At 69.7% G+C, this 55,989-nt stretch carries 48 protein-coding genes and 1 tRNA gene (1 of these 49 running past the window's edge); 12 read left to right on the top strand and 37 right to left on the bottom strand.

Annotated elements, in window-relative coordinates:
• Positions 1-469: the 5' portion of a methyltransferase domain-containing protein gene (locus ACZ5LB_RS06745; RefSeq protein WP_464605416.1), read on the bottom strand. Its footprint begins 287 nt before the window's first position; 469 of the gene's 756 nt are visible here — the first part of the coding sequence; the start codon lies at positions 467-469; its stop codon lies off the left edge, out of view.
• A gap of 43 nt (positions 470-512) precedes the next feature.
• Here ACZ5LB_RS06745 and rbfA point away from each other — a divergent pair, with 43 nt between their 5' ends.
• Together rbfA and truB are read left to right on the top strand one after the other, a co-directional pair.
• Positions 513-887 (top strand): 30S ribosome-binding factor RbfA, encoded by a 375-nt coding sequence (gene rbfA / locus ACZ5LB_RS06740; RefSeq protein WP_464605415.1) that lies wholly within the window; start codon positions 513-515, stop codon positions 885-887.
• The gene (truB, locus tag ACZ5LB_RS06735; RefSeq protein ID WP_464605414.1) at positions 884-1,771 is read left to right on the top strand and encodes a tRNA pseudouridine(55) synthase TruB; all 888 of its coding nucleotides are present in this window, start codon (positions 884-886) and stop codon (positions 1,769-1,771) included. Before rbfA ends, truB begins: the two co-directional genes overlap by 4 nt.
• 1 nt (position 1,772) lies before the next feature.
• On the opposite strand, the gene ACZ5LB_RS06730 is transcribed toward truB, so the two are convergent.
• On the bottom strand, positions 1,773-2,654 hold the full coding sequence (locus tag ACZ5LB_RS06730) for an NAD(+)/NADH kinase (protein ID WP_464605413.1): 882 nt from the start codon (positions 2,652-2,654) through the stop codon (positions 1,773-1,775).
• 22 nt (positions 2,655-2,676) lie between these two features.
• Between ACZ5LB_RS06730 and ACZ5LB_RS06725 the strand changes: the two genes are divergently transcribed.
• Complete coding sequence (locus ACZ5LB_RS06725) at positions 2,677-5,106, top strand: penicillin-binding protein 1A (RefSeq protein WP_464605412.1); 2,430 nt, start codon at positions 2,677-2,679, stop codon at positions 5,104-5,106.
• 21 nt (positions 5,107-5,127) lie between these two features.
• Here the strand turns inward: ACZ5LB_RS06725 and ACZ5LB_RS06720 are convergent, their stop codons facing one another.
• Together ACZ5LB_RS06720 and ACZ5LB_RS06715 are read right to left on the bottom strand one after the other, a co-directional pair.
• A complete protein-coding gene (locus tag ACZ5LB_RS06720; RefSeq protein ID WP_464605411.1) occupies positions 5,128-5,772 on the bottom strand; it encodes an HAD family hydrolase in 645 nt (214 codons plus the stop codon).
• 19 nt (positions 5,773-5,791) lie between these two features.
• Positions 5,792-7,255 carry a DEAD/DEAH box helicase gene (locus tag ACZ5LB_RS06715; protein WP_464605410.1) on the bottom strand — a complete coding sequence of 488 codons (1,464 nt, stop codon included), beginning with the start codon at positions 7,253-7,255 and terminating at the stop codon, positions 5,792-5,794.
• Positions 7,256-7,392: 137 nt separating this feature from the next.
• On the opposite strand from ACZ5LB_RS06715, the gene ACZ5LB_RS06710 reads away from it, so the two are divergent.
• From ACZ5LB_RS06710 to ACZ5LB_RS06695, 4 genes are all read left to right on the top strand, one after another.
• Complete coding sequence (locus ACZ5LB_RS06710) at positions 7,393-7,878, top strand: SixA phosphatase family protein (protein ID WP_464605409.1); 486 nt, start codon at positions 7,393-7,395, stop codon at positions 7,876-7,878.
• Complete coding sequence (locus ACZ5LB_RS06705) at positions 7,875-8,690, top strand: alpha/beta fold hydrolase (RefSeq protein ID WP_464605408.1); 816 nt, start codon at positions 7,875-7,877, stop codon at positions 8,688-8,690. The genes ACZ5LB_RS06710 and ACZ5LB_RS06705 overlap by 4 nt, the downstream gene beginning before the upstream one ends.
• Positions 8,691-8,817: 127 nt before the next feature.
• Positions 8,818-10,089, top strand: a complete 1,272-nt coding sequence (rho, locus tag ACZ5LB_RS06700; protein WP_464606297.1) for a transcription termination factor Rho — start codon at positions 8,818-8,820, stop codon at positions 10,087-10,089.
• A gap of 97 nt (positions 10,090-10,186) precedes the next feature.
• Positions 10,187-11,338: a heparan-alpha-glucosaminide N-acetyltransferase domain-containing protein gene (locus ACZ5LB_RS06695; RefSeq protein ID WP_464605407.1), complete on the top strand. Its 1,152-nt coding sequence runs from the start codon at positions 10,187-10,189 to the stop codon at positions 11,336-11,338.
• 344 nt (positions 11,339-11,682) lie between these two features.
• Here the strand turns inward: ACZ5LB_RS06695 and ACZ5LB_RS06690 are convergent, their stop codons facing one another.
• The gene (locus ACZ5LB_RS06690; protein WP_464605406.1) at positions 11,683-11,988 is read right to left on the bottom strand and encodes a hypothetical protein; all 306 of its coding nucleotides are present in this window, start codon (positions 11,986-11,988) and stop codon (positions 11,683-11,685) included.
• Between the two features lie 269 nt (positions 11,989-12,257).
• Here ACZ5LB_RS06690 and ACZ5LB_RS06685 point away from each other — a divergent pair, with 269 nt between their 5' ends.
• Positions 12,258-12,722, top strand: coding sequence for a methylglyoxal synthase (locus tag ACZ5LB_RS06685; protein ID WP_464606295.1), 465 nt, complete (start codon positions 12,258-12,260; stop codon positions 12,720-12,722).
• Here ACZ5LB_RS06685 and ACZ5LB_RS06680 read toward each other — a convergent pair.
• The 17 genes from ACZ5LB_RS06680 to ACZ5LB_RS06600 all read right to left on the bottom strand — a co-directional run bounded on the left by ACZ5LB_RS06680 (position 12,719) and on the right by ACZ5LB_RS06600 (position 26,847).
• A complete protein-coding gene (locus tag ACZ5LB_RS06680) occupies positions 12,719-14,278 on the bottom strand; it encodes a M28 family peptidase (protein ID WP_464605405.1) in 1,560 nt (519 codons plus the stop codon). The two genes, ACZ5LB_RS06685 and ACZ5LB_RS06680, sit on opposite strands and share 4 nt — an antisense overlap.
• Positions 14,279-14,280: 2 nt before the next feature.
• Positions 14,281-14,883: an L-threonylcarbamoyladenylate synthase gene (locus tag ACZ5LB_RS06675; protein WP_464605404.1), complete on the bottom strand. Its 603-nt coding sequence runs from the start codon at positions 14,881-14,883 to the stop codon at positions 14,281-14,283.
• Positions 14,880-15,557, bottom strand: coding sequence for an NUDIX domain-containing protein (locus tag ACZ5LB_RS06670; protein WP_464605403.1), 678 nt, complete (start codon positions 15,555-15,557; stop codon positions 14,880-14,882). Before ACZ5LB_RS06670 ends, ACZ5LB_RS06675 begins: the two co-directional genes overlap by 4 nt.
• Positions 15,558-15,625: 68 nt before the next feature.
• Entirely contained in the window at positions 15,626-15,895 is a 270-nt protein-coding gene (rpsO, locus tag ACZ5LB_RS06665) for a 30S ribosomal protein S15 (RefSeq protein ID WP_464605402.1), read from the bottom strand.
• Between the two features lie 95 nt (positions 15,896-15,990).
• Positions 15,991-16,077 (bottom strand) — tRNA-Leu (locus ACZ5LB_RS06660).
• A gap of 96 nt (positions 16,078-16,173) precedes the next feature.
• Positions 16,174-16,632, bottom strand: coding sequence for a type II secretion system protein (locus tag ACZ5LB_RS06655; protein WP_464605401.1), 459 nt, complete (start codon positions 16,630-16,632; stop codon positions 16,174-16,176).
• Complete coding sequence (locus ACZ5LB_RS06650; protein WP_464605400.1) at positions 16,629-19,016, bottom strand: secretin N-terminal domain-containing protein; 2,388 nt, start codon at positions 19,014-19,016, stop codon at positions 16,629-16,631. The genes ACZ5LB_RS06655 and ACZ5LB_RS06650 overlap by 4 nt, the downstream gene beginning before the upstream one ends.
• 19 nt (positions 19,017-19,035) lie before the next feature.
• On the bottom strand, positions 19,036-19,719 hold the full coding sequence (locus tag ACZ5LB_RS06645; protein WP_464605399.1) for a hypothetical protein: 684 nt from the start codon (positions 19,717-19,719) through the stop codon (positions 19,036-19,038).
• Complete coding sequence (locus tag ACZ5LB_RS06640) at positions 19,716-20,300, bottom strand: hypothetical protein (RefSeq protein WP_464605398.1); 585 nt, start codon at positions 20,298-20,300, stop codon at positions 19,716-19,718. The genes ACZ5LB_RS06645 and ACZ5LB_RS06640 overlap by 4 nt, the downstream gene beginning before the upstream one ends.
• On the bottom strand, positions 20,297-21,160 hold the full coding sequence (locus ACZ5LB_RS06635) for a PilN domain-containing protein (protein WP_464605397.1): 864 nt from the start codon (positions 21,158-21,160) through the stop codon (positions 20,297-20,299). The genes ACZ5LB_RS06640 and ACZ5LB_RS06635 overlap by 4 nt, the downstream gene beginning before the upstream one ends.
• Positions 21,160-21,891 (bottom strand): hypothetical protein, encoded by a 732-nt coding sequence (locus ACZ5LB_RS06630; RefSeq protein WP_464605396.1) that lies wholly within the window; start codon positions 21,889-21,891, stop codon positions 21,160-21,162. The genes ACZ5LB_RS06635 and ACZ5LB_RS06630 overlap by 1 nt, the downstream gene beginning before the upstream one ends.
• Positions 21,892-22,042: 151 nt before the next feature.
• Complete coding sequence (locus ACZ5LB_RS06625) at positions 22,043-22,507, bottom strand: type II secretion system protein (RefSeq protein ID WP_464605395.1); 465 nt, start codon at positions 22,505-22,507, stop codon at positions 22,043-22,045.
• Positions 22,504-24,321: a secretin N-terminal domain-containing protein gene (locus ACZ5LB_RS06620; protein ID WP_464605394.1), complete on the bottom strand. Its 1,818-nt coding sequence runs from the start codon at positions 24,319-24,321 to the stop codon at positions 22,504-22,506. Before ACZ5LB_RS06620 ends, ACZ5LB_RS06625 begins: the two co-directional genes overlap by 4 nt.
• A 24-nt stretch (positions 24,322-24,345) precedes the next feature.
• Entirely contained in the window at positions 24,346-24,981 is a 636-nt protein-coding gene (locus ACZ5LB_RS06615) for a hypothetical protein (protein WP_464605393.1), read from the bottom strand.
• Positions 24,978-25,553, bottom strand: coding sequence for a hypothetical protein (locus ACZ5LB_RS06610; protein WP_464605392.1), 576 nt, complete (start codon positions 25,551-25,553; stop codon positions 24,978-24,980). Before ACZ5LB_RS06610 ends, ACZ5LB_RS06615 begins: the two co-directional genes overlap by 4 nt.
• A 2-nt stretch (positions 25,554-25,555) precedes the next feature.
• Complete coding sequence (locus ACZ5LB_RS06605; RefSeq protein WP_464605391.1) at positions 25,556-26,152, bottom strand: PilN domain-containing protein; 597 nt, start codon at positions 26,150-26,152, stop codon at positions 25,556-25,558.
• Positions 26,149-26,847 carry a hypothetical protein gene (locus tag ACZ5LB_RS06600; RefSeq protein ID WP_464605390.1) on the bottom strand — a complete coding sequence of 233 codons (699 nt, stop codon included), beginning with the start codon at positions 26,845-26,847 and terminating at the stop codon, positions 26,149-26,151. The genes ACZ5LB_RS06605 and ACZ5LB_RS06600 overlap by 4 nt, the downstream gene beginning before the upstream one ends.
• A gap of 181 nt (positions 26,848-27,028) precedes the next feature.
• Between ACZ5LB_RS06600 and smc the strand changes: the two genes are divergently transcribed.
• From smc to ACZ5LB_RS06585, 3 genes are all read left to right on the top strand, one after another.
• On the top strand, positions 27,029-30,535 hold the full coding sequence (gene smc / locus ACZ5LB_RS06595) for a chromosome segregation protein SMC (protein ID WP_464605389.1): 3,507 nt from the start codon (positions 27,029-27,031) through the stop codon (positions 30,533-30,535).
• Between the two features lie 414 nt (positions 30,536-30,949).
• Positions 30,950-32,326 (top strand): DNA repair protein RadA, encoded by a 1,377-nt coding sequence (radA, locus tag ACZ5LB_RS06590; RefSeq protein WP_464605388.1) that lies wholly within the window; start codon positions 30,950-30,952, stop codon positions 32,324-32,326.
• Between the two features lie 82 nt (positions 32,327-32,408).
• On the top strand, positions 32,409-33,284 hold the full coding sequence (locus ACZ5LB_RS06585; RefSeq protein ID WP_464605387.1) for a YicC family protein: 876 nt from the start codon (positions 32,409-32,411) through the stop codon (positions 33,282-33,284).
• Between the two features lie 6 nt (positions 33,285-33,290).
• Here the strand turns inward: ACZ5LB_RS06585 and ACZ5LB_RS06580 are convergent, their stop codons facing one another.
• The 5 genes from ACZ5LB_RS06580 to plsY are packed head-to-tail and all read right to left on the bottom strand — an operon-like array spanning position 33,291 to position 38,895.
• On the bottom strand, positions 33,291-34,460 hold the full coding sequence (locus ACZ5LB_RS06580) for an HD domain-containing phosphohydrolase (protein WP_464605386.1): 1,170 nt from the start codon (positions 34,458-34,460) through the stop codon (positions 33,291-33,293).
• Between the two features lie 11 nt (positions 34,461-34,471).
• Positions 34,472-35,644: an HDOD domain-containing protein gene (locus ACZ5LB_RS06575; protein WP_464605385.1), complete on the bottom strand. Its 1,173-nt coding sequence runs from the start codon at positions 35,642-35,644 to the stop codon at positions 34,472-34,474.
• Entirely contained in the window at positions 35,644-37,212 is a 1,569-nt protein-coding gene (locus ACZ5LB_RS06570; protein ID WP_464605384.1) for a sensor histidine kinase, read from the bottom strand. The genes ACZ5LB_RS06575 and ACZ5LB_RS06570 overlap by 1 nt, the downstream gene beginning before the upstream one ends.
• Positions 37,213-37,244: 32 nt before the next feature.
• Positions 37,245-38,252: an NAD(P)H-dependent glycerol-3-phosphate dehydrogenase gene (locus ACZ5LB_RS06565; RefSeq protein WP_464605383.1), complete on the bottom strand. Its 1,008-nt coding sequence runs from the start codon at positions 38,250-38,252 to the stop codon at positions 37,245-37,247.
• The gene (gene plsY, locus ACZ5LB_RS06560; protein ID WP_464605382.1) at positions 38,245-38,895 is read right to left on the bottom strand and encodes a glycerol-3-phosphate 1-O-acyltransferase PlsY; all 651 of its coding nucleotides are present in this window, start codon (positions 38,893-38,895) and stop codon (positions 38,245-38,247) included. The genes ACZ5LB_RS06565 and plsY overlap by 8 nt, the downstream gene beginning before the upstream one ends.
• A gap of 893 nt (positions 38,896-39,788) precedes the next feature.
• Between plsY and ltrA the strand changes: the two genes are divergently transcribed.
• On the top strand, positions 39,789-41,075 hold the full coding sequence (ltrA, locus tag ACZ5LB_RS06555) for a group II intron reverse transcriptase/maturase (protein WP_464603709.1): 1,287 nt from the start codon (positions 39,789-39,791) through the stop codon (positions 41,073-41,075).
• A gap of 338 nt (positions 41,076-41,413) precedes the next feature.
• Here the strand turns inward: ltrA and ACZ5LB_RS06550 are convergent, their stop codons facing one another.
• The 10 genes from ACZ5LB_RS06550 to ACZ5LB_RS06505 form a co-directional block, all read right to left on the bottom strand.
• Positions 41,414-43,996: a CHASE domain-containing protein gene (locus ACZ5LB_RS06550; RefSeq protein WP_464605381.1), complete on the bottom strand. Its 2,583-nt coding sequence runs from the start codon at positions 43,994-43,996 to the stop codon at positions 41,414-41,416.
• A 39-nt stretch (positions 43,997-44,035) separates the two neighbouring features.
• A complete protein-coding gene (locus ACZ5LB_RS06545; RefSeq protein WP_464605380.1) occupies positions 44,036-45,280 on the bottom strand; it encodes a CinA family nicotinamide mononucleotide deamidase-related protein in 1,245 nt (414 codons plus the stop codon).
• A 65-nt stretch (positions 45,281-45,345) separates the two neighbouring features.
• Entirely contained in the window at positions 45,346-47,328 is a 1,983-nt protein-coding gene (locus ACZ5LB_RS06540; protein WP_464605379.1) for an elongation factor G, read from the bottom strand.
• A gap of 258 nt (positions 47,329-47,586) precedes the next feature.
• Complete coding sequence (locus tag ACZ5LB_RS06535) at positions 47,587-48,273, bottom strand: HAD family hydrolase (RefSeq protein WP_464605378.1); 687 nt, start codon at positions 48,271-48,273, stop codon at positions 47,587-47,589.
• Between the two features lie 48 nt (positions 48,274-48,321).
• The gene (locus tag ACZ5LB_RS06530) at positions 48,322-48,837 is read right to left on the bottom strand and encodes an inorganic diphosphatase (RefSeq protein WP_464605377.1); all 516 of its coding nucleotides are present in this window, start codon (positions 48,835-48,837) and stop codon (positions 48,322-48,324) included.
• Positions 48,838-48,867: 30 nt separating this feature from the next.
• Positions 48,868-49,935: a sensor histidine kinase gene (locus ACZ5LB_RS06525; protein ID WP_464605376.1), complete on the bottom strand. Its 1,068-nt coding sequence runs from the start codon at positions 49,933-49,935 to the stop codon at positions 48,868-48,870.
• On the bottom strand, positions 49,932-52,466 hold the full coding sequence (locus ACZ5LB_RS06520) for a HEAT repeat domain-containing protein (RefSeq protein WP_464605375.1): 2,535 nt from the start codon (positions 52,464-52,466) through the stop codon (positions 49,932-49,934). Before ACZ5LB_RS06520 ends, ACZ5LB_RS06525 begins: the two co-directional genes overlap by 4 nt.
• The gene (locus ACZ5LB_RS06515) at positions 52,463-53,122 is read right to left on the bottom strand and encodes an HD domain-containing protein (protein WP_464605374.1); all 660 of its coding nucleotides are present in this window, start codon (positions 53,120-53,122) and stop codon (positions 52,463-52,465) included. The genes ACZ5LB_RS06520 and ACZ5LB_RS06515 overlap by 4 nt, the downstream gene beginning before the upstream one ends.
• Positions 53,123-53,127: 5 nt before the next feature.
• The gene (gene hutH, locus ACZ5LB_RS06510) at positions 53,128-54,612 is read right to left on the bottom strand and encodes a histidine ammonia-lyase (protein WP_464605373.1); all 1,485 of its coding nucleotides are present in this window, start codon (positions 54,610-54,612) and stop codon (positions 53,128-53,130) included.
• Positions 54,613-54,631: 19 nt separating this feature from the next.
• Positions 54,632-55,912, bottom strand: coding sequence for an MFS transporter (locus ACZ5LB_RS06505; protein ID WP_464605372.1), 1,281 nt, complete (start codon positions 55,910-55,912; stop codon positions 54,632-54,634).
• Positions 55,913-55,989: the final 77 nt, after the last annotated feature.

Below are 55,989 nucleotides of genomic sequence, written 5' to 3'. Positions count from 1 at the left end.
GGGTGGCCCGCACATGGGCGGCGTTGAGGAAGTCCAGCAGGAGAACCCCCCCCGGGCGCAGGAGCCCGCGCAGGGACAGGAGCAGCGCCCGGTTCTGCTCGTCGGAGAAGTACCCGAAGGGCGTGAACCACATGCAGATGCCCGCGAGGCTGCCCGGGCGCACCGGGAGCCGCCGCATGTCGCCCCTGAGGAGCCAGGGCCGGAGCTCAGCGGGCGCCATGGCGAGGAGGTCCCGGGAGAGGTCCAGGCCGAAGGCGAGGTCGTTGGTGCGGCGAAGGGCCTCCAGGTGCCGGCCCGAGCCGCAGGCGAGGTCCAGCACGGGCCCGGAGGCTAGGCCGGGGGCCCGCGCCAGGGCCATGGCCACCGCCGTGCGGGCCTCCTCGGGGCCGCGCCCGGCGTAGATGGCCGCGTAGTCGCGGTCGAACCAGTCCTTGAACCATTCCGCCACCACCCGGCCTCCCGTGACCATCCTCTCACGGCTGCGCGGTTACACTATCCCTTCGAGGAACCCCATGCTCCGCCCCCAACAGATCGAAGACCAACTCCAGTTCATGCTGTCCACGCTCATCCAGCGGGAGCTCCGGGACCCGGACCTGGGGTTCCTGACCCTCACGGCCGTGCGCATCACCGGGGACCGCAGCATCGCCCGGGTCTACTACACCGTCCTGGGCGACGAAGCCCAGCTGGACCGCTCGCGCAAGGCCCTGGGCCGCGCCGCGGGCTTCCTGCGCACCCACCTGGCCAAGCACCTCAAGATGCGCCGCGTGCCCGAACTGCAGTTCTTCCCGGACGCCACCCTTGAGGAGGGCAACAAGATCGAGGCCATCTTCCAGAAGATCAAGGAAGAGGAAGCCGCCCGTCCACCGGCGTCCGAGGACGAGGCTTGATCCCCGGCGTCCACCTCGTCCACAAGGAGGTCGCCCAGAGCAGCTTCGACGTGGTCCGGACCTTCAAGCACGAGGCCTGGGAAGCGGGCCTGAAGAAGTTCGCCCTGGGCCACGGCGGCACCCTGGATCCCTTCGCCGAAGGGCTCCTCCTGGTCCTGGCCGGCCAGGCCACGCGCCTCATGGAACTGCTCCACCCCCTGCCCAAGACCTACCTGGCGCGCGTCGCCTGGGGCTCGGAGACCGATTCCGGGGACCACCTGGGACTGGTGACCGCCGAAGGCCCCACGCCCGCTCCGGAGGCCCTCCAGGACGTCCTGCGCGGCTTCCTGGGCTGGACCGACCAGGTCCCCCCCGCCACCAGCGCCAAGAAGATCGACGGCGAGGCCGCCTACCGGAAGGCCCACCGGGGCGAGGTCTTCGAGATGAAGCCCTGCCGGGTCTACCTGCACGCCGCGGAGTGGGTCGCCCACGACCTGCCCGGGGAATCCCTCCTTCGCATCACCTGCCGGGGCGGCTACTACGTGCGCTCCCTGGCCCGGGACATCGGGCGGCTCCTGGGGTGCCCCGCGCACCTGAAGGGCCTCGTCCGCACCGCCATCGGCCCGTGGCAGGACCCCGGAAGCGGGAACCGCGTGGCCGTGGCGGGGCGGGACGTGCTGCCCTGGTGCGCCGTGCGCGTCCTGGACGATGCGGAGGCCGATCACCTCCTGCACGGGCGGCCCGTGCCCCTCGGGACCCTGGAACCGCCCGCGTGGCCCCTGCCGGCGGGCTTCCCCGACCCGGAGGCGCCGGTGGCGGGGGTGCACGGGGGCAGGACCGTGGCTCTGCTTCGGGAGAAGGACGGAGCCTACTGGACCTGCGCGAACCTCCGGGGCGGAATCTAGCCTACTGGTCGGACCAGTGGAGCTTTTCTCCCAGCAAATGGAAGAAGCTGGATTCCGGATTCTGGATCAGGGTGATGGCCTTCTCCGATCTTCGCAGCTCCAGCCGGTCCCCGGCGTGGACTTCCATCTCCAGCTGCCCGTCAAGGGTCAGGTGGGCGTCCTCGGCCCGGTCCAGGGTGATGGACACGGGAAGGTGGGCCGGCACCACCAGGGGGCGGAGCGTCAGGGAATGCGGGCAGATGGCGGAAAGGACCCAGGCGTCCAGGGCGGGATAGAGGATGGGCCCGCCCGCCGAAAGAGAATAGGCGGTGGAGCCGGTGGGGGTGGCCACGATGAGGCCGTCGGCCTTGATGCTGGCGGCGTCGTGGCCGTCCACCTGGATGCGGAACTCCATGATGCGGGCCACCACGCCCTTGTTCACCACGGCGTCGTTGAGGGCGGGGCGGCCGCCCAGGACCTCGCCGCCCCGCACCACCTGGGCGTGCAGCATGGTCCGGGTCTCCTTGCCGAAGGCCCCCTGGAAGTAGCTCTCCACCACCGCCCGGGCCTCGCCGGAGGGGTGGCTGGTGAGGAAGCCCAATGAACCCAGGTTGATGCCCAGCAGGGGGGTGCCCCGCATCCCCACGTGGCGGGCGGCGGTGAGGAGGGTGCCGTCCCCGCCCAGGGCCAGGCACAGGTCCGGTGCCGGGAGGCCCGCGCCGTAGGCGGCGTCCCCCCGGAAGGCCTCCGGGGGCAGTCCCGCGGCGTTCCAGGCGCCCTGGATCTTGGGGTGGGCCCACACGTCCCAACCCCGGGCCAGGAAGGTGGGCACCACGTCCGCGAGGCCCTGGACGAGCCAGGGGGACCTGCTCTTGGCGACGATTACGAGGGTGGGTCGGACCATGACCTTAGGTTACCCTGGGAGCATGGCTACGAAAGCGGAGAACTCCCGGAAACCTCGTAAGGCGGGGCGGAGGATCCCCTGGAAATGGATCGCGTGGATCACCGCCGCCCTGGCGGCGACGGGGGGCCTGGTCCTGGCGGTGGCGTGGTCCATCATGAGCCGGGACGTGGACAGCTTCCTCACGTTCTTCGCCCTGCGCGTGCCCAAGACCATCACCAAGGTCCTGGACCGCAACGGGGACGTCATCGGCGTGTTCGCCGAGGAGAACCGGGTGGTGATCCCCTTCGGGGACATCCCCAGGGCCTTCGTGGGCGCGGTCATCGCCACCGAGGATTCCGACTTCATGAGCCACGGCGGGGTCTCGGCCCGGGGCTTCGTCCGGGCGGGGTTCAACTTCCTAACCAGCTTCGGCCGGCGCAGGGAAGGGGCCTCCACCCTCACCATGCAGCTGATCCGCACCGTCACCGCCAAGCGCCAGAAGCGCCTGGACCGCAAGCTCAAGGAGGTCATCCTCGCGCTCAAGCTCGAGAAGGCCTACACCAAGAAGCAGATCTTCGAGCAGTACGCCAACGAGGTGTACTTCGGGGGCGGGCGCTACGGCATCGAGGCCGCGAGCCAGTTCTACTTCGGCAAGAGCTCGCCCCAGCTCGCCGTGGAGGAGTGCGCGCTCCTGGCGGGCCTTGTGCAGAACCCCAACTGGTACAACCCATACAACCCCGATCCCAAGGCCCGCGCCGCGGCCCGGGCCCGGCGCAACCATGTGCTCCGGCGCATGGCCGCCGAGGGCTACATCAAGGAAGCCGACGCCAAGACCCTTTCGGAGCGCCCGGTGCGCCTGGCCCGGGAGAACGCCCGGGAGGAGCAGGTGGCCCCCTATCCCGTGGAGGAGGTGCGCCAGTACCTCTACCGCAAGTACGGCAAGGACAAGGTCCTGGAGGGGGGCCTGGAGGTCACCACCACCATCGATTCCGTGTGGCAGTCCGCGGCCAACGACGCCGTTCGCGCGGGGCTGCGGGCCGTGGATCGCCGCCGGGGCTACCGCAAGGACGGCGTGCAGTTCGCGGGGGACCCCGAGAAGGCCGGCCTCCCGGGCTGGAACCGCTTCTTCGAGGCGGGCGACTCGGTGCGGGGGGTGATCCTCGCCTGGAACGCCTCCGGCGCCACCGTGCGCATCGGCAAGCGCATCCTGGAGGTGCCCGATTCGGCCTTCGCCTGGGCCGGCTCCAAGACCATCCGGTCCATCCTCGTGCGCGGCGCCGCGCCGCTGTTCATCGTCAAGCAGGCCAATGAGGAGGGCGCGCCGGTCAAGCTCGAGCTGGACCAGGAGCCCGACGTGGAAGGGGCCCTCCTGGCCGTGGACCCGGGCACCGGCGAGATCCGGGCCATGGTGGGCGGCTACGACTTCAAGCGGTCCATGTTCAACCGGTCCTGGCAGGCGGAACGGCAGGTGGGATCGTCCATGAAGGCCTTCGTGTACGGCGCGGCCTTCGCCCAGGGCCTCACCCCCGCCACCATGGTCGAGGACGTGCCCACGCGCTTCACCTACGACGCCACCGTGTACGAGCCCAAGAACTACGAGCGGGACTACTGGGGGCCCATCTCCATCTGGGAGGCCGTGCGCGATTCGCGCAACATGGCCGCCGTGCGCACCCTGGAGGCCACGGGCATCGAGAACGTCATCGCCTTCGCCCGGGCCGCGGGCATCAGCGGCCACCTGAATCCCTACCCCAGCCTGGCCCTGGGCGCCTCGGACCTCACCCTCAAGGAGATGGTGCGGGGCTACAGCACCTTCGCCCTGGGCGGCAGGCAGGCCCCGGTGCCCTTCCTCATCAAGAAGATCGTCGACCGCTCCGGGCGGGTGCTGGAGAACTACGAGCAGGGCCCCGGCGAGCAGGTGGTGGATCCCATGAGCAACTTCCAGCTCATCCAGTGCCTGCAGGGCGTGGCCCAGCGCGGCACCGGCGCCCGTTCCAACGAGCTGAACTGGCCCGTGGCCGGCAAGACCGGCACCACCAACGACCACACCGACGCCTGGTTCGTGGGCTTTTCCACCCGCATCACCTGCGGCGTGTGGGTGGGCCTGGACGCCAAGAAGACCATCTTCCGGGGCGCCGACGGCGCCAAGGCGGCCCTGCCCATCTGGGTGGACTTCATGAAGGCGGCCCTGCCTTCCACCCCCCGGGAGGAATTCCCGGTGCCCGAAGGCATGGAGTGGGCCGACATCGACCGGTACACCGGCCTCACCGCCACCAGCGCCACCCAGCCCACGGACCTGGTGCGCCTGGCCTTCAAGCCCGGCACCGCCCCCAAGTCCGCCAGCACGGGGGAGGCCATCCAGAAGGTGCGGGAGGCCCGGCAGAAGGCCAACAGCCAGCCCGTGGAGAACCGGGCCTGGGGCGTCAGCCTCGCCGTACCCGGCACGCCGGTGCAACCGCCCGCCGAACAGCCCTGATCCGGCCCGCGGCCGCGGCGGTCAGGACCTTCCTGGAGGAGGCTCCATCCGGCCCGGCAGGAAGCCCCGCCCCACCAGTTCCCGCCGCAGCGCCACCGCCCCGGTGAACCGGATGGCGTCGAAGCCCAGGGCCTTGGCGGCGTTCACGTTTGCCAATCCGTCGTCGATGAAGACCGTCCCGGCCATGGGGATGCCGCAGCGCTCGGCGGTCAGCCGGTAGATGGCGGGGTCGGGCTTGGTCATCCCCTCGCGCCCGGACACCACGATCTCCTGGAACCAGTCCAGGAACGCATAGTGCTTCCGGGCCATGGGGAAGGTCTCGGCCGACCAGTTGGTGAGGGCGTAAAGGGGGTGGCCCAGGGCCTTGAGTTCCGCCAGGAGGTCCACCGTGCCCGGGATGGTGCCGTTGAGCATCTCCTCCCAGCGGCTCCACCACCAGTCGATGGCGTCCCGGTACTCGGGCCACGAGGCCTGCTTTTCCTTGATCGCCTCGGCAAAGGGCCTGCCGCCGTCCAGGGCGAGGTTCCACTCGGGGGTGCAGACGTTCTTCAGGAAGAACTCCGTCTCCGCGTCCCCGTAGACCTGCCTGTAGAGGTGCCTGGGGTTCCAGTCGATGAGGACTCCGCCGAGGTCGAACAGTAGGGCTGGTCTATGGGGCACGCGCATCCTCCGTGCTGAAGAATACCTAATCGCGGCGCTTCTTGGGGAAGTCGCCGGGCTTGCCGTTCTTCCACGAGGGCTTGGCGTAGGGCTTCTTGGCGGCGTAGGCCGGCTTCTGGCCGGGGGTCCAGCCGGGCTTCTCCCCGGGCCGGGGCTTGAAGGGGCGCTTCTCCGCGGAGTAGTCCTGGCGGGGCGCGTCGGGGATGTCGAAGCCGTCGTGCTCGGGCCCTTCGACCATGGACAGGAGGGCTGCCACCAGGGAGGCCGGGTCGCGGCCTTCCAGCATGCGCCGCGCCGCGTCCAGGAGGGCCGGGGACTCGATGGCCTTGAGCTTGTCCGCGAGGCGGCGGGTGCGCAGCTCCTTGATCTCGGCCTGGGTGGGCACGGCGCGCCATTCGAGCTTGAGGCCGCCGCGGCGGGCCCAGGCCAGGAGGATGCGGGACTCCTTGAAGCTCACCAGGGCGAGCGAAGCGCCCTTGGAACCGGCCCGGCCCGTGCGGCCCGAGCGGTGGATGTAGCTTTCCATCTGCGTGGGGATGCCCATGTGGACCACCAGGGGCATGCCCTCCACGTCGATGCCGCGGGCGGCCACGTCCGTGGCCACGAGGTAGCGGAGCTTGCCCTCCTTGAAGTTCGACATGATGCGGTTGCGGGCCTGCTGGCCCAGGTCGCCGTGGAGGCAGTCCGCGATGAGGCCGGCGTCCCGCAGGGACTGGGCGACCTCTTCGGTCTGCACCTTCATCTTGGTGAAGATGAGGGCGGCGCTGGGCTCGTCGGCCAGGAGGAAGTTGACCAGGGCCTTGGTCTGCAGGTGCTCGGCCATGATGCAGGGGGTGTGGTCGATGTCGGCGTGCTGGCTGCTGCCCTCGGCCTGGGCGTGGTTGATGCGGAAGGGGTTCTTGAGGAACCGCTTGGCCAGGCTCGCGATGGGGGCGGGCAGGGTGGCCGAAAAGAGGTAGGTCTGGGGGTCGGACGGCACGCCGGAAAGGATCTTCTCCACGTCCTCCAGGAAGCCCATGTTCAGCATCTCGTCGCACTCGTCCAGCACGACCATGGAGATGGAGGAGAGGTCCAGGGTCTGGCGGGTGAGGTGGTCCTGGACCCGGCCGGGGGTGCCGACCACGACCTGGGCGCCGTACTTCAGGGCCTTGAGCTGGGGCACGTAGCTCAGGCCGCCCACCAGCAGGGCCACGTCCAGCCTGGGCATGACGCTCTGGAGCTCCTCGGCCACCTGCTGCGCGAGCTCGCGGGTGGGGCACAGGACGATGGCCTGCGGCTTGCGCTCGTCCTTGAGGCGGTGGAGCAGGGGCAGGCCGAAGGCCAGCGTCTTGCCGGACCCGGTGCGGCTCTGCACGAGCAGGTCGCGCCCCTCGAGTCCGGGCTGGAAGGTCTCCTGCTGGACAAGGGTGGGGGTGGTGAAGCCCCTGCGGCTCAACGCCGACAGAAAAGGCTCGGAGCAGCCCAGGGCTGCGAAGGTCTCGGTGGTCAAGTTGTCTCCCGGGGCGTCGCCGGGAACATCGGAGCTGAACTGCGCCTGCCGGACCTGGCCCAAACAGCTAGTATCCCACGAAATCCCTTGAAACTCCAGGAGTTTTGTCGGAGGGCAACCCATGGGATAATACCGCCATGATCACAATCCTTCTCATCCGGCACGGGATCGCCGAGGATCCCGGACACGGCCTCAGGGACTCCGACCGGGGCCTCACGGCCGAGGGATGGGAGAAGACCCGGGCCGCCATGAAGGGCCTCGTGCGCCGCGGCTACACGCCGGCGCGGGGAATCTCCAGCCCCTTCCGCCGCGCGGCCGAGACCATGGTGTGCCTCAAGGAGGCCACCGCCGAGGGCTTCCCCGTGGGCTGCTGGGAAGGGCTGGAGCCCTCGGGCTCCGCGGGCGCCGTGCGGGAATGGCTCGACCTGATCGTGGGACAGGCGCGGCCCTTCGAGGTCATCGCGCTGGTGAGCCACCAGCCCCTATGCTCGGACCTGGTCATGAACCTCACCCGCAAGGGCCTCGACTTCAAGAAGGCCAGCTGCGCCGTCCTGCACTGGGACGGCGTGCGCTTCTCCCTGGCGGCGCACTTCACCCCGGCGGAACTGCGGGGAGACGCTTGAGGACGGCGGGACAGCTCGCGACCCTTCCGGGGGGCATCACCCTCCATTACCGCGTCCAGGGCCAGCCCGGGGCGCCGTGGCTGGTGCTCATCAACGGCCTGCTCTCCGACACCACCATGTGGGCCGGCGTGCTCCCCGGGCTCACGCCGCGGTTCCGGGTGCTCACCTTCGACTGCCGGGGGCAGGGCCGCTCCGACGCGCCCCTGGAAGGGCCCTACACGGCCCCGCAGATGGCCCAGGACGCCTGGGAGCTCCTGGAGCACCTGGACATCCGGGAGCCGTGGCTCGGGGGTCTCTCCAACGGCAGTTCCGTGGCCCTGGAACTCCTGGCGGCCCACCCGGGCGCGTTCCCCGGGGCCGTGCTCACCAGCGCCATGGCCCGCACGGACTTCACGATGCGCCTGCGCCTGGAGCACTGGCTGCATTGCCTGGACCTGGGCGGGCCCGGCCTCCAGTTCGACGCGGTGGCCCCCTACCTGTGGGGGGACCGTTTCCTGGAGGCCCGCTACCAGGTACTGAAGGCGTACCATGAATCAAAAAAGGAAGACGGCAAACCTTTTCATGGTTTCCGACACCAAATAGCTGGTGCTCTCCAATGGGACATTCGGTCGCGGCTGATGGCCATCCAGGAGCCGGTTCTATGCCTGGCCGGCGCCGAGGATCTGCTAACGCCCCCTTGGAAGTGCCTGGAAGTGGCCCAGGCCCTGCCTTCCAGCCGCTTCGAACTGGTTCCCGGCATCGGACACGCCTTTCCCGTGGAGGATCCCCATCGATACTGTGAAAAAATCACGACCTACATATCTTCTTATTAATGAACTCCGCAAGTGTATTTTGTCATTCCGCGTTGATGGGTTATGATTCTCGATCCCAACCTCGTCACTTCCCGACCTGTCCCCAAAGGGGGAATCCATGCCCATTGAAACCCAAGCCCCTGCGGTCCTGAGCCTCCAGGATCTCAAGGAGCAGTCCATCGGTCGCCTGGCCGAAATGGGCAAAGCCTACGAGATCGAGAATCCCCTGGGCATGCGCAAACAGGAGCTGATCTTCCGGCTCCTGGAAGCCCAGGCCCAGCGGGAAGGCCTGTTCTTCGCGGAAGGCGTCCTGGAGGTGCTGCCCGAAGGCTTCGGGTTCCTCCGCGCCCCCGAGCACAACTACCTGGCGGGTTCCGACGACATCTACGTCTCGCCCAGCCAGATCCGCAAGTTCGGGCTGCGCTCGGGCGACACGCTCTCGGGCATGATCCGGCCCCCGCGCGGCGACGAGAAGTTCTTCGCGATCATGCGCATCGACGCCATCAACTTCGACCCGCCCGGGGCCGCCAAGGAACGCGTCCATTTCGACAACCTGATCCCCCTGTACCCCACCCAGATGCTCAAGATGGAACGGGACCCGCAGGAGCTGAGCACCCGCGTCATGGACCTCATGACGCCCCTGGGCAAGGGCCAGCGCGCCCTCATCGTCGCCCCGCCCCGCACCGGCAAGACGGTGCTCATGCAGAACATCGCCAACAGCATCACCCTGAACCACCCGGAAGTATTCCTCATCGTCCTGCTCATCGACGAGCGCCCCGAGGAAGTCACGGACATGGAGCGCAACGTGAAGGGCGAGGTGGTTTCCAGCACCTTCGACGAGCCCGCCACCCGCCACGTCCAGGTGGCCGAGATGGTCATCGAGAAGGCCAAGCGCCTGGTGGAACACAAGAAGGACGTGGTGATCCTGCTGGACTCCATCACGCGCCTGGCGCGGGCGTACAACACGGTGGTGCCCCTTTCCGGCAAGGTGCTCTCGGGCGGCGTGGACTCCAACGCCCTGCAGCGGCCCAAGCGCTTCTTCGGCGCGGCCCGCAACATCGAGGGGGGCGGCTCGCTCACCATCATTGCCACCGCGCTCATCGAGACCGGCTCGCGCATGGACGACGTGATCTTCGAGGAGTTCAAGGGCACCGGCAACAGCGAGATCGTCCTGGACCGCAAGCTCAGCGACAAGCGCATCTTCCCGGCCATGGACATCCAGAAGTCCGGCACCCGCAAGGAGGACCTCCTCATCGAGGCGGCGCGCCTGGCCAAGATCTGGGTGCTGCGAAAGATCCTCAGTTCCAGCGGCCCCGTGGAAAGCATGGAACTGCTCCTGGACCGCCTCGGCAAGTCCAAGAACAACGACGACTTCCTGGCCAACCTGCAGGACGCCCCGGCTCCGGGGGGCCGGCGGTAACCTTCAGACCTAAACCGGTTCTTGGTATCCTGGGTCCTACTTCAGGTTGGGGAGGCGCTGGCCTTCCGGCCCGTCATCCCCTTGATCCCGAGGCCCCATGCCCCGTTCCGTCCAAGCGCAGGCTGCCGCCCGCCCCCGGGTGCAGGTGCTCGATTTCACCCGGCTGGTGGCCCTGGCGCTCATGGTCCAGGGGCACACCCTGGACGCCCTGGTGGATCCCCGCTGGCTCGACCCGGAAACCTTCCACTGGCGCACCTGGGTGCACCTGCGCGGCCTCACGGCCCCGCTGTTCCTCATGGTGTCCGGGGCGGCCACCGTCCTGGGCCTGCGCTACGAGGCGGATGGCCGGCTGGTGAAGGGGGTGCTCCGGCACCGGGTGTGGACCGCCGTGAAGGTGATGGCCCTGGGCTACCTGATGGTGTTCCCCGCGGCCCGGATCGCCGACCTGCGGTGGGTTTCCCGGGAGGTCTGGCAGGGCTTCCTGCAGGTGAACATCCTCCAGGCCAACGGCGCCACCCTGCTGCTGCTCACCGGGCTCTTGGCCTGCGTCCGGACCCGCCGCCGCTATGTGGGCTGGAGCCTGGGGCTGGGACTGCTGGTGGTGCTCGCCAGCCCCTGGGTCTTCGCGGTGGACTGGTTTCGCTGGCTGCCCGAAGGACTGGCTGCTTTCCTGTCGTACCGGCACGGCTCCGGCTTTCCGCTGTTCCCCGCCAGCGGCTTCATGTTCCTGGGGGTCGGGCTCGGCGGGGTGCTGATGGAATCCCCGCCGGACCTCCGCCTCCGCCGCTTCCGCCTGACCTGCCTGACCGCATGCGCGGCCTTCCTGCTGCTGGGCCTGGCGGCCGAGCACTTGCCCCAGCACCTGTTCCCCGCCCACGAACCCCATCAGGCGGGCTACGCCTACACCTGCCTGCGGGTGGGCTTCGCCCTGCTGATCCTGGGCCTGATGGGCTGGGTGACCGAAGCCTGGCCGCGCCTGGTGGCGGCGGTGGCCCCCCTGGGCCGGAAGTCCCTGCCGGTGTACCTGGGGCACCTCATCCTCCTGTTCGGCCTGCCCTGGACCGTCGGCTTGGCCACCGAGCGGTTCCACCAGCTCTCCCTGGTCGAGGGTTGGCTCTACGTCTTCCTGGTGGGCAGCGTCACCTTCGGGGCGATGCTGCTCTGGAACGCGATGATGGACCGGGCGCCGTGGCTGGGGCGCATGATCCGGTTCTCGGCCGCGGTGGCGCTGTTCGCCCTGCTGCTCTGAGCTTAGATCCCGGAGGGGAGGCCACAGCAATCCAGCCTGAATTCCGTTGGTTAGGCTGAAGCCAAGTTTTGAAATCCTTTTTGGGTTGTTCCCGGAATTGAGTGAAGGCCTAGACCCACACTCACTCGGGCCTGCTCTTGAGAAGAGCTTTGGGAGGGGTGGTCGAAGGCCGTCCTGATCCCGTCATTGAGACAATTCGAAATGAAAAAACTATCGCCGAGGCGCCGAGGCGCCGGGGTTCGCCGAGAAAAGATCTTCTTTTTTCGGCGATCCTCGGCGTCTTCGGCGCCTCGGCGATAGGCCCTTTGATGGAGTTTTTTGCGGGCGGTAGTTCCCCGGCAGCCCTATCTGGCGATGATCACGACTCGTCGGGAAGGTGGGTTCCGGATGGCCTCCTTCCAGCGCACCTTGGCCAGGTCCCGGTCGATGATGACGCGCCAGCCCTGCGCGCGGCCCGGCATGTGCACCAGCACCTCCCAGCCCTTGGTGCCGTCGGTCTGGATGATCCTGCGCGTGGTCACGGCCTCGCCCAGGGTTTCGGATTCCGCGAGGGCGCGGGCATCCTCGGCGTTGTCGCAGGGTTCCTCCGCCGACTGGGCGGAGACGAATTGGGTCAGGGCGACCAGGGGGAACAAGGCGTGCATGCGCATGGTGGGGCTCCTGGGTGGGTCAGGTCATGCGCGGGGCCGACCGGGTACGGTGTTTCTCCAGGCTGGGTGGCGTGCCTGGGGCTGGAAGGCGCGCGGCCTCCACTCGAATGAATGGAGTGGAGGTTGGCGCGCCAAGGTTCCTGCGGAGGGCCGGGACTGATTCAAGATTCATTGCGATAGAACTTGAATTCCCATGGCGGCAGGTTCTTCGCTGGTGGCCAAGCTGGTCGCGTCATGGGAGGCTGAACGTGCACCAGCCGGAGGAACGCATGGCCCAGATCGAGATCCCCCTGTCCAGCCGCAAGCGGATCGCCCTCGTCGCCCACGACCACAAGAAGCCCGAACTGCTCGAGTGGGTGCAGTTCAACAAGGCCCTGCTGCTCGAGCACGAGATCTACGCAACGGGCACCACGGGGACGCTCCTGGAGCAGATCCTGGGGCCGGACATCACCAAGCTCTTCAGTGGTCCGCTGGGGGGCGACCTGCAGATCGGCGCCAAGATCGCCGAGGGCGAGATCGACCTGCTGATCTTCTTCTGGGATCCCCTGGAGCCGGCGCCCCACGACCCCGACGTCAAGGCGCTCCTGCGCATCGCGGCGGTGTGGAACATCCCGGTGGCCTGCAACCGCTGCTCGGCGGACTTCATCATCAGCTCACCGCTGATGACGGCTGGGTACACGCGCCTGGTGCCCGACTACAAGGCGCACCGGGACCGGCTCAAGGCGGAAGGCTAGGGGTTTTGTTTCCACGCCGGCCGCGCCTGGGCATCCGCCACGGCCCGGCCCAGCTCCAGGATGAACTGCGCCTGCTGCACCATGCCCCGCAGGTCCCAGGCGGGGTCGTAGCGGTCCGTGGTGCGGTGGTAGACGCCCAGGTAGGAGAGGCCCTTGGCCCGGGAGGCCTCGGGGTTCTCCAGGTAGTCCCGCTGGCCGGCGAGGCTGAAGCCGGGGCTCAGGGCGGGGATGCCGGCCTTGGCGAAGGGGTAGTGGTCGCTGCGGAAGTAGAGGCCCTGGGTGTCGGGCTCGGGCTTGCGAAGGGTCATGCCCATGGAGGCGGCGACGGTGCGGCCCAGGTCCAGGAGGGTGCTGCGCTCGCCGCCCAGGAACTCGATGTCGCGGCTGGGGCCCACCCAGTTGAGGCTCTCGAAGTTCAGGTCGGCCACGGTCTTCGCCAGGGGCCACAGGGGCTGGCGCACGTAGCCCTCGGCGCCCAGGAGGCCCTGCTCCTCGCCGCAGGTGAACAGGTAGAGCTGGGTGCGCCGCGTGGGCCGGCCCACGGAGGCCTGGGCCAGGGCCAGCAGGGAGGCCACGGCGGAAGCGTTGTCCACGGCGCCGTTGAAGATGCGGCCGTCCTGGATGCCCAGGTGGTCCCAGTGGGCGGAGAAGACCACGGCCTCGTCCTTGAGGTCGGTGCCGGGGAGGAGCGCGGCGACGTTGTACTGGGGGAAGGTGCGCACGGCGCTTTCCAGGCGGGCCTTGGCGGTGAGGTCCAAGGGCACGGGGCGGAACTCGCGGGTGGCGGCGGATTGGCGCAGGGCGTCCAGGTCCTGGCCCCCGGCCTTGGCCAGGCGCCGCGCGAAGGCCTCGGTGACCCAGCCCTCCAGGGGCGCCAGGCGGGGGCCGGAGGCCACCATGAACTTCTCGCCCTGGAACCCCGCCGTCACCACGGACCAGCTGTAGGTGGCCGAGGCGTCGGTGTGCACCAGGAGGACCCCGGCGGCGCCCTTGCGCGCGGCCTCCTCGAATTTCGTCGTCCAGCGGCCATGGCGGCTCAGGCTTTCGCCTTCGAAGAGGCCGGGTTCCGCGGCGGTGGGAGGCGGTTCGTTCACGAGCATGAGCAGGAGCTTCCCGCGGCAGTCCACGCCCTTGTAGTCGTCCCACCGCTCCCCTGGGGCGTCGATGCCGAAGCCCACGAAGAGCACGGGGGCCTCGAAGGCGGTCTCGGGCACGCCCTGGCCGGTGGTGGCCACCACGTCCTGGAAGAACGCCGGGGCGAGTTCGCCGCCGGGGCCGCGGAAGGTGATGGCGCTCCTGGCCGGGAGCGTCTTCGCGCCCAGCACGTCGATGCGCTGGCGGTAGCTGGCGCCGTTGGCGGGGGCCAGGCCCAGGGCGCGCACCTGCGCCTCCAGGTAGGCCACGGCCAGGTCGCCGCCGCGCTGCCCGGTGCCGCGGCCCTCCAGGAGGTCGTCGGCCAGGAAGGCCAGGTGGGCGCGGATGGGGGCTTCCTGCACCTTGGGGGCGCCCCCGTGCAGGAGGGTGAAGGCGAGGAGGGCGGGAAGGGGGGAACGCATGGTCACAGGGGCCAGGGGCCCGCTCCCTGGCGCAGGAGCACGGGCTCGTCCCCGGTGAGGTCCACCACCGTGGAGGCCAGGCCCGCGGGATCGCCGCAGTCCACCACCAGGTCCAGGAGGTACCCCAGGGCCTCCTGGATCTCCCAGGAGGTCGTCAGCGGCTCCTCGCCGGAGACGTTGCAGCTGGTGGTGATGATGGGTTCGTTCACGAGGCGCGTGATGGCCCGGCAGAAGGTGTGGTCGGGGATGCGCAGGCCCACGGTGCGCTTGCTCTGGAGGTAGCGCGGCACTTCGTGGCTGCAGGGCAGCACGGCGGTGTAGGGGCCCGGGAACATCTGCTTGAGGATGCGGAAGGTGGGGGTGTCCAGGTGGCGGGTGTAGCGGCAGAGCATCTCCATGTCCGCGCAGAGGATGGACATGGGCTTCTTGGGGTCGCGGCCCTTCATGGACTGGATGCGGTCCACGGCCTTCTTGCGGGACACCAGGCAGCCCAGGCCGTACAGCGTGTCGGTGGGGTACGCGATGACGCCGTCCCGGGAGAGGACCTCGGCCACCTGGTCCAGGTGGCGCTGCTGGGGATTCTTGGGGTGGAGGGAGAGGATCATGATGGTTCCAGGTTATCCCATCGGGCCCGTCCCGCGCTGGGATGGCGATCGGGGCGCTGGAAGAACCGCTCGGCCAGGGCCGGATCCAGCTCCCCCGCGGCGCCGTCGCGGCGGGCCTTGAGGGCGAGCAGGGCCACCACGGTGAGGCTGTCGGTGATCTCGCCGGTGAGGACCCGCTGGACGCAGTGTTCGAAGGGTTCCCGGAGACAGGTGAGCTCCTCGGTGTCCTCGGGCCCGTGGGCGCCGCCGGAGGGCGCCAGGTCCCGGGCGAGGAAAAGGAAGGTCTCCTCGTCCGTGCTGGAGTTGCTGGTGTGGAAGAAGGCCAGGGGCTGCCATTCCGCCGCCTCCAGGCCGGCCTCCTCCGCCAGCTCCCGGCGGATGGTCTCGAAGGGGCTCTCGTGGGTTTCGCCGCCGCCCTCGGGCAGCTCCCAGGTGTAGGTTTCCAGGGGGTAGCGCCACTGGCCCACCAGGACGACGCGGTCCTGGTCGTCCAGGGCAAGGACCCCGCAGGCGGTGCGCCGGAAGCCACAGACGGCGTAAAGGCACCGGCCGCCCGAACGATGCTCGGCCCGGTCCTCCCGCAGGCGGATCCAGGGGGAGTCGTAGAGGAGCTTGCGATCCGTCACGCGGTACGGGTTGGGGTCTGCGGGGACGGGAAGGGGCGGGAGGCTCACGGGGTTCCCTGAATGAACAAGCGCCCGCTGCGGGAGCGGGCGCTTGTGCGTGGTCGGATCGGTCAGGACTAGCGGCGCAGGCCCAGGCGCTCGATGAGCGAGCTGTAGCGGGCCTTGTCCTTGCGGCGGAGGTAGTCCAGCAGGCGACGGCGCTGGCCGACCATGATCATGAGGCCGCGGCGGCTGTGGTAGTCCTTGGCGTGCACCTTGAAGTGCTCGGTCAGGTCGTTGATGCGCTTGGTGAGGATGGCCACCTGGACCTCGGGCGAACCGGTGTCGGTGTCGTGCTGCTTGTAATCCTCGATGATGATCTTCTTCTGTTCCACGTTCAGGGCCATCGTCGGCTCCTTTTGGGGTGAGTTCCCGTCACCTGTGGACCAGCCCCGAGCCGGCTCCAAGGTCGAGTCCGGAGATCCCCGGACGGTGTCAAGATTGGTGCGGATAAAGGGACTCGAACCCCCACGACCTTGCGATCACTAGCACCTGAAGCTAGCGCGTCTACCAATTCCGCCATATCCGCAATTCTGCGCTGTCCCCCCTCGAGAGTCCATTTGTGCGCGAAACATAATCGTAGCCTGGGTCAGTGCCGGGATCAAGCACCAATTTCATCCCGGGTTCACCACTGCCGGTACGGGACCCCGTTCGACCCGGTCCCGGGGGCCAGGCTGTAGACGTCGTACACGTTCCCGCCGCCCCAGCTGGAGCTGGTGGGGTCGTCGATAATGGAGCGCATGCCCCACTCGGCCTTGCCCGTGAAGGGATCCACGGGGATGCGGCGCAGGAAGCGGGTCTTGCCGATCTTGCCGGTGACGGGCACCCCCTCCACCAGGCTCTCCAGGGTTTCCGGATACCCGTTGTTCTCGGGGGGCGGCGACTTGATCTTGTTGCCGTCGGCGGCGGCCTTGTAGGCGTCGATGGCCAGGCGCATCTCGCGCAGGTCGCGGCGCAGTTCCAGCTCCCGCTGCCGGCGCACCCCGTTGCGCGCCATGGGGACCACCGCCGAGGCGAGGATCACCAGGACCGTGGCGGTCACCAGCATCTCCAGGAGCGTGAAGCCGCGCTGGCGCAGGGTCATTGGATGGTCACCAGGGAATTCACGTAGCGCGCCGGGATGGGGTTGGTGCCGACGAGGTACTTGCCGTCCTGGATCATCACCGTGGCCTTGCCGGGTTCCAGGGCCTCGAGCTCGATCACCGCGAAGGTGCCGCTGTCCGTGGCGCCCGAGGCGCGGTTGAAGGTGAGCAGGAGGACGCCGTCCTTGGACGCGCCCTGGGAGAGGGCGCCGCCCTCGCCGGTGAGGAAGTCCCCGGCGTTCACGGAGAGCACCTTGAGGCGCGGATCCACCTGGAGGGTCATGGTTCCGGAGGTGAGTCCCTGGGCCCCGCTGGCGAAGAGGTTCAGCGAAAGGCGCTGGCCCTTGGTGGCCTCGGTGGAGAGCGGCGACATGAAGAACACCAGGGAGGATGTGGCGTCGGCCATGGGGGCCGGCGCGGCTTCCTTGGGGGCCTCGGCGGCCTTGCCGGGGGCCGGTGCGGGGACAGGTGCGGTGACGGGGGCCGGCGCCTGGGCCGCGGCCGGGGCGGGGGTCTGGCTGGGAGCCTGGGCGGGGGCCGCGGCGGGGCCCTCGGGCGCCCTGGGGGTGGCCTTGGCCGTGGGCGCGGAGGTCTCGTCCTGGAGGCCCGAGGGAAGCGGCTTGCGGTCGGGCTTGGGCGCGAAGGGCTTGGCGGCGCCGGGGGCCTGGTCGGGGTCGAAGGGGCCGAAGTCCTCCTCGCCCAGGTCGGGCTTGCGCACGATGACCGCGCGCAGGGTCAGCAGGACGTCGGTGCGGCTCTTGTTCTTCTGGTTGCTGCCCAGGAGCTTGCCCAGGATGGGGATGTCGGTGACGCCCCAGATGCCCTGGAGGCTCTTGGTCTCGTCCTCCTTCAGGAGGCCGCCGAACACGGCGGTCTCGCCGTCCCGGAGCCGGGCCGAGGTCTTGATGATGCGCTGGCCCAGGTCGGGGCGGCCCTGGGTGGAGCCGGCCTTGAGCGTCTTGACCTCGGACTCCAGGTCCACGGTGATGTCGCCGTTGAAGTGGACGCGGGGTTTCACGGTGATCTTCACGCCCACGTCCTCGTAGCTGTACTGGGTCTGGGTGGCGAGGGTCCCGCCCAGGCTGGCCAGGGCCGAGGCCGCGGTGGTGCCGGCGGTGGTGCCGGTGGTGGTGCCGCCCAGGCTGGACTGGGTGGTGCTGATCTTCTCGCCGATGTTGACGAAGCCGGTCTCACCGGAGATCACCCGCACGTTGGGGCTCGCCAGCAGCTTGCCTTCGCCGCTGCTCTTGAGGGCGTCCAGCGCCAGGGGCGCGAACAGGAAGTTCAGGTTGGATTTGGAGATGCGGATGCCCCCGGTGTTGGAGTTGAAGCCGGAGGTGGTGTTGCTGGTGATGGCGCCGATGCGGTAGATGCCGGAATTGGCGCTGGGGTCGGTGAGGTTGGCGGTGGGCAGGAGACCCACCTGCTCCTTGGCGGTCTCGCTCACCTCCACCAGTTCGAGGTAGACCACCACTTCGGCCTTGGCCTTGTCGAGCTGGGCGACGATGTGCTGGGCGATGGAGAGGTCCGTGGCCTTGGCCTGCACGGTGATGGCGTTGAGCCGCTTGTCGACGAAAACCCGCATGGTGGGCAGGATGGCGTTGAAGATCGACCGCACCGCGTCCACCTCGGCGTTGGAGAGGTAGAAGGTCTGGATGAGCTTGTTCTCGTAGTCGGTGAGGTTCTGGGGGCTCTTCTTGAACACCATGATGGTGTTGGGGTCGAGCACCTTGTAGAACAGGTCGCTCTGGAGCATCAGGGTGTCGAGCACCCGCTGGAAGGAGAGCCCGCGCAGGTCCACGGAGACGCTGGGGTCCTGGGCGCTGGCGGAGCTGTGGAGGATGATGTTGACGCCCGACGTCTTGCTGAGCTGCATGAAGATCTCGCGCAGGCTCGTCTTGCGGGTGAAGTTCAGGTCCATGCCCTCCAGGGAGCGGGGGTTGATGGGCAGGGCGGGCTTGGCCTCGGCGCGCTGGCGGGCCTCCTCGACGCTGCCTTCCTTCTCCTCCGCGGCGCGCTGGCGGGCCGCGGCCTCCTCCAGGCGGTTCATCCAGTCCACGGCCACCTGGTTGGAGGGGTCCAGCACCACGGCCGAGGCCACCTCGCGGCGCACCTCGTCCTCCCGGCCGCGCTTCTTGGCCTCCCGGGCCTTGACCAGGTGGGCCTCCGCGGCCAGCGGCGCGGTCTTGCGGAAGCCGATCTTGGCCTGGATGTTGCCGGGATCCTTGTTGAGGATCTGGCGGTACTGCGCGAGCGCCTCCTCGTACTTGCCCTCGTCGAAGGAGGCCTGGGCCTTGTGGAGGGCGCAGCCCAGGGCGAAAACAAGGGACACCGTGACCGCGAGGGTCCTGGCCAGGTGGTCGAGGGTGGGTCGCAGGGTTCGCATCGTTTCCTTCCGGTGGATTTCAGAATTCATTGGCCGGCCCCGTGCCGGAGGCGCCGCGGGGATCCACGGCGTCGATCCGGAACTTGATGTCCCCGAACTTCACGTTCTGGAATTCGGCGGAGGCCTCGGTGACCTTGACCAGCCGCCACTGCGGGTTGAACAGTTCGCCCTGCTTGAGGGTGAGAGGCTCGTCGCCCTTCATGAACGCCCCCAGGCGCCCGGATTTCTTCGTGCCCAGGTAGCCCAGGAAGCGGAGCCCCTGGGGCTTGCTCCCCGACTGCTGGGCCCGGTCCGCGGCCAGGGCCTGGGCCGCGAGCTGCTCGGCGGTGGGGGGCGGCGGCGGCGGGGGCGGGGGGGGCGGAGGCGGCGGCGGGGGCTGGGGCCCCTCGAACAGGAAGAGGTCGCGCAGCATGCGGTCTTCCGTGGGCAGCTCCCCGGCCTTGTCCAGCTTGGCCAGGTCAGGCAGCTTCTGGAGCTCCCGGGCCTGGCGGTCGCCCAGGGCCACGGCGGCGGCGCGCCGGGCCTCGACGCCCTTGGGGGCGGCGGCCGGGGTGGAGGTCGGCCACAGGTACCAGATCATCAGGGCCAGCGCCGCCAGGGCGGCCTGCACCCGGCGGTTGGACTTGAGGTCCTGCAGCATGGCCTTGGCATTGGTGCCATTGATGCCTTTGATGCCCTTGGTTTCCTTGCCGGGCGCGCTCATGCTCCCTCCCCGGGTTCCAGCGCGGCGCCCGGCGCCTGGCGGAAGGCTCTCAGGATAACCGTCAGGTGGGCCCCTTCGGGGCTCTCGTCCAGCTTGGCGCTCACCACCGCGAAGGGCAGGCGGCTGCCCTCCAGGGCGAGCATGTAGGTCTTCAGGCCCTTGAACACCCCCGTGAGGGTGAACTCCACGTCCACGGCCTCCAGCAGGCTGCCCTTGGCGCCTTCCCGGCTGGGCGCGCCGTACTTCACGGACACCAGGCGCACCCCGTGCTTCTGGGCGAGTTCGAAGAGCGTCTGGCTGAGCTTCCAATGCAGCTGTCCCACGCTCTCGGCGGGCATGGTGCGCAGGAGCTCGTCCAGCGCCTTGCGGTCGGCCCGGATGCGCTCGGCCTCGGCCTGGTAGGCCTTGAGGTCGGCGTTCTTGCGCTCCAGGTCGCGGGTGGCGTCCTGGGCGGCCTTGAGGCTGCGGCCGCGGCGCTGGGACGCGTCGGGCAGCACGAACAGCAGGATGGCCAGACCCACCACGGCCATGGCGCCGCCGCCCATGAGCCGGAGGGTGCTGGAACGGAGCGGCGCGATCATTCCTCACCTCCGCCGGAGGGCCGTGGGCGGGATCTGGGGGGTCTGGGGACCCGCACCGGGGAGGCGTCCAGAGGGTTCTCCCGGCTCGTGAGGCCCTGGTCGACGGTGGGGGGCCGAAGGGGCGGGCGTTGGATGAATCCCGGGCGCGGAACGGCGGGAACGGGGGAGGCCGGGGCGGGCCGCTGCACGGCCGGGGCGGGCCTGGCGGCGGCCGCCGCGGGTTTTGGCGCTGCCGCAGCGGTCTTGGGCGTCTTGGGCTGCGGACCGAACTTGGGCAGGGGCTTGTAGGGCGGCGGAACCGAAAGGACGGCCAGGGTGTATTCGAAGTCGACCCCTCCGCCCTGGCGGTCCGATTCCCGCTCGAGGATCACCTGCTCGAAGAAGGGGTTCTTCTGGATGGACTCCACCAGGGCGGCCTCCGCATCCCGGGTGCGGGCTTCGCCCCGGACCTTCACCTGCACCTTCTGGTCGGCGCCGCGGGTGCGCTGCAGGGACTTCAGCCGCACGTCGGGCACCATGCTGCGCTCGAGTTCGGCGGTGAGCCGGGACCAGGGCAGGCTTCGTTCGGTGAAGATGCGTTCGGCCAGGCGCCACCGGGGCAGTTCCTTGGCCACGTCCACGGAGCGGAGCTCGTCCATGACCTTGCGCTGGGAATCCTCGATGAGCCGGGTGCGGGCGTTGGTGGCCACGGTGAGCTTGCCGGCCCTGGAGGCCTGCTGGTAGGCCCTCAGGGTGAAGCCCAGGGCGCCGGCCAGCACCAGGCCGCCCGCGGCCAGGACCGCCCAACCGATGACGGCGTGGTTGAGGCGCCACAGGGTGCTGGGGGGGGCGAGGTCGAGCTTGAGTGTGGGGACGGCCATCAGAGCGCCTCCTGGGCCGGGATTTCGGGCTGGAGGATCCGGGTGGGAAGGGTGCAGTCGGGCCAGGCGGAGGCCCCCCACACCAGGACTTCCTGCGGCGACCGGGAATCCCGCTGGAGGTAGGCGGAGGAGGGGAGCACCCGCTCCTGGATCCAGGCCTCGGCGGTGGCGGGCTCCGTCCACTGCCGCAGGAGGGCGAGGTTGCGCCCCCAGGAGGCCAGGGTGCCGGTGTAGGCGTCGGGACCGGCGGGGCAGAGGGACAGGAGCATGCCGGGGACCTCACGGCTGGAGGCCAGACGGTTGTACAGCCAGAGCCAGCGGGGAATGAGGCTGCGCATGGGCCGGCCCAGGGTGAGGCACGCCTGGATCCAGCTCTCCCGGGTCTCCTCGGCGATGCCGGCCAGGAGCCAGGCGTTCTCGCCCAGGTCCAGGGCCTGCACGGACTGCGGGGCCTCCAGGGCCAGGCTCTGGTTGAACCTCCATTTGAAGAAGGCTTCCCGGGCCTCGGAACCGGCGGGAATCTCCACGATGTCCCGGATCAGGAGCGAGGGGATCCAGGCGTCGTCCACCACCCAGTGGGTGGGGCCGGGAGGCAGGCCCTCGAGCGCCATGAGCAGCACGTCCTGGGTGACGGGGCCCGATAGGCTCCGGGACTGCCCTCCGGCGTGGATGCGGTGGGGTTCCAGCCACACCATGGACGCCGTCTTGTTCCCCAGGGCCATGGCGCTCATCGTCCCCGCCCCCCATGGGCAGGGCTGGCGGCAGGGGGATTGGTTCCACGGTTCTTGGGCAAGGGAACTCCGGCTCAGGGCAAATCGACCCCCCATAGTATCGCCGGGGTTGGTGATTCCCAAGGGCGGGGACGGCCCCCGGCCTTTTTTCCTACCAGCGGCGGTACGCGATGCCATTGGCCCCCTTGCCGGGGGCCAGGCTGTGGACGTCGAAGACATCCCCGCCGCCCCAGGTGGCGCTGGCGGGATCGTCGGCCATGGAACGAAGGCCCCACGTGGCCTCGCCGGTGAAGGGATCGGTGGGGATGCGGCGGAGGAACCGGACCTTCTTCCGGGCGCCGGGCACCGTCACCCCCTCCACCAGGGCCTCCAGGGACCCCGGGTAGCCGTCGTTGGCCGGCGGGGGCCCCTGGGCCCGGTTCTGGAGCGCGACCGCCCTGTATGCGTCGATGGCCCCGCGAAGCTCCTGGAGCGCCCGGCGGAGGTGCAGCTCGCGGTCCCGGCGCACCTTGTTCAGGGTCAGGGGCAGGATTCCGGCCGCGAACGCGGCGACCACCGTGGCGGTCACGGCCATTTCGAGAAGGGTGAAGCCGAGGCGCTTACGGGCGCGGGTCATGGCGCGGGTTCGGCCGCGGGGGGCCGGGATTCCTCCCGCAGGCCCGGCGGCAGGGGCGGGGGCTCGGGCCTGGGCGCGAAGGGCTTGATGGCGGTGGAGGTCTGGTCGGGGTCGAAGGGGGTGAAGTCCGACTCGCCCAGGTCGGGCTTGCGCACGATCACCGCGCGCAGGGTGAGGATCACGTCGGTGCGGCTCTTGTCCTTGCGGTTGTTGCCGAAGAGCTTTCCCAGGATGGGCAGGTCGGTGATGCCCCAGACGCCCTGGAGGCTCCGGGTCTCGTCCTCCTTGAGGAGGCCGCCGAAGATCGCGGTCTCGCCGTCCCGGAGCCGGGCCGACGTCTTGATGATGCGCTGGCCCAGGTCGGGCCGGCCCGGGGTGGATCCGGCCTTGAGGGTCTTGACCGTGGACTCCAGGTCGATGGTGATGTCCCCGTTGAAGTGGACCCGGGGCTTCACCTTGATCTGGACGCCCACGTCCTCGTAGCTGTACTGGGTCTGGGTGGCGAGGTTGCCCCCGAGGGCGGCCAGGGCGTTGGTGGCCTGGGTGCCGGCCGAGGCCGCCGCGTTGCCCAGGCCGCCCAGTTGGGACTGGGTGGTGCTCACCTTCTCGCCGATGTTCACCTCGCCGGTCTCGCCCGAGACGACGCGGACGTTGGGGCTGGCCAGGAGCTTGCCCTCGCCGTTGGCCTTGAGCGCGTCCAGGGCCAGGGGGGCGAAGAGGAAGTTGAGGTTGGACTTCCGGATGCGCAGGCCGCCGGCGTTGGTGTTGAGGCCGCCGCTGGTGCTGGTGGTGATGGCGCCCACCCGGTAGATGCCCGCGCTCGCGCCCGGATCCGCGAGGTTGAGGGTGGGCAGGAGTCCCACCTGCTCCTTGGCGGTCTCGCTCACCTCCACCAGTTCCAGGTACACCACCACCTCGGCCTTGGCCTTGTCCAGCTGGCTGACGATGCGCTGGGCGATGGGCAGGTCCGAGGGCCGGGCCTGCACCGTGAGGGCATTGAGCCGCTTGTCCATGAAGACGCGCATCTGGGGCATGATCGCGTTGAAAATCTGGCGCACGCTGTCCACCTCGGCGTTGGAGAGGTAGAAGGTCTGGATGAGGCGGTTCTCGAATTCGTTGAGGTTCTGGGGGGTCTTCCGGAACACCATGATGCTGTTGGGGTCCAGCACCTTGTAGAACAGGTCGCTCTGGAGCATCAGGGTGTCGAGCACCTTCTGGAAGGGCAGCCCCCGCAGGTCCACCGAGACGCCCGGGTCCTGGGCGCTGGCGGAGCCGTGGAGTATGATGTTGACCCCCGAGGCCTTGCTCAGCTGCTGGAAGATCTCCTTCAGGCTGGTCTTGCGGGAGAAGTTCAGGTCCATCCCCTCCAGGGACCGCGGGTTGATGGGCAGGGCGGGCCGGGCCCCGGCGCGCTGCCGGGCCTCCTCGACGCTGCCTTCCTTCTCCGCCTTTTCCCGCTTCCGCGCCTCGTCCTCCTCCAGGCGGTTCATCCAGTCCACGGCCACCGCGTTGGCGGGGTCCAGGACCACGGCCGCGGCCACCTCGCGGCGCACCTCCTCGTCCCGGCCCTGCTTGCGGGCCTCCCGGGCCTTGACCAGGTGGGCCTCCGCGGCGAGGGGGGCCGTCCTGCGGAACCCGATGCGGGCCTGGATGTTCCCGGGGTCCTTGGCCAGGATCCTCCGGTACTGCTCCAGGGCCTCCTCGTACCGGCCTTCGTCGAAGGTGGCCTGGGCCTTGTGGATGGCGCAGCCCAGGGCCAGCGAGAGAACCAGGGCGGCCGCGAAGGCCTTCGTGAGGGTTTGGGGTGGCGTCATGCGCATCGCTTCCTTCCGGCTGGTTCAGAATTCGTTGGACGTTGAGCGGGCCGCCGGGCCCCGGGCCTCGACGGCTTCAATGCGGTGCTTGAGGTCGGCGAACCTCACGTTCTGGAACTCGGCGGCCGCGTCCGTGACCCGCACCAGGCGCCACCGGGGGTCGATGAGCCGGCCCTGGGCGAGGACCAGGGGCTCCTCGCCCTTCATGAAGGCCCCCAGCCGCCCGGATTCCGCGTTGCCCAGGTACCCCAGGAAACGGAGCTGGGGCCTGGACGCGGTTTCCCGGGCGCGCTCCGCGGCGAGCTGGCTGGCCGCGAGTTCCTCAGGGGTCGGGGGAGGTGGAGGCTTGACGGGTCCAGGGGGCCGCGGCGGCGGCGGGGGCGCCTCGAAGAGGAAGATGTCCCGCGCCATGGGCTCCGCCGAAGGCAGGTCCCCGGCCTGGGCCAGCGCGGACAGGTCCGGCAGCCTCTGGAGCTCCCGGGCCTGGCGGTTCCCGAGGGGCACGGCGGCGCGATGCGCAGGCTTCCTGGGCGGCTTGGCGGCGGGCCAAAGGAACCAGGCCATGGCGAGCAGGGCCGCCAGGGCCACCTGGACGCGGCGGTTGGATTTGAGATCCTGGAGCATGGACCGGGCGTCGGCGCCCTTGATGGACGGTTTCACGGTTCCTCCCCGGCAAGGCCCGGCGCGCGCCGGAAGGCCCTGAGCACCACCGTGAGGTGCGCGCCCTCGGGGGCCTCGTCCAGCTTGGCGCTGACCACGGCGAAGGGCAGCCTGCCGCCCTCCAGGGACAGCATGAAGGCCTTCAGGTCCTTGAAGATCCCGAACAGGATGAACTCCACGTCCACCGACTCCAGGGCGCTGCCCTTGGCCCCTTCCTTGGCGGGGGCGCCGTACTTCACGGAGACGAGGTTGACGCCGTGCTTCCCGGCCAGGTCGAAGAGACGCCCGCTGAGTTTCCAGTGGAGGTCCCCGACGCCCTCGGCGGGCATGTCGCCCAGGAGGTCGTCCAGGACCTTGCGGTCCACGCGGATGCGTTCGGCCTCCGCCTCGCTGGCCTTGAGCTCGTCCTCCTGGCGCTTCAGGTCCGCCATGGCCGTGAGTGCGGCCTTCTCGCTGGCCTGGCGGCGCCGGGAAGCGCCCGGCAGCGCGAAGACGAACACCCCCAGGGCCGCCAGGGCCAGGGCGGAGCCGGCGGCGGTGCGGATCGTGCTGGCCCGGAGCGTGGCAAGCATGCTCACTTCCCGGCCAGGGGGGCGTAAGGGAGCGGCACGGCTCGGGCGGCCAGGGCGTACTCGAAGTCCACGCCGCCCCCCTGGCGCTCGCTCTCGCGTTCCAGGACCACCTGCTCGAAGAACGCATTCGCCCGCAGGGCCTCCACGAAGCCGGCCTCGGCCTGCCGCGTGCGGGCCTCGCCCCGCACCTTGATCTGGACCTTCTGGTCCGCCCCCCGCGTGCGCTGGAGGGACCGCACCCGCACCCCCTCCACCAGGCTGCGTTCGAGTTCGGAGGTGAGGCGGGACCAGGGCAGGCTGCGCTCCGTGAGGATGCGTTCCGCCAGGCGCCACCGGGGCATCTCCCGGGCCACGTCCACGCTGCGCAGCTCGTCCAGCACGCGCCGGTTGGCGTCCTCGGACTGGCGGGCCCGCATGAGGGTGCGCGCGGCCTGCTGCCCGGACCTGGAAGCCTGGGCGTGGGCCCGCAGGGTGGCGACGGTCGAGGCCGCCAGCGCCAGGATCCCCGCGGCCAGGACGGTCCAGCCGATGGCGCCGTGGTTGAGCCGCCAGGGGGAACTGGGCGGGGCCATGTCGATCCGGAGCGCCGGGATGCTCATGGGAGGGTCTCCTTGGCGGGGATCTCCGGGGGAAGGATCCGGCAGGGGATCCCGCACCCGGGCCAGGCGGGGGCGCCCCACACCAGGAGCTCCTGGGGCGACCGGGACTCCCGGTGGAGGTAGGCGATGGACGGCAGCACCCGCTCCTGCACCCACACCTCGGGCGGGGCGGGGTCGTGCCACGGGCGCAGGAGGGCCAGGTGCCGCCCCCAGGCCGCGAGGGTCCCGGTGTAGGCGCCATCCCCGGCCGGGCACAGGGAAAGGAGCATCCCGGGCACCTCCCGGGAGGGGGCGAGGCGGTTGTACAGCCAGAGCCACCGGGGCAGAAGGCTCCGGATGGGCCGGCCCAGGGTCAGCGAGGCCTGCACCCAGTCCCCCCGCGTGGCCTCGGCGACACCCGTCAGGAGCCAGGCGTTGTCTTCCAGCGGGGCGGCCTGCACCGCCTGGGGGGCCTCCAGGGCCAGGCTCTGGGCGAACCGCCACCGGAAGAACGCCTCCCGGGCCTCGGTACCGGCGGGGAGCTCCACGATGTCGCGCAGGAGCACCGAGGGGATCCAGGCATCGTCCACCACCCACCGGGCCGGGCCCGGGGGGAGGTCCTGCAGGGCCATGACGAGGGTATCCACCGTCACGGAGCCCGAAAGGGCCCGGGCCTGCCCTCCGGCGTGGACGCGGTGGGGTTCCAGCCATACCATGGAAGCTTGTCCACCGCCTCGCCACATGACACCCCTCCTTTGGAATAAATATAAGCCTTAAATAATTCGGGCCAGTGGGAAGATGAGTCGGCCAACATCGCCAGGGTTGCGTGGCAAGCGGGTGTTTCGGAGAAGTTAATGGAGCGAATGGTTAGGTGGTTCCCGGGTTGAGAGGGTTCGATTGCGACTCATTGCATTAGAAGTTAATGGATTCAAGTCCTTCGCGGATCCCCAGAAGCTCAGCTTCCCGGTGGGGATGACGGCGGTGGTGGGTCCCAACGGATGTGGGAAATCCAACATCTCCGACGCCCTGGCCTGGGTCCTGGGGGAGCAGCGGGCCACCCTGCTGCGCGGTTCCGAAATGGCCGACGTGATCTTCGCCGGCACCGGCCAGCGCAAGCCCATGGGCATGGCCGAGGTCAAGCTGACCCTGGAGATGCCCGACCCCGCACTGCCCGGATCCGTGCGCGAGGTGATCGTCAGCCGCCGCCTCTACCGGGAAACCGGCAGCGAGTACCGCATCAACGGCCGGGAGTGCCGCCTCAAGGACGTGTCGGACCTGCTCATGGACACGGGCATGGGCACCCGGGCCTACTCCTTCATCCAGCAGGGCCAGATCGACCTCATCCTCTCGTCCAAGCCCAAGGACCGGCGCTCCCTCCTGGAGGAGGCCGCCGGCATCACCCGCTACAAGCTGCGCCGCACCGACGCCGAGCGCCGCCTGGAGGAGACCCGGGCCAATCTCCTGCGCCTGGACGACATCCTCTTCGAGCTGAACAAGCAGCAGGAGTCCCTCAAGCGCCAGGCCGCCAAGGCCCGCCGGGCCCAGGAGCTGGACGTGGCCATCAAGGCCACCCAGCGCATCCTCCTGGCCGGCAAGGCCACGGAGCTGGAGGAGGCCAAGGAGCGCATCCTGGAGAACCTCGACGCCCTGGAGCGGCGCATCGCCGCGCTGACGGCCCAGGCTTCGGAGAAGTCCTCGGAGGTGGAGGCCCTGCGCCTGGCCCTGGACGAGATGAACCACAAGCAGGAAAAGCGCGCCCGCGCCGTCATGGGGCTGGACCAGCGCCTGGGCCTCCTGGACCAGGACCGCGGCTTCCAGGGCGAGCGCATCCGCGATTCGGAGCAGGCCGCGGCCCTCCTCCAGGCCCGCCTGGAAGAGCTCGACGCGCGCTCCGGCGACACCGAGGCGGAAACGGCCCGGCTGCAGGAGGCCCTCCAGGCCGCCGAGGCCGCCCTGGCGGCGCGGGACGCCCTGGTGGCCGAGGCCGAGGAGGCCGTGGCCCTGGCCGGGGGCGCCCTGCGTCACATCGAGGGCGAGCTCAAGGACCTGCGGGCCCGGCGGGTGGAGGCCGAACGGGAGGCCCTGGCCGCCCAGCGGCGGCGCCAGGCCGTGCACCAGGAGATCGCCCAGCGCTCCGGGCGCCTGGATTCGCTCAACCACGAGGAGGCTATCCGCGCGCCGCGCCTGGAGACCCTGGAGGCCGAGGCCCTGCGCCTGGCCCGGGAGGAGGAAGGGGCCGCGGGCCGCCTGGAGCAGATGGAGGAGGCCGTCCAGGTGCAGGCCCGCATCCGCCAGGAGACCGCCGACGCCCACCGCGCCGCCGGCGCCGCGCTGCGGGAGGCCGAGGGCGCCCTGGAGGCCCAGGAGCTGCGCATGCGCCAGCTGGGCGATCTCCTGCGCGACGCGGCCGGGTCCGACGAGCAGCGCAAGGCCCTGGAGTGGCTCCGGGCCAGGGGCGTCCTGCCCACCTCCTTCGTGGACGCGGTCACCGTGGACGACGAACACCTCCCTGACCTGGAGCGGCTCCTGGGCGCCTGGATCCACACCGTCGACGTGGGCGGGGCCCCCGGCGCCTGGGAGGCCCCGGGCCAGCTCCTCTTCGGCGCCGGCGGCGCCGCGGACCCCGAGCCCGCGCCCGAAGGCGCCCTGTCCCTGCGCGACGCGGTGCGGTGGAAGCCGGGCCGGCCCCGGCCCCTGGAAGGGCTCCTGAACCGCGCCTTCACCTGCGGGGACGCGGAGCTCGCCGCCCTGGCCCAGGCCCACCCGGGGCTGGCCTTCGTGTCGCCGTCCCTGGTGAAGCTGCCCCACGGCCCCGTGCAGGCCGGCGTGGCCGCGCCCGCCGCGAGCCCCCTGAAGCTCCGGCACGAGTTCGAGGCCGCCAAGGCCGCCCGGGAGGAGGGCCTGGACCGGGTGGAGGCCCTGGAATCCGCGGCCAAGGCCGCCGACTACCGCATGCGGGAGGCCGCGGACCGCTTCAAGGAGATGGACGAGGACCACCTGTCCGCGCGGCGCGTGCTGGAGGACCTCAAGGGCCGCAGGGCCTCGGCCGCGGGCCAGCTGCGGGAGATCAAGGAGGCCCAGGAGCGCGCCGACGCCCAGTGGGAGCTCCTGGAAGCGGAGATCGCCACCCTGCAGGCGCAGCTGCGCGACCTGGAGGCCCCGGCGGAAAACCCCGAGGAGGCCGAACTGGTGGAGGCGGTGCACGCCGCCGAGGCCCGGCGCGCGGAGGCCCAGAAGGCCCTGGACGACCGGCGCGAGATCCTGGTGGAGGCTTCGCGCATGCGGGGCACCGCCTGGTCCGAGCGGGACGCCTCCCAGCGCCACCTGCAGCAGCTGCAGCGGGGCGTCTACGACCTGGAGGCCGAGAAGGGCCGCGTGCGGGCGGACATCGCCCTGAGCGCCGAGAAGGCGGACCAGGCCACCGCGCGCCTGGCGGAGCTGGAGGTGGAGACCAACCGCCTGCTGGGCGAGCGCCAGGAGCTGGTGGAGGAGCAGGGCGCCGCCCTGCCGGGCATCGAGAGCGCCCAGGAGTTCCTGCGGGTGCAGGAACGCAACGCGCGCGAACTGGGCCAGGCCCTGGAAAACGCCCGTCAGCTGCACCAGGAGTCCCTGCTCCAGGGCGCCCAGGTGCAGGGGAGCATGGAGGCCATGTCCCGGGAGATCGAGCTGGCGCTCGGCTTCACGGTGCCCGACTTCCTTGCGTCCATCACGGACGAGGAGAAGGAGGCCTGGTCCCTGGGCGAGCTGGTGCACCAGACGCGCATGCAGGAGCTGCAGGGCAAGCGCCTGGACCTGGGCGGCGTGAACCCGCTGGCCATCCAGGAACTGCAGGAGGCCGAGGACCGGCTGGCGTTCATGAACGAGCAGCGGCGCGACGTGACGGAGGCCATCGGGAACCTGGAATCCACCATTCGCGAGATCAACGCCACCAGCGAGGAGCGCTTCCGCGAGGCCTTCGAGTTCATCAACGCGCGGTTCCACGAGGTGTTCCGCGAGGCCTTCGGGGGCGGCGCGGCGACGCTGATCCTCCAGGACCCCAAGGACCTGCTGGAGTGCGGCATCGAGATCACCGCGCAGCCCCCCGGCAAGAGCGCCAAGGCCCTCACGCTGCTCAGCGGCGGCGAGAAGGCGCTCACCGCCATCTCGCTCCTGTTCGCCATCTTCCACTACAAGCCGAGCCCCTTCTGCGTGCTGGACGAGGTGGACGCGCCGCTGGACGAGGCCAACGTGGGGCGCTTCGCGGCCATGGTGCAGCGCATGAAGGAAGGCACCCAGTTCATCGTCATCACCCACCAGAAACCGACCATGATCGCGGCCGACACCCTCTATGGGGTGACCATGGAGGAGATGGGCGTATCCAGGCTCGTGAGCGTGCAGCTGCGGGAGGCGGCGCAGCTGGTTTGAAACGGTCATGGGATTGTCATGAACGGTTTGGCCCGCCTTCGGGTTGTCAACACGAAAGAAACCTGAAAGTGTGGAAAACTAATTGATGTTCGATTTATCCAACAGGTTGCATTCTTTTTGACTAAGTATTGAATGTAGGCGTGATGACCCATGCGGTCCCCCCGTCCCCCCCACCCGGGTTCCGGCGGATTGGGCTGGATTCCATGGGGTCCAGGCCGGAAATCCACAAGGTTTTCCACAGCGCTCCCCGGAACCGCCCGTGTGACCGTTTCGTAAACGGCCGGAAACACACTTGTTGCGGGGGTCCGCGGGGACTTTTCCGGTCCTTTTTTCCAGGGGGGGTTCAATTCCCTGCATTTTTCGCCTTGACGGGTCCCGGGGCCCGGGAACCCCCGCCCCGGTTACAGTCAATACATGGCCAAGGTCTCCTCCCACTACGAATGCACCGCCTGCGGGGCGCGCTTCCCCCAGCCCATGGGCAAGTGCGGCGCCTGCGGGGGTTTTGGAACCATCGAGGAAGTGCGGGGCGGCCTGAAGAAGGACCTCTCCCGGGCGCGGAGCGCCTTCTCCCAGAGCAGCTACCAGGATCCCGTGCCGCTGCTGTCGGTGGAGATCAGCGAAACCAGCCGCGCCGCCACGGGCCTTCCGGAACTGGACCGCGTGCTGGGGGGCGGCGTGGTGCCCGGGATGGTGGTGCTGCTGGGGGGCGAGCCCGGCATCGGCAAGTCCACCCTCGTGCTGCAGTGGGCCGCCACCTGCGGCGGGGACGTTCTCTACGCCAGCGGCGAGGAGAGCGAGCGCCAGATCAAGCTGCGCGCCCAGCGCCTGGGCGCCGAGAGTCCGGGCATCCACCTCTTCGCCGAAACCGACGTGCGCCGGATCCTGGAGGCCGCGGACCGCATGAAGCCCGCGCTGCTCCTGGTGGATTCCATCCAGACGCTCTTCGATCCCGAGTTCGAGTCCTCCGCGGGCTCCGTGAGCCAGGTGCGCGGGTGCGCCACGCTCCTGGCGCGCTGGGCCAAGAGCACCGGCACCCCGCTGGTGCTGGTGGGCCACGTCACCAAGGACGGCACCCTCGCCGGCCCCAAGGTGCTGGAGCACCTGGTGGACACCGTGCTGGCCTTCGAGGGGGACCGCCACCACCACCACCGCCTTCTGCGCGCCCTCAAGAACCGCTTCGGCGCGGCCTTCGAGCTGGGGGTCTTCGCCATGACCGAGCGCGGCCTCGTGCCCGCCGAGGGCAACCCCTTCTGGCTGGACGCCGAGCCCAGGCCGGGCTGCGCGGCCACCGTGGCGCTCTCCGGCACGCGCCCGGTGATCGTGGAGATCCAGGCCCTGGTGGCCTCCGCGGGCCTGGGCATTCCCAGGCGCACCGCGCTGGGCATCGACGGGCAGCGCCTCTCCATGCTCTGCGCCGTCGCCGAGCGCCGGGGCGGGGTGCAGCTCCACGACCGGGACGTCTACCTCAACGTGGCCGGCGGCCTCGAGGTGGAGGACCCGGCCGCGGACCTGGCCGTGATCGCCGCGCTCACCAGCAGCGCCACGGGCCGCGTGCTGGCGCCCCGGTGCCTGTTCCTGGGCGAGGTGGGGCTCACGGGCGAGGTGCGGCCCGTCTCGCAGCTGCCGCTGCGGCTGCAGGAGGGCGCCAGGCTGGGCTTCCACAGCGCCGCGGTGCCGCGCATGGGGCTGGACGTCGCGGCGTCCTCGCCCCTGGAGCTCTTCGCCGAGCTGGGCATGGAGCGCCTGAAGGGCAAGGCCTGGCTCATGGGGAGAACCGAAGGCCAGGACTGAAGTCACGAACCCCGGGCCGGGGCCTTCCCGGGGGCGGCGCGGCGGGCCGCAGCGGGTAGACTCGAGGCAGCGAGGGTTGCCCATGCGCTCCATGACCGCCTATGCCGAGACCGTCCTCCCCCTGGAAAGGGGGGCGCTGCGGCTCACGGTGCGCTCCGTGAACCACAAGGCTCTGGACATCTCCCTGCGCATCCACCCGTCCTTCTTCCCCCTGGAGGCCGCCATCCGGGCCCGGGTGCGCGAGGCCGCATTGCGCGGCAAGGTGGACCTGGCGGTGGAGGTCCAGGACGAGCCTTCCCTGGAGCCCCAGATCAACCGGTCCCTGCTGCGGTCCATGGCCAAGACCTGGCAGGAGGACGCCGAATGGCTTAATCTCCCGCCCCTTTCGGCCGAGGCCTTCTTCCGGCTGCCGGGCGCCTGGCTGCCGCCCTCCGCGGACCTGGCCGAGCGCCTGGAGGGCTCCATCCTGGAAGCCCTGGACACCCTGTTGAAGCTGTGGAACCAGGGGCGCGAGAAGGAAGGCGAGCGTCTCCTGCCCGCCTTCCAGGACGGCGCCGCCCGCCTGGAGGCCCTGTGCGCCGCCCTCCAGGCCGAGAGCGAAGCCCAGGCCCGGGAACTGCCCGAGTTGTACCGCAAGCGCCTGGAGCAGGTGCTGGAGGACGCCCGTCTGTCCGGGCAGTTGCCGGCCGAGCGCGTCATCGCCGAGGCGGGCGCCCTGGCCCTGCGGGAGGACGTGCGGGAGGAGCTCGTTCGCCTGGCCTCCCACCTGGACGACTTCCGGGAGCGCCTGCGCAAGGGGAACCTGGGGGGCAAGGCCCTGGACGTGTGGAGCCAGGAGGTGCTGAGGGAACTCAACACCTGCGGTTCCAAGTGCAAGCGCCTGGCCATGACCCGGGCGGTCATGGAGGCCAAGGGCGTCCTGGACCAGATCCGCGAGCAGGGCGCGAACCTGGAATAAGAGAGGTCACGACCGGGGTTCGAGGTCTTCGGGAACGTCCACCAGGATGGGTTCCTCGATGCGCCCCAGGCGGCTCAGGTGCCGCAGGCGCTCCAGTTGGATCAGGGAGAGCCGGGTGCCCGCGGGGATGAGGATCATGCCGTCCGGGTTGAGCACGTCGGCCATGAGGAGCATGCCGGGGGCCAGGTTCTCGATGTCCAGGAGGCGATGGCTGGCTTCAGGCTCGGCCGCCGGGTCGGCGCCCAGCAGGCCACCGAGGGCCGCCAGCACGGCCGGGTCGTAGGCGCCCTTCTTCAGGCGGAGCTGCTCGAAGACCACGTTGCGGGAGCGGCGCAGGCGCAATCCCTCCACGAAATCCGTGGCCACCCGGAGGATCCGGGACTCCAGGGGGAGGTCCTCCCCCCGGGTGCCGTCCATGGGGTAACCCTCGCCGTCGTAGTCCTTGGCCGAATACAGGATGATGCGGGAAACCGATTTGAGCCGGGGGATGTTGGCCACCATGCGGGAGCCCACCTCGGGCACCGTGCGGAAGGCCTCCTGCTCCTGCACGGTCAGGCGCTCGCCCCGGGCCACCTTGGCCTGGACGTCCACGGGGATGGCCAGGCGTCCGATGGGCGCCAGCAGGGCCGCCAGGCCCAGGTCCCAGGGGTTGCGGATGCCCATGCGGCCGGCCATCTTCAGGGCATATTCCCGCAGGAGCTGGCTCCGCCCGAAGATCTTGGCGTCGAAGACGGAAAGCAGGTCCACCAGGGTCTGGACGCTGCCCGTGAGGGTCTGCTCCAGGAGGATCCGCTCGCCGGTGACCAGGTCGTACTGCCGGATGCCGGCCTCCAGCACCTCGGCCATGCTCTCCTCGTCGCAGGGCTTGTTCAGGAACCGGAACACGTGGCCCTTGTTCACGGCCTCCATGGCGGTCTCCAGGTCCGCCTGGCCGGTGAGCATGATGCGGGAGGAATCCGGGGAGATGCGCTTGACCTCGGCGAGGAACTCCACCCCGTCCATGCCCGGCATGCGCATGTCGGCCACCACCGCCGCGAAGGGCAGGGAGGTGCGGATGAGTTCCAGGCCCTCGTCCCCGGTGGCCGCGGCGTGGAAGTCGAACCGCTTGCGGTAGGCCCGGCCGAAGGCGGCGGTGAGGAAGGGGTCGTCGTCCACGAAAAGGATTCTGGCGAGCATGGGGACTCCGGTCATTCGGGGAGAGGGTTGTCCAGGAAGGCCTTCCAGCGTCCCGGGCGGTGGGGGTCGCCGTAGGCCAGGATCCGTTCGTCGGCGCGCCCGTCCTGGAAGAGGTCCGCCGCGCCTTCCATGAACCCGTCGGCCGCGTAGAGCGCGAGGCCGGCGGGGAAGCCGTCCGATGGGAGGGCGGGGGCGTGGTGCTCCCGGATGCGCCGGCAGAATTCCGGGGGCAGGCCCCAGAGGCTCAGGAGCTGGGCACCCACGTGGGGGTGGTCGGTGCCGTACAGCCGGCGTTCGGCGGCCACCAGGCCCTGGGCGGAGGTCTCGGTGACGCGGCGGTAGTCCGCCGCCGGGTCCAGGGCCAGGATCACCCGGCCGATGTCGTGGAGGAGGCCCAGGGAATAGGCGTCCTCCAGGACCGCGGGCCGCTGGCCCTCGCCGGCGGCGATGGCCCGGGCGCCGTTGGCCACGCCCTGGGAATGCCGCCAGAGGGCGTCCATGTCCAGGCCCGCGGGGGAGAGGGCCTGGAGGGCCTCCATGGCGCCCCGCACCAGGACGACGGTCTTGACGGTCTCCAGGCCCAGCATGCTGATGGCCTGGCCCAGGTCGGTGACCCGCCGCTCCAGGGAGAAATAGGCGGAGTTGACCAGCTTGAGCAGCTTGGAGGCGATGCCCAGGTCCGAATGGACCAGGGCCACCAGGGCGGGCACCGGGGGGTCCTCGGCCGACAGCAGGGTCCGGATCCGGCCGTAGATGGCCGGCAGGCTCGGGATGGACTTGAGGCCGGAGACGAACTTCCGGGCCTGCTCCTCCAGGCTCCCGGCCTCGCCCAGCGCCAGCTCCTCCAGGAAGCCCACCAGGATCTCCGGGTCCAGGGGCTTGGCCAGGAACCGGTGGAAGTGGCCCTCGGCGGCCTCCATGAGATCCACCCGGGGCTGGCCCGAGAGGACGACGCGCAGGGTGGAGGGCCAGGCGTCGTGCACCTCCCGCAGGAGGGCGGCGCCGTCCATGCCGGCCATGAGGAGCTCGGTCACGATGATGTCGAAGGGCTCGCTCCGCAACAGGGCCAGGGCCTCCGGGCCGGAGCCGGCCAGGGCGATGCGCCAGGTGGGCCTCTCCATGCGCATGGACCGCCGGAAGGCCTCCAGGAGCATGGGCTCGTCGTCCACCAGCAGGATCCGCATCAGGCCTCCCTGGGCAATTGGATGACGAACGTGGTCCCCACGCCGGGTACCGTTTCGAAAAAGATCTTCCCACGGTGGAGGTTGACGATGTTCTGGTAGCAGATGGTAAGGCCCTGGCCGGTGCCCTTGCCCACGGCCTTGGTGGTGAAGAAGGGCTCGAAGACCTTGGCCTGGTGCTCCGGCGGGATGCCGCCCCCCGTGTCCCGCACCCGGACCTCCACCTGGTCCTCCCGGCTCCGGGTGGAAAGGGTGATGGTACCCATGCCCCCCCGCTCCCCGATGGCGTGGGCGGCGTTCACGATGAGGTTGAGCAGCACCTGGCTGAGCTCGGCGGCGTGGCCACGCACGGCGGGAAGTCCCTCCTCCAGGTCCAGGTCGAGGGTCGCGACGTACTTCCACTCGTTGGCCGACAGGGTCGCGGCGCTTCCGGCGATGCGGTTCAGGTCCAGGAAGGTGGCCTCCTTGACCCCGGGGTGGGTGAACTCCTTCATGGCGCGCACGATGCGGGCCACGCGCCCCACGCCGTCCAGGGAATCCTGGAACACCTGGGGGAGCTCGGCGCGCAGGTAGGCCAGGTCGGCGTCCTCCTCCGCCGCCCGCAGGCGCGGATCGGGGCCCAGGGCCTCCCGGTAGAGGTCCAGGAGGCCGTTGAGCTGGGCGAAAGCCTTCTTCATGAGGGCCAGGTTGAGGGTCACGAACTGGATGGGGGTGTTGATCTCGTGGGCGATGCCCGAAGCCAGCTGGCCCACGGACTCCAGCTTCTGGGCGTGGCGCAGGCTGACCTCCAGGGTGGCGCGCTCCTCCTCGGCCCGCCTGCGCTCGGTCACGTCCCGGGCCACCACCAGCCCCTGGCGGGCGTCCCCGTCGCCGAACCGGGCCGTGCGGGCCTCCAGCACCCGGTACGAACCGTCCCGGTGGCGCAGGCGGAATTCCAGGGCTGGGGCGGTATCCGTGGCGAAAAGGTCCCGGAGGGCCTGCCCCACGCGCGGAAGGTCCTCGGGGTGGAGGGCATCCTCCAGGCCGGGGCTGGGTTCCCCGGGCCCGTAGCCCAGGATCCGCGCGTAGGAAGGACTGGTGAAGGTCCGGCGCCCCTGGTCGTCCACGATGGCCAGGACGTCCATCACGTTCTCTGTGATGGCCTGGAGGAGCACCTCGGACCGGCGCAGCCGGCGTTCTGTGGTCATGCGCTCCCGGGACTGGCGCGCCACCCGCAGGAGGGTCTGGTCGTCCCAGGAGCCCTTGACGAAGTGGTCCTGGGCGCCGTTGCGCAGCACCTCGGTGGACAGGTCCTCGTCGGAGTCGGCGGTCATCACCACCACCGAGGCCGTGGGGTTGGCCCGGCGCACCTGCCTGAGGGTCTCCAGGCCCCGGGAGTCGGGCAGGTTCAGGTCCACCAGGACCAGGTCCAGGTCCCGGCCGGCCAGGAGCGGCAGCGCCGTGGCCAGGTCCGGGGCCGTCAGGCACGCGCTTCCCGGCTCCCGGGCGCGGAAGAGGTGCGCGACCTGGGCCAGCCACGAGCGGTCGTCCTCGATGACGAGAATCCTGGAAGCTGGGGATTCCGGCTGCATGATGTCTCCATCGGCCGGAAGGCCAAGGGGGATTAACTTGCCTCCGGTTTCAGGGATCTCTGCATCAGGCGGTTGACGGATTCCCGGGGGTCGGCCCCTTCGAGCAGGCGCACCACCTCCTGGGTGATGGGCAGTTCCACCCCCAGGCTCCGGGCGAGGCCCAGGGCGGCCTCGGCCGTGAAGGCGCCTTCCACCACCTGGTTGCCCAGGGAGGCGGCGGCCGCCTCGGGGGTCATGCCCTTGCCCACCAGGGCCCCGAAGGTGCGGTTCCGGCTCTGGGGGCCGGTGGCGGTGAGCACCAGGTCGCCCAGCCCCGCCAGGCCCATGAGGGTGTCCCGGCTGCCCCCGAGGGCTTCCACCAGGCGGCTCATCTCCGCCAGGCCCCGGGTGATGAGGGCGGCGCGGGCGTTGTTGCCCAGGCCCAGGGATTCCACCAGGCCCGCGGCGATGGCCAGGACGTTCTTGAAGGCGCCGCACAGTTCCACGCCGGCCACGTCCCGGCTGAGGTACACCCGCAGGGCGGGGGTGGCCAGGCGGGCCTGCAGTTCCTCGGCGCGGCCGTCGGGGATGGACGGGGGCAGCGCCAGGACGATGGCCGAGGGCTGGGCCCGGCTCACCTCGTCGGCGAAGGTGGGGCCGCTGAAGACGCCCACCGGCACGCCCAGGATCCCTTCCAGGGTTTCCGACACGCGCTTGAAGCTGCCCTGGAGGATTCCCTTGCTCACCGACACCAGGAGCTCCGGGCGCAACGAGGTGCGCGCGGCCAGGTCGGCCCAGACCTTGGGGTTCACCTGGGTGGGCAGGGCGGTCACCCACAGCCCGGCCGGGAACCCCTCCTCGGGGTCGAGGATGGGGTGGACCCCCGGGGGGATCTCCACGTCGGCCAGGGACGGGTGGCGCCGGGTGGTGGCCAGGGTGGTGACCAGGGAGGGGGGGTGGCCCCACAGGTCCACCCGGGCCCCCTGGCGGGCCCAGGCGATGGCCAGGGCCGTTCCCCAGGCTCCTGAACCGAAAATTGTGATATCGGGCTTCTTAGGCATTCTTGCCGGCTCCCCAGAACTTGGATTCCGTGCCCTGCACGAGGCGGTTGATGTTGGCGGAGTGCTTGCGGATGACCAGGCCCACCAGGAGCGCCCAGGCCAGGATGGGCCACTGGGCCATGCCCTCCTGCACCGGGAGGCGCGCCCAGGCGCCCATGAACCCCATGGCCGTGAGCAACAGCACCAGGGCGGCCACCACGCTCCCCAGGCTCACGTAGCGGAACACGAGCAGGCACAGCACGAAGGCGCCGAAAGCGGGCGCCGCCATGGGCGCATGGTAGGCCAGCACGCACCCCAGGGCAGTGGCCACGCCCTTGCCCCCCTGGAACTTCAGCCAGGGGGTGAACACGTGCCCGAGCACCGCCGCCAGGGCCACGAAGGCCATGAATTCCGGCGCGAAGCCTAACTGTTTGGCGAGGAACACGGGCAGGAAGCCCTTGGCCGCGTCCAGCAGCAGGGTGGCGATGCCCAGGGCCTTGCCCCCGGCCCGCATGACGTTGGTGGCGCCGATGTTCCCGGAGCCCTGGGTCCGCACGTCCCCCTTGCCCGCGAGCTTGACCAGCAGGAGGCCGAAGGGGATGCTGCCGGAGAGGAAGGCTCCGAGGCACCAGATCAGGTAGAGTTTGAGGGCCGCAGGGTTCATCTAGGCAGGGTACCCCATCCGGAGGCATTCCGGTTAGGGCCGGTGGATAACCAGGAACCAGAGCCCAGGCCCGTCGACCCACACCGGCAAAAAATGGGTTCTTCACGGAACCCTGGGAAGGCCGGGAGGAGCTTGAGAAAGAAGAAGGACCCGTCCTGGTAGTTGTAGGCAAACCCAAGATTCCTGAAGTCAGCTGCTGCCGACCCGTTACCCGGTGAATCCGGCAAACTCCATCAAAGGGCCTTGTCGGTGCGCCCGGAAAGCCGGGGCGAGGAGGATGGATGACATAGAAACCTGAAACCTCGCAATGGGACCCGGCGGGTAACCACCCCCGCCTGGCAAAGCTGGCCAGCAGCCAGAAGCGAGTCTTGCGTAGGGTGTGGGTGACCTGCCCTGCGAAGCGTAGACAGCGAGCGAATAGGCCGTGTGATGGAGCCTCGAAAGATTTAGAGCGCGGGAGCCGACGTCGTCGACAGCACGGAAGGCCGCACCGTAGGGTCGTAATGGCCTGACCCGAGGGTCCCGCCGGGGTCGAAGAGCAGGGCATGTTCGCAGGGGGTCCCCCCAGGAACCGGGGAGGCCCTGCCGTTTCCGCCTGGAACCGTGGTTAGGGACGCCACAACCCAAACAACCCTGGCCTGGACGGGGGGCACCGACCCGATCAGGAGCGAACAACCGGATGCGAAGGCGGTACCGCCTCCTCAAGCCAAACGAGGGAAGCGGGAGGATCGGCAGGGAATCGGAGCAGCTCGTAGTAGCGATGAAGGCGGGGAACCGATCCGAGGGACCCGCCGGAGCCAAGGGGCTGCCAGATCACGGAAACGTTGGAGGGAAAGGCCATGGGAACTTCGTCTCCCGGAACGGTCTCCACGAAACAACAACGGATAGCAGAATTGTCCAGGCAGATGCCGGAGGCGGCGCTGCGTACCCTGGCCCACCACATGGACGTCGAATGGCTCACGGAAGCCTACCGGCGAACCCGAAAGGATGGGGCGGTGGGGATAGACGGACAGACGGCCAAGGACTATGCGGAAAACCTGGAGGCAAATCTCCAATCTCTGCTGAGACGGGCCAAGGACGGCGACCCCTACAAAGCCCCGCCCGTGCGAAGGGTATTCATCCCCAAAGCGGATGGAACCCAGCGTCCCCTGGGGATCCCCACCTTCGAGGACAAGGTCCTCCAAAGGGCGGTGGTCATGCTCCTGGAACCCCTCTATGAGCAGGACTTTCTGGACTGTTCATACGGATTCCGGCCCGGGCGGTCGGCGCACCAGGCCCTGCAGGCCATCTGGAACCAGACGATGAAAATGGGGGGCGGGTGGCTGCTAGACGTGGATATCCGACAGTATTTCGATACGTTGGACCACGCCTGCCTGCGGGAAATGCTGGACAAGCGGATGCGGGACGGAGTGGTGAAGCGCCTGATCGGCAAATGGTTGAACGCGGGAGTCCTGGACCAGGGATGCATCACGCACCCAGAGACAGGCAGCCCGCAAGGCGGGGTGATCTCCCCGATGCTGGCGAATATCTACCTCCACGAAGTGCTGGACGTGTGGTTCGAACGAGAGGTGAAGCCCCGGCTGCGGGGCCAGGCCTTTCTGGTGCGCTACGCGGACGATTTCGTGATGGGCTTCGCCCGGGAAGAAGACGCACGGCGTGTCCTGGAAGTACTGCCGAAGCGATTCGAGAAGTTCGGTCTGAAGATCCATCCGGACAAGACCCGGCTGGTGGAATTCCGGAAGCCGAAGGAACCGCGGGACCCCGAAGGGGGCCCTGGCAACTTCGATTTCCTGGGGTTCACCCATTACTGGGGCAAGTCCCTGAAAGGGGCCTGGGTGGTGAAGCGGAAGACTTCGAAGAAGCGGTTCAGCCGTGCCATCAGGACGCTGGGGGATTGGTTCAGGCACAACCGGCATGAACGGATCCAGGACCAGCACAAGACCCTGCGCCAGAAGCTGGTGGGCCACTACAACTACTACGGCATCACAGGGAACTCGCGTTCCATCGGCAACTTCAGATACCAGGTCATGCACCTGTGGAAGAAGTGGCTGGGGCGGAGGTCCCAGAGGGCAGTGCTCTCCTGGAAAGCCTTCTACAGGTTGCTGGAACGGTTCCCGCTCCCTCAGCCAAGGCTGAAAAGGAACGTGCCTCGCCCACTCGCAGCTACTTACGTGGTCTGAGGAGCCGGATGCCTTAATCGGGCACGTCCGGATCTGTGGGGGGCCTGGGGCGGCAACGCCCCGGGCCTACCCGACCCGAGGCGCCGAAGACGCCGAGGATCGCCGATGAAAAAAAGAGGATCTTTTCTCGGCGAACCCCGGCGCCTCGGCGCCTCGGCGATAGGCTTTTCTTTTCGAACTGCCTCGATGACGGGAACATGACGGCCTTCGACCACAGGTCCCAAGCCCTTTCCCAAGAGCAGGCCAGAGTGAGCAAAGGGCGAGGGCTTCACTCAATTCCGTGATGAACCCAAATATTGGCCGGGGATGAACGGGTATAAAAGAAGATATAAATATAGTTATTTATCCGTTTGATCCATTTGCCTCGGCACGGTGCGGACCTTGCGGACGGCCTCCTCCAGGTCGGAGGTGCGGAACGGCTTCTGCACGAACAGCGCCGGCGCCGTCCCCGGCGGAGGGGTGGCCACGTCCTGGGCCGAGAAGCCGCTGAGGAGGATGACGGGGACCCGGGGTTCCAGGGCGCGGATGGCGCGGAAGGCCTCGTTGCCGTCCATGCGGGGCATGGTGATGTCCAGGAGGACCACGTCGACGCGCCTGCGGTGGAGGGTGAAGATCTCCAGGGCCTCCTGGCCGTCCACGGCGGTGAGCACCTCCATGCCGCGGTGCTCCAGGAAGTCGGCGACGATGCTGCGCACCATGGGCTCGTCGTCGGCCACCAGGGCCACGCCCGCGAGGGGGTTCGCGCCGGCGGTCCCGGAGGCGGCGCGGGCCTCCCGGCCGGGGGCGGGACCGGCGGAAGGGAACAGGATCTCGAAGCGGGAACCCCGTCCGGGCTCGCTCACGATGTGGATGCCGGCCCTGTGGCCCCTGAGGATCCCCTGCAGCGCCGACAGGCCCAGTCCGCGGCCGGTGGCCTTGGTGGTGTAGAAGGGGTCGAAGATGCGCTTCCGGGTCTCGGGATCCATGCCGCAGCCGGTGTCGGTGACCAGGAGCGCGGCGTAGGCGCCGGGCTCGAGGCCCTGGCCCGGGAAGCGGGTCTCCAGGTAGGGGCCGTCCGCCGTGAGGAGGCGGGTCTCGATGGTGATGGTGCCGGTGCGGTCCCCGATGGCGTCCGACGCGTTGGTCACCAGGTTCATGACCACCTGCTGCACCTGCGCCGCGTCGGCCATGATCATGGGCAGCCCGGGCTCCAGGTGGAACTCCAGGTCGGCCTTCTTGGCGATGGAGACGGCGAGCAGCTCGGTCATCTCCATCACCGTGAGGTTGAGGTCCAGGAGGTCCACCTTCAGGGTGCCCCGGCCGGAGTAGGCGAGCATCTGGTGGGCCAGTTCCGCGGCCCGGAGCACGGAGGCCTCCGCGCGCCTGAGCATCTGCGCCGCCGCGGACCCCGGCTCCAGGAGGTCCTGCGCCATGTTCACGTGGCCCAGGATGGCCGTGAGGAAGTTGTTGAAGTCGTGGGCGATCCCCCCCGCCAGAACCCCCAGGCTCTCCAGCTTCTGCTTGGTGCGGGCGATCTCCTCGGCCCGGGTGCGCTCGGTGATGTCGCGGATGGAGAGGACCACGCAGGCCTTGCCGTCCAGGGGCCGGCCCATGGCCAGGATGCGGCCCTCGTAGTCGCACCTTCCCGCGGGGGTGGCGAGCTCGAAGCCCGCGGTCTGAAGGCGGTGGGTTTCCAGGGCCTTGCGCACGGCGCCCAGGAGGGTTCCGGCGGCCTCCAGGGGCAGGGCCTGGGTGACGGTCGTGCCCAGGAGCGCCTCGGGGGCGGCCCCCAGCACCGTGGAGTGCTGGCCGTAGATGTGCAGGAAGCGGCCCTCCTCGTCCAGCACGGCCATGGGATCCGGCACGGCCAGGGCCATGGCCTCGGTGCGGGATTCCTCCTCCCGCAGCTGCCCCGTCATCTGCAGGGCCATGAGCCGTGCCCGCTGGCCGGTATGGGCCAGGGAGGTCATGAGCCCCCAGAGGAGGAGGGTGATGAGGCAGCCGGAAGCGCCGATGCCCACCGGCAGGGACCACTCGGCGGTTCCGGCGAATTCGGGGCGGGCCCGGAATTCGAAGTTCCAGATGCGTCCGAAGACCTCCACGGTGCGTTCCACCTTGCGCCCCCCGTCCAGGGGAGTGCCGTACAGGTGCTGGGGCGGGCCCGGGTTCCCCCAGGGGCCGGCGTCCGTGATGGCCACCTCCAGCTTGCGCAGAGTCTCCTTGCCCAGGGCTTCGGCGATGAGATCCTGGACCCGGAAAGCCCCGTTGATGCACCCCTGGAACGCCCGCCTTCGTTCCTCCACCGTGGCCGGCGCGCCGTGGTACAGGGGCAGCCGCATGAGGAGACCCGGATCGGGCCCGTCGTGCTGGAGCACCTTCATGGGGCCGGTGAGCACCAGGGAGCCGGTGTCCCGGGCCCGGTCGATGTCCAGGCTCTGGCCGGGCAGGGTGCGCGTGTCGCGGCCGACGGAGGCGCGGTTGGATTCCCGCGGCTCGGCGAAGAGAAGGACGAAATAGCTGGGCCTGGCCCCAGGGGGGTGGATGCTGAAGCCCGGGTCGCCCATTTCCCGGCGCAGATGCCGCTCCACCGCGTCCCGGTCGGCGCCCGGGATCTCCATGCCGTAGCTCACCGACAGCAGTCCCGGGTGGTGCGTATGGAGGTCCATGGAGGCGAAGTACTGGTGGAAGCGTTCCCGGTTCAGGCCCAGCGCAGCGGTGGAGTGGCCGCGGAAGCCCAGGAGGATGTCCCGGTACGCGTTGATGGTGTAGTGGAGGTTCTCCTGCGCGATGGCGGCTTCCTGCACCACGCGGGCGCGGGTCGCCTTCACCTGCAGGCGCCGGGCCGCCAGGGATCCCAGTAGGGACGCGGCCAGTCCCAGCACCAGCACGAGGGTGACGATGCGGGGGTTGCGCAAGATGACGCGCTCGTTGAGGCGATTCAAGGCGTACCCCTCCCGGGGTGGAGTCGGACTACGAGAATCCTAGCTGCTTTTCTCCAGGATGGTCCTGCGAAGGTGGTCCAGGGCCCAGGAGGCGCCCCGGGCCTGCATCTCCACGCGGGTTCCGAACAGCGTGAAGGCCTTGAATCGGGTGCCCTCCGGTCCCGCGACGGCGACCAGGCAGGTGCCCACGGGCGCCGGTCCGTCCTTGTCCTCGGTGGGACCGGCGTTGCCGGTCACGGCCAGGCCCCAGGTGGTCCCCAGGCGCGCCCGGATGCCCTCGGCCAGGGCCCGGGTGACGGGTTCGCTGACGGTGCCGGCGGCGCGGATGAAGGCGGGGTCCAGGCCCGCCAGGGCGGCCTTGGCGGCCACGGAATAGACCACGCCTCCGCCCTGGAAGACGCGGCTGGAGCCGGGCACGGAGGTGAGGCGCGCCGCCAGGTTCCCGCCGGTCATGCTCTCGGCCACGGCCAGCGTGGCCCCTCCGGCCTCCAGCAGGGCGAGGGCCGCATCCTCGATGCCCCCCTCGGGGCCGACGAAGGCCAGGTCCAGGGGGTGGTCCCTGCGGAAATCGGCCTCGGCCTCGGCCAGGGCCGCGGGGTCGCCGCCGCGGGCCAGCAGTTCGACGTGGTGCAGTCCGGCGAGGATGGTCCAGTCCAGGGCGGCGTGCTTGAGGCGCAGGGGCCGCACCCGCTCCTCCAGGGTGCTCTCGGGCACGGACCCGAAGACCATGCGCAAGGTGGCTGTGGCCGGGCCCCGGAAGCGCTCGAGGCCCGCCGCCACGTGGTTGTGCCACATGAGCTTCATTTCCCGGGGCACGCCGGGGAAGAGGATGATGGTTCGGCCTGGATAACCGGGCGGGTTCTCCCAGCGCACCCCGGGCGCCGTGCCGGCGGGGTTGTGCAGGGCCTCGGCGCCCAGGGGGATGAGGGCCTGCTTGAAGTTGGAGGCGGCGGGGGTGCGGTTCCGGCTCGCGTAGAAGTCCAGGATGGCCTGGCGGGAGGCGAGGTCCTCCACCAGGGGCGCGTCCAGCGCCTCGGCCCAGACCTCCTTGGTGAAGTCGTCGAAGGTGGGTCCCAGGCCGCCGGTGCAGAGGATCAGGTCGGACCGGTCAAGGGCCTCCCGGAAGAGCTGGAGGAGGTCGTGGCGGGAGTCCCCCACGGCGGTCTTGCGGTGGAAGGCCAGACCTAGCTCCCCGAGGCGTTCGGCAAGCCAGACCGAATTGGTGTCCATCCGGGAGGTGGTGAGGAGTTCCGAGCCGATGGCGATGCATTCGATGCGCAGCATGTCTCCAGCCTATGCCAAAACGGGAGGGACCGCGAGGTCCCTCCCGTTCCGGCAACGCGTTCGGCTCAGGCCTCGGCCAGGGCCTTCTTGCGGGCCTCGACGACCTTGTCGGCGTCGCGGCCTTCCAGCTCCTGCAGGTGGTGGAAGGCCCAGGTGAACGATCCCACGCCCTGGGTCTGGCTGCGCAGCTCCACGATGATGCCCTGGAGTTCGGACTGCGGCAGGTAGCCGTCCACCACGTCCCAGCCTTCCCAGCCGGGCTTGGCGTCGAAGCCGAGGATCTGGCCGGCGCGGTGGCTGGTGATGATCTTCTGGGCCTTGGAGGTGTGCTCGGAGGGCACCGAGATGTGGATCTCGAGAATGGGCTCGAGCAGCACGGGGCTGCACTGGGGCAGGCCCTCGTTCATGGCGACGCGGGTGGCGGCCTTGAAGGCCATTTCGCTCGAATCGACGGTGTGGAAGGATCCGAAGAAGAGCACGGCCTCCACGTCGACCATGGGGAAGCCCAGGGGGCCCTGCTTGGCGAATTCGTGGAACCCGTTCTCCACGGCGGGGATGTAGTTCTTGGGAATGACGCCGCCGACGATGGTGTCGGAGAACTTCAGGCCCTCGCCGCGCTGGCGGGGCTTGAACTCGATGTGCACGTCGCCGAAGGCGCCGTGGCCGCCGGACTGGTGCTTGTAGCGCCCGTGCTGCTTGACCGGCTTGCGGATGGTCTCGCGGTAGGGGATGGTGGGCTGGGCGAAGGTCACTTCCACGCCCCAGCGCCGGATGCGGTCGAGGCCCACCTTCAGGTGGATCTCGCCTTGGCCCCAGATCACGCGCTCCTGGGTCTCGGCGTTCTGCTCGATGGTGTAGGAGGGATCCTCGTCCACGAGCTTCTGGATGGCGGTGGAGAGCTTCACCTCGTCGCCGCTCTTGGCGCAGCGAACCGCCAGGGCCGTCATGGGCTGGATGGGGTCGGGCCAGGGCAGTTCCACCGGGGCGCTGACCGTGAGGCAGTCGCCGGTCTTGACGGTCTCCATGCGGCCCAGGGCCACGATCTCGCCGGCCCCGGCCCGGGTCACCTTCTCCTGCTTGGCGCCGAAGGGCTTGGTGAGGGAACTGGGGCGGCCGATGGCGAAGGACATGCCTTCGGTCACTTCCCCGCGCCACACGCGGGCCAGGGACAGCTTGCCCACGTGCTGGGCGTTGAGGGTCTTCCACACCTGGACCAGGACGTCCTTTCCCTCGGGGATGCCCAGGCGCGCCGCGGTGGCGGCGGGTTCGGGGCCCTCGTGGCGCAGGAGCTTGAGGAGGCGGCGCACGCCCAGGTCCTTGTCGGCCGAGCCCAGCAACACGGGCACGATCTGGTCGCCCCGGAAGCCGCGGGTGAGGGTGGCGAACACCTCCTCACGGGAGGGCACCTGCTCCTCGAGGAGCTTCTCCATGAGGGCGTCGTCCAGGGTGCTGATGGCCTCCAGCATCTCCTGGCGGGCCGCCATGGCCTCGTCCTTGATGGAATCGGGAATGGGGATCTCGTCGGAGGGGTGCCCGGGATTGGCCTTGAAGGCCCGCTCCATGCTCAGCTCCTCGTACCCGGTGATGAAGCTGCCGGCGTGGATGGGGTATTCGCGCAGGACGAGGGGATGGGGGCTCATGGGCTGGAGGGCGCGCAGGGTCTCGGCGATCTTGCCAGGATCCGTGAGGCTGTCGACCTTGTTGAGGAAGATCGTGTGGGGAATGTTGTGGTCGTCCAGGAGCTTGAGGATGGGTGCGGCCATGGGCGCGCGGGTGGGATCGGCCTCGCAGACCACCACGGCGGCGTCGGCCACCATGAGGGCGTTGATGCTCTCCTGGCTGAACTCCACGGAGCCCGGGCAGTCGATGAAGGTCCAGGTCTCGCCCAGGTAGGTGGCGGTGGCGACCGAGGCCTCGACGCTCATCTGGCGCGCCTTGGCCTCGACCGATGCATCGCCGACGGTGTTGCCCTCCTTGACGGTCCCCTTCCGGGGGATGGCGTTGGCCGCGAAGAGGAGGCTTTCGAGAAGGGTGGTCTTCCCGGACATGTACGGCCCGACGATGGCCGCAACACGAGGGGCTGATTGGGGCTTTGGCACGGGTATCTCCTTGGTTTGGCTTTTGAAGGAAATGGTTGATGCCATCTTTTCGTCACGGCGGTCCAAAGGCAACCAAAATCCTGGACCCCGGTGAGCCCGGGCGCAAGGTGTGCCTGAAGTCCGGAGCGAGCGGGTCTCAACAATCGTGTCCGGCCGGCAAACCGGGTGGATTTTCGCCTGCAATTTCGGTTGGGCGACCGAGTTAGTTCATTCCGACTTCGAAAACGCGTCGTGGATCTCCGAACCCGGAAGCGCGGTCTTGAACCAGTCGTCCAGGGCGGTGGGCGTGCCGAACAGCTTGTCCGCCCCGGCGTCCATGAGCTCCGACCCGGTGCCGAAGCCGTAGGTGACGCCCAGGGGGATGAGGCCGTTGGCCTTCCCGGAGGCCATGTCGTCGGCCCGGTCGCCGACCATGTAGCCGCCGGGCTTCACCACGCCCTGGAGGCGGAGCTGGGTGAGGACCTCGGCCTTGGATTTGTAGCGGTCCTTGGGCTCAGTGCCGAAGACCTCGTCGAAGCAGAGCAGCAGGTCGAATTCGTGGAGCACGCGCCGGGCGTAGCGGGTGGGCTTGACGGTGACCAGGAAGAGGCTGTGGCCCTGGCGGCGCAGCCGGGTGAGCATCAGGGGGATGCCTTCGTACACCCGGTGCTTGGGGATGCCGGAGTCCTCGAAATGGGCCCAGTACCGGGCGATGGCTTCGTCCAGGCGCGCCGGGTCGGCCAGGCCGGGCAGGGACGCGAAAAGCTCCCCGGGGCCGAAGCCGATGAAGCGCCTGACCACGTCCCGCGCGGGGGGCTGGAGGTCCAGCTGCCGGCAGGTCAATTCGATGCAGTGGACCATGGCCCGCAGCGGGTCCACCAGGGTGCCGTCGAGATCGAAGCAGATCAGACCCATGCACGAGCCTCCTCGGGGAAGGGGGCCGCGGGGCGCCAGCCCTTTGGCCTAGTGTCGGTATGCCTGGATGCACTCCTCGATGAAGGCCAGCGCCTCCTCCTTGCCGGCCCAGCCGCCGCTGGTCACATCCTTGGATTCGAGGTTCTTGTAGGTGAGGAAGAAGTGCTCCACCTCGCGCAGGAGATGGGGGGGAAGGTCGGAGAGCGACTTCACGTGCATGTAGTTGGGATCCGAGGCCGCCACGCTGAGGATCTTGTCGTCCTGGCCCATGTCGTCGGACATGCGCAGGATGCCGATGGGCTTGGCCTCGATGATGACGCCCGGGTAGGTGGCGCCCACGATGAGCACGAGGATGTCGCAGGGATCCCCGTCGGGGGCCAGGGTGTGGGGGATGAAGCCATATTCGGCGGGGTAGTGGATGGGGGAGTAGAGCACCCGGTCGACCTTCACGAGGCTGGTGACGTGGTCGATCTCGTATTTGACGCGCGAGCCGTAGGGTATTTCAACGACCGCGTTGACGATCTCGGGCGAATTTTTCCCGGGTCCGATCATGTGAAGCGACATGAAGCCTCCGAACTGACCATGGTGCCACAATCAGGCTCCGGCCGGGAGCCTTAGATGGACCTTGGTGCCCCGGTCGAGGCTGCTTTCGATGTTCATCAGGCCCGAATGGGCCATGAGGATCCGGTGGCTCACCGCCAGGCCCAGGCCCGTGCCGCCCCCGAAGGTGGTGTAGAAGGGGTCGAAGATGCGCGCCAGGGCGTCGGCGGCGATGCCGCAGCCGTTGTCCTCCAGGGTCAGCCGCCAGTGGGGCCTGCCCCCCACGCTCTCGCGCACCGCGAACAGGTCGAGCCTTGGCGAGGGGCGCCCGTCCAGGGCCCGCAGGCCGTTCTGGAGGAGGTTCACGGCCACCTGGCGCAGGAGGTCGGGGTCGGCGTGCCAGGTGGCGGCCTGGGGGATCCGGTTCTCCCACGCCACCTCCTCGGGCAGGTTCGTGCCCTTGCGGACGTTCTCCCAGAATTCGGCCAGGGCGAAGGTCCTGGGCTTGGGGCTGATGTCGCGGCTGAAGGTGAGGGTGTTGGCCACCAGGGTGTTCAGGCGCCGCACGCTGTCCTGGATGTGGTGGGCCAATTCGGCCTGGGCGGGCATGTGGCCCAGGTCCTCCACCAGCATCCCCGCGAAGAGCGAGAGGCTGCCCAGGGGGTTGCGGATCTCGTGGGCCAGTTCGGCGGCCATGAGGCCCATGGCCTGGAGCCGCTCCTCGCGGCTGGCCTGTTCCGCCCTCAGGTGGGCCTCCGTGACGTCCCGGAGGCTGATGATCTGGCCGGTGTCGGTGGGCCGGCTCTCCTGTTCCATGTAGCGGTCCTGGCCGTCGTCGCCCTTGAACCGCCGGAGTCCCAGGGGCGCCCCGGGCTCCCAGGGGTTGGGCCCGTCCAGGAAGGCGCCCCCGAGGCCCCGGTTGCGGTTGGTGAAGCGCAGCTCCCCGCCCGGGCCCACCACCCAGATGGCGTAGGGGACGGTCTCGAGCACGGTCTGGAGCTCGTTGCCCAGTTGCCCGAGCTGGTCCTGGAGGGACTCGTAGCGCTGCTGGAGCTGTTCCGAGGCGGCCGTGAAGGCCGCGAAGGCCTCCATCAGCTGCTGGGGCTCGGGCAGGACGGTCACCGGAGGCTCTGCTCGAGGACCTGCTGCAGGAGGGGGCGGTCGTTGTTCCGGGGCTCCTTGGCCACCAGGGCGCGCAGGGAGCCCAGGGCCACCGGGGTGCCCAGGGCGGCCATGGCGCGGCAGGCCGCGACGCGGATTTCCGTGGGCTCGGCGGTGGTGAAGATCCGTCCGCGGCGGCGCACCAGTTCCTCCAGGAAGGGCAGGGCGGAGGGGTCCCCGATGGTGCCCATCACCTCGGCGGCCCGGGCGCGAAGCTTCTCGGGCATGCGGTGGTCGGTGGCGAAGGCGCCCAGGGTGGGGACGGCCGCCGGGGAGCGGACCTGGCTGAACGCGAACATGATCTCGAGCATGGTGTCCGGGTCCGCCTGGGAGAAGGCCTCGATGAGGGCGGGCATGGCCGCGGGGCCCCCCACCTTCCAGGCGGTGCGCACCGCCGCGCACCGCACCCGCACGTCCCGGTGCGACAGGCAGGCCTCGGCGGGCTTGAGGGCCGCCACGTCGCCCATGTCGGCCATGAGGTTGAGGGTGTTGCGCACCAGGAACCACTTGTGGGATTCCAGGGACGCCACGACCGCGGGCAGGGCGAGGTCGCCCAGGCCCCGGATGACCTCCATGAGCCGGGCGCGGCGCTTGCGGTCCTGCTCCTCGCCCAGCACCTCGACCAGCGCCTGGGCGGCGGGCATGCCTACCTTCTCCAGATAGGGGATCATCTCGTTGAGCAGGGTCTCGGGGTTGGAGGTGTGCACCAGCTCCATCACCCGCGCGAGGGATTCGGGCCGGGCCAAACGGTCCCAGAGCGAAGCCAGGGCGTCGGTGCGCCAGGGCTCCTTGGATTCCAGGAACATGACCAGGGCGTCCAGCTCCAGGAGGAGGGCGTGGGCGTGGCCGGGCTCGCCGCGCTGGACCATCTCGTCCAGGGCCGTGCCCAGGGCCTCGGTGGTGACGTGGTGGATCCGCGGCATGCGCTCGGAGCCGAAGTGGCCCGTGAGCCCGCCCAGCAAGGGAAGCTCGCATTCGGGCGGGATGCCCGGCACCGCCAGCCATTTCGCCACCCCCCCCAGGGTGCGGGCGGCCATTTCCCGGCGGTGGGCGTCCTCGCCGGCCAGGGCGCGGATCACCATGTCGAGCACGCCCGCGAAAGTGTCCTGGCGGCCCTCGTCCAGGAGCCTGCGCAGGAACCGCAGCCGCTGGTCGAGGCTGAGCTTCCAGAGGTGGTCGTGGTCGGCCACGAGCCGGAGCTGCTCGTCCACGCCCATGGTCTCCCAGTCCATGCGGGACACCAGGTCGTGGAGGTTCTCCAGCCCGAGCCCGCGGTTGCGCAGCTCGGTCTCCAGGGCCGCCAGTAGACCCTGGAAGGAGGGGGACCCCTGGAGGATCCCGTGGAGGTGGTCCTTGAGGGCATCCCACGTGTCGCCCTGGCCGGCGCCCTGGGCCAGGAGGGTGGCGGTGGCGTGGCCGAAGACCTCGGGGGCCAGGGCCTGGAAGGCCATGCGGAGGCCCGCGGGGGAATGGGGCAGGGTATCCAGGCCGGCCACCACGGACAGGAGGACCCCCGGCGGCAGCTCCTTCAGGGCCGTGCGCAGGCCTTCCATCTGCTGGGCGCTGGGAAAGCCCTCCCCGAACCCCAGGCTGGACAGCGAACCCGCAAGGAACGAGAGGTCCGTGGGGCCGCTCTTCTCCAGGAAGGCCAGGTCCGCGACGGCCTCGGGCGCGGGGCCCCCATTGCCTTCGGATTCGGGGCCGGCGGATTCGGGGCCGTCGGTGCCGGGGCCCCCCGGACCGATGCCGCCGGGGCCGGGGCCGCCCGATCCGAACTCCTGGGTGCCGGGGCCGCCGAAGCCGGGGGCGCCCAGGCCCGGACCGCCGAAGCCCGGGGATCCGGGGCCGGCTCCGGGGGCGCCGGTGCCCTGGCCGCCCAGGGCGGCCATCTTCTGCTCGTGGAGCTTGCGGAATTCGTGGCGCCACTGCTCGATCATGGCCTGGAGGGCGTCCAGGGTGGGCGCTGGGATGGGCTTGGGGGCGGGCTCGGGCTGGGGCTGGGCGCCCGCGGGGATGGTCAGGGGCCGCATGGCCGGACCCGCGTCGGAGTGGGCCCCGCCTTCGCCTTCGCGAACCTCCCGGTACTGCACCTGGCCCATCTGGACGTGGGGCAGGTTCTTGTCCGCGATGATCCGGGTCGCGCCACCCATCTCCTCGATGCGCGCGGGCTTGAGGATGAGGAGCTCCAGGAGTTCCTCCACCTCCCAGGCCTCGATGCCCCGGGCGAAGATGATTCCCGAGATCTGGCGCTCCGACAGGAGTTTGGCGGTGCTCGAAAGGTGGATGCCCTGGCCCTCGAAGGGCTGGCCGTCCACGAACATCCGCCCCCCCGAGGTGGCGATGTGGAGCGTGGGCCCCGCCTCCAGCCAGTCCTCGATGAGCATCGTCAGGGCCTCCATGGCCCCCTTGGCCCGGGGGTGCGCCGCCGTGTACATCAGCCGCGTCTTCAGGGCCATCTGGAGGGTCTGGAGGAGTTCCTGGAAGTCGCTCATGGCGTGGAGGGCTCCATGGGATCGCTCCACTCGCGGCGGAGCTGTTCGTAGTAGGCCTCGAGGAAGGCCAGGCGGCGCAGGGCCTCGGCGCGGCCGGCCTCCGTGTTCATGCTGCCGGCGATTCCCTTGGCCAGGCCCAGCCAGTGCTGACCCCGGGCGAGGATGCCGGAGGTCTCCACGGCGTCGAAGGCGCCCGAGATGCAGTTGTAGTGCACGAGGCTCGCGGCGCCGAGCTTGCTGAGCTTGTCGGCGTCCCAGAGGCAGGCCGTCTCGGCGGGCTCGAGGCGCCGGGTCAGCTTGAGGCCCACGTGGTGCTCGATGGCGTGCCGGACCGCGGGGATCTTCTCCTGGGGGAAGTCCGTGTCCGCGAGGATGCCGGCCACCGCGTCGCTGGCCTCCTGGGCGTGGTGGTCCCGGGTGCGGGGGTCGTTGAGCACCTTGCGGCAGTCATGGAGCCACGCCGCGCATTCCACCGTCTCCGGGTCGGCCCCCGCCAGGGGGGCCAGCCATCTGGCGATCTTCACCACGGCGAGGGTGTGCTCGAAGCGGTAGTCGAAGATGGGCCTGGAGCCCCGGGAGGCCCCCCAGAAGCGGATGGCGTCCGCCCGGGTCTGGGCCCCCAGGGCCTCCTCGCACCGCTCTCGCCAGGGGATCATGGCGGTCATTCTCCCACATGCACGCGCAAAGCGTCAGCCGCGTGCGCAATCTCCTCGTACATGGGCCGGTCGTTCCAGGGGGGGCAGGCCGAGGCGAGGCGTTCCACCAGCGGGGCGAGTCCCTTGGCGGGGGCCATCCCCAGGATGCGGACCCCCTCCAGGGCCATGCGGGCCTCCAGGGCCAGCACCTGCTCCAGGGCGTCCACGGCCCGCATGAGCTTGCGGGCGGCGATGGGGCCCATGCTCACGTGGTCCTCCTTGCCGGCGCTGGTGGGGATGGTGTCCACGCAGGCGGGGCTGGCCAGGCCCTTCATCTCCGACACCAGGGCGGCGGAGGTGACGTGGGCCATCATGAAGCCCGATTCCAGGCCCCCTTCCCGGGTGAGGAAGGCGGGCAGGTCGGAATAGGCCGGGTTCACGAGCCGCTCCTGCCGCCTTTCGGAGATGCTGGCGAGGTCGCAGGCGGCGATGGCCAGCAGGTCGCAGGCGAAGGCCGGGTACTGGCCGTGGAAGTTCCCGCCGCTGCGGCTCTCCTGGGTCTCGGTGAAGATCATCGGGTTGTCGGTGGCGCTGTTGAGCTCGCGCTTGAGAATGTCCCCGGCGAACTGCAGGGCGTCCCGGGTCACCCCGTGCACCTGGGGGATGCACCGCAGGGAGTAGGCGTCCTGGACCCGGGCGCAGTCCTTGTGGCTTTCGGCGATCTCGCTGGTCTCGCCCAGGATCTCCAGCATGTGGGCGGCGGTCTGGATCTGGCCGGGATGGGGCCTGGCCTGGTGGATGCGGGGGTCGTACGGGGCCCGGGTCCCGCGCAGGGCTTCCAGGCTCAGGGCCGCGATCTCGTCGGCCAGGGGCACCAGGTCCATGAGCCGGGCCACGGCCAGGTTGCCGATGGCCGTGATGAGCTGGGTGCCGTTGATGAGGGCGAGGCCCTCCTTGGGCTCCAGGGTGATGGGCTGGAGGCCGGCCTTGGCCAGGGCCTTGCCGCCGGGGATGTGGCTGGTGCCGTCCCAGGCCAGGCCTTCGCCCACCAGCAGGAGGGCCATGTGGGCCAGGGGGGCCAGGTCGCCTGAGGCCCCCACGCTGCCCTGGCTGGGCACCACGGGCAGCACGTCCCGGTTGAGGCAGGCCGCCAGGAGGCGGATGGGCTCGGGGCGGATGCCCGAGTGGCCCTTGAGCAGGCAGTTGATGCGCGCGGCCATCAGGGCCCGGGTCTGGTCCTTGGGCAGGGGCTCGCCCACGCCCGCGGCGTGGCTGCGCACGAGGTTGAGCTGGAGCTGGGCGAGCTGCGCGGGGGGGATCACCACGGTGGCGAACTGGCCGAAGCCGGTGTTGATGCCGTAGACCGTCCTCCCCTCGTCCAGGATCCGCTGGATCACCTTCCGGTTCTCGGCCACCCGGGCCAGGGCCTTCTCGTCCAGGGTGACCGCGGCCCCCCGGGCGATGCCCCTCAGGACGCGTGCGTCAAGGTCGTTTCCGTTCAGGCAGGTCATGCATTCTCCGTTGGAAGTTTCAGATGGGATCTTCCTCGGGCTGAGGCGCGGGCGTGCGGAGGAGCCCGATGGCCACCACGAGGCCAAGCGCCATGCATCCCGCCGCCACCCAGTAGGGCGCCGCATAGCCGAACTTGGCGAAGGTGTAGGTGCCCAGGAGCGGACCCACGATCCTTCCGATGGTGGAAATGGATGTGATGACGCCGAATAGGCCGCCCTGCTCGTCCTTGGGCGTGATCTGGCTGGCCAGGGCCGAGGTGGCGGTCTGGTTCATGCCCGAACCCCACACCAGGGGAACCATCACCAGCAGGAAGGGCGCCTCCCAGGGGGCGTAGGGGATCAGGGGCAGGCTGCAGGCCATCAAGGCCAGGCCCGCCAGCTGCGCGACCCGTTCGGGGATGCGCTTGGCCACGACCCGCACCAGGCCGCCCTGGTAGATGACGATGAGGATGCCCACGAACGCGAAGAGGTAGCCCACCCCCCGCTGGCTGAAGTTGAACCGCCTGGCGCAGAGGAGGGCGTAAGTGCCCTCCATCATGGCGAAGCCGGTCATGGCCAGGAAGGCGATGAGAAGGATCTGGGGCATGCCGGGGCGCTTCAGGGCGTGCACCAGGGCGTGGCCGCGGCTCTGGACCTTGCGGGCGTGGAGCCTCGCCTCGGGGGTCAGGGTCTCCGGCAGCCAGATGAGGACGAGCAGGGACGCGAGAAAACTCATGCCCGCCGCCACGAGGAAGGGCAGGTGCCACCCGTGGGTCGCCAGCAGGGTCTTGCCCAGGGCGGAACCGGAGAGGATCCCGGCCAGGGCGGGCCCCAGGACGAATCCCAGGCCGAAGGCCGCCCCGATGATGCCCAGGGCCTTGGACCGCTCCTGGGGCGAGGAGGAATCCGCCATGGCCGCCTGGGCCACGGAGATGTTGCCCCCGGTGACGCCGTCCAGGACCCGGGCCGCCAGCACCCATTCGAACCGGCCCGTCATGGCCATGAGGAGGTAGGCCGCGCAGGTGCCCATGAGGGACATCCAAAGCACCGGCCTGCGCCCCACGAGGTCGGACACGCGTCCGAGGACGGGCGCGGAGATGAACTGGGCGATGGGGTGGATCACCAGCACCACCCCCGCCCAGAAGACGAAGGGCGAGTCCTGGAGGCCCAGCGCGTGGTTCACCCAGTCCATCCAGGGCGTGGGGTGCAGCGCCAGGGTCTTCGCGTAGAGCGGAAGGATGGGTATGACGATGCCGAAGCCGAGGAGGTCCACGACGACGGTGCAGAAAATGGCCAGTTGGGCCCGTTTTGATGGCTGCATGACTACTCCAATCTTCTAACATACAGAGTCGGGGCCTCCCTTTCACCTGCGGTGATTTCCCCTTACCCCCCGGGCCT

The sequence above is a fragment of the Mesoterricola sp. MK458 genome (assembly GCF_055384935.1).
This window is presented reverse-complemented; position numbering and strand designations above follow the sequence as displayed.

What these genes read in the sequence shown, in the direction of transcription:
- ACZ5LB_RS06530 (WP_464605377.1), bottom strand. Translation starts at nt 48,837, where the DNA reads ATGTCGCTTCACATGATCGGACCCGGGAAAAATTCGCCCGAGATCGTC.
- ACZ5LB_RS06685 (WP_464606295.1), top strand. Translation starts at nt 12,258, where the DNA reads ATGGCCCAGATCGAGATCCCCCTGTCCAGCCGCAAGCGGATCGCCCTC.
- ACZ5LB_RS06690 (WP_464605406.1), bottom strand. Translation starts at nt 11,988, where the DNA reads ATGCGCATGCACGCCTTGTTCCCCCTGGTCGCCCTGACCCAATTCGTC.
- ACZ5LB_RS06645 (WP_464605399.1), bottom strand. Translation starts at nt 19,719, where the DNA reads ATGAGCGCGCCCGGCAAGGAAACCAAGGGCATCAAAGGCATCAATGGC.
- plsY (WP_464605382.1), bottom strand. Translation starts at nt 38,895, where the DNA reads ATGAACCCTGCGGCCCTCAAACTCTACCTGATCTGGTGCCTCGGAGCC.
- ACZ5LB_RS06655 (WP_464605401.1), bottom strand. Translation starts at nt 16,632, where the DNA reads ATGACCCTGCGCCAGCGCGGCTTCACGCTCCTGGAGATGCTGGTGACC.
- ACZ5LB_RS06730 (WP_464605413.1), bottom strand. Translation starts at nt 2,654, where the DNA reads ATGGTCCGACCCACCCTCGTAATCGTCGCCAAGAGCAGGTCCCCCTGG.
- ACZ5LB_RS06640 (WP_464605398.1), bottom strand. Translation starts at nt 20,300, where the DNA reads ATGATCGCGCCGCTCCGTTCCAGCACCCTCCGGCTCATGGGCGGCGGC.
- rpsO (WP_464605402.1), bottom strand. Translation starts at nt 15,895, where the DNA reads ATGGCCCTGAACGTGGAACAGAAGAAGATCATCATCGAGGATTACAAG.
- ACZ5LB_RS06575 (WP_464605385.1), bottom strand. Translation starts at nt 35,644, where the DNA reads ATGCGGATCCTGCTGGTGGACGACGAGCCCATGCTCCTGGAGGCCTTC.
- ACZ5LB_RS06625 (WP_464605395.1), bottom strand. Translation starts at nt 22,507, where the DNA reads ATGACCCGCGCCCGTAAGCGCCTCGGCTTCACCCTTCTCGAAATGGCC.
- ACZ5LB_RS06620 (WP_464605394.1), bottom strand. Translation starts at nt 24,321, where the DNA reads ATGACGCCACCCCAAACCCTCACGAAGGCCTTCGCGGCCGCCCTGGTT.
- ACZ5LB_RS06505 (WP_464605372.1), bottom strand. Translation starts at nt 55,912, where the DNA reads ATGCAGCCATCAAAACGGGCCCAACTGGCCATTTTCTGCACCGTCGTC.
- ACZ5LB_RS06570 (WP_464605384.1), bottom strand. Translation starts at nt 37,212, where the DNA reads ATGCAGCCGGAATCCCCAGCTTCCAGGATTCTCGTCATCGAGGACGAC.
- ACZ5LB_RS06580 (WP_464605386.1), bottom strand. Translation starts at nt 34,460, where the DNA reads ATGCTCGCCAGAATCCTTTTCGTGGACGACGACCCCTTCCTCACCGCC.
- radA (WP_464605388.1), top strand. Translation starts at nt 30,950, where the DNA reads ATGGCCAAGGTCTCCTCCCACTACGAATGCACCGCCTGCGGGGCGCGC.
- ACZ5LB_RS06725 (WP_464605412.1), top strand. Translation starts at nt 2,677, where the DNA reads ATGGCTACGAAAGCGGAGAACTCCCGGAAACCTCGTAAGGCGGGGCGG.
- ACZ5LB_RS06680 (WP_464605405.1), bottom strand. Translation starts at nt 14,278, where the DNA reads ATGCGTTCCCCCCTTCCCGCCCTCCTCGCCTTCACCCTCCTGCACGGG.
- hutH (WP_464605373.1), bottom strand. Translation starts at nt 54,612, where the DNA reads ATGACCTGCCTGAACGGAAACGACCTTGACGCACGCGTCCTGAGGGGC.
- ACZ5LB_RS06710 (WP_464605409.1), top strand. Translation starts at nt 7,393, where the DNA reads ATGATCACAATCCTTCTCATCCGGCACGGGATCGCCGAGGATCCCGGA.
- ACZ5LB_RS06540 (WP_464605379.1), bottom strand. Translation starts at nt 47,328, where the DNA reads ATGTCCGGGAAGACCACCCTTCTCGAAAGCCTCCTCTTCGCGGCCAAC.
- ACZ5LB_RS06565 (WP_464605383.1), bottom strand. Translation starts at nt 38,252, where the DNA reads ATGCCTAAGAAGCCCGATATCACAATTTTCGGTTCAGGAGCCTGGGGA.
- ACZ5LB_RS06605 (WP_464605391.1), bottom strand. Translation starts at nt 26,152, where the DNA reads ATGAGCATCCCGGCGCTCCGGATCGACATGGCCCCGCCCAGTTCCCCC.
- ACZ5LB_RS06720 (WP_464605411.1), bottom strand. Translation starts at nt 5,772, where the DNA reads ATGCGCGTGCCCCATAGACCAGCCCTACTGTTCGACCTCGGCGGAGTC.
- ACZ5LB_RS06545 (WP_464605380.1), bottom strand. Translation starts at nt 45,280, where the DNA reads ATGCTGCGCATCGAATGCATCGCCATCGGCTCGGAACTCCTCACCACC.
- ACZ5LB_RS06600 (WP_464605390.1), bottom strand. Translation starts at nt 26,847, where the DNA reads ATGGTATGGCTGGAACCCCACCGCGTCCACGCCGGAGGGCAGGCCCGG.
- ACZ5LB_RS06610 (WP_464605392.1), bottom strand. Translation starts at nt 25,553, where the DNA reads ATGCTTGCCACGCTCCGGGCCAGCACGATCCGCACCGCCGCCGGCTCC.
- rbfA (WP_464605415.1), top strand. Translation starts at nt 513, where the DNA reads ATGCTCCGCCCCCAACAGATCGAAGACCAACTCCAGTTCATGCTGTCC.
- ACZ5LB_RS06650 (WP_464605400.1), bottom strand. Translation starts at nt 19,016, where the DNA reads ATGCGAACCCTGCGACCCACCCTCGACCACCTGGCCAGGACCCTCGCG.
- ACZ5LB_RS06675 (WP_464605404.1), bottom strand. Translation starts at nt 14,883, where the DNA reads ATGATCCTCTCCCTCCACCCCAAGAATCCCCAGCAGCGCCACCTGGAC.
- ACZ5LB_RS06635 (WP_464605397.1), bottom strand. Translation starts at nt 21,160, where the DNA reads ATGGCCGTCCCCACACTCAAGCTCGACCTCGCCCCCCCCAGCACCCTG.
- ACZ5LB_RS06520 (WP_464605375.1), bottom strand. Translation starts at nt 52,466, where the DNA reads ATGAGCGACTTCCAGGAACTCCTCCAGACCCTCCAGATGGCCCTGAAG.
- ACZ5LB_RS06535 (WP_464605378.1), bottom strand. Translation starts at nt 48,273, where the DNA reads ATGGGTCTGATCTGCTTCGATCTCGACGGCACCCTGGTGGACCCGCTG.
- ACZ5LB_RS06695 (WP_464605407.1), top strand. Translation starts at nt 10,187, where the DNA reads ATGCCCCGTTCCGTCCAAGCGCAGGCTGCCGCCCGCCCCCGGGTGCAG.
- ACZ5LB_RS06515 (WP_464605374.1), bottom strand. Translation starts at nt 53,122, where the DNA reads ATGATCCCCTGGCGAGAGCGGTGCGAGGAGGCCCTGGGGGCCCAGACC.
- ACZ5LB_RS06585 (WP_464605387.1), top strand. Translation starts at nt 32,409, where the DNA reads ATGCGCTCCATGACCGCCTATGCCGAGACCGTCCTCCCCCTGGAAAGG.
- ACZ5LB_RS06630 (WP_464605396.1), bottom strand. Translation starts at nt 21,891, where the DNA reads ATGAGCGCCATGGCCCTGGGGAACAAGACGGCGTCCATGGTGTGGCTG.